50 protein-coding genes, 1 tRNA gene, 1 pseudogene and 1 other annotated feature (2 of these 53 running past the window's edge) are annotated in these 57671 nt (G+C 46.4%); of the genes and pseudogenes, 47 read left to right on the top strand and 5 right to left on the bottom strand.

Annotated elements, in window-relative coordinates; all coding sequences use genetic code 11:
- The 34 genes from NLX82_RS04070 to NLX82_RS03905 form a co-directional block, all read left to right on the top strand.
- A protein-coding gene (locus NLX82_RS04070) for a peptide ABC transporter substrate-binding protein (RefSeq protein WP_254347503.1) crosses the window boundary here: on the top strand, positions 1-1224 show its 3' portion. The gene continues 477 nt to the left of window position 1, outside the view; 1224 of the gene's 1701 nt are visible here — the last part of the coding sequence; the start codon falls outside the window, past its left edge; the stop codon is at positions 1222-1224.
- A gap of 197 nt (positions 1225-1421) precedes the next feature.
- Complete coding sequence (locus tag NLX82_RS04065; RefSeq protein ID WP_023989458.1) at positions 1422-2354, top strand: ABC transporter permease; 933 nt, start codon at positions 1422-1424, stop codon at positions 2352-2354.
- A gap of 4 nt (positions 2355-2358) precedes the next feature.
- Complete coding sequence (locus tag NLX82_RS04060) at positions 2359-3309, top strand: ABC transporter permease (RefSeq protein ID WP_013311103.1); 951 nt, start codon at positions 2359-2361, stop codon at positions 3307-3309.
- Between the two features lie 11 nt (positions 3310-3320).
- Positions 3321-4259 carry an ABC transporter ATP-binding protein gene (locus NLX82_RS04055; protein WP_013311102.1) on the top strand — a complete coding sequence of 313 codons (939 nt, stop codon included), beginning with the start codon at positions 3321-3323 and terminating at the stop codon, positions 4257-4259.
- A gap of 122 nt (positions 4260-4381) precedes the next feature.
- A complete protein-coding gene (gene bshC / locus NLX82_RS04050; protein WP_254347502.1) occupies positions 4382-6013 on the top strand; it encodes a bacillithiol biosynthesis cysteine-adding enzyme BshC in 1632 nt (543 codons plus the stop codon).
- Positions 6014-6077: 64 nt separating this feature from the next.
- Positions 6078-7343, top strand: a complete 1266-nt coding sequence (locus tag NLX82_RS04045; RefSeq protein WP_013311100.1) for an adenosylhomocysteinase — start codon at positions 6078-6080, stop codon at positions 7341-7343.
- 332 nt (positions 7344-7675) lie between these two features.
- Complete coding sequence (mraZ, locus tag NLX82_RS04040) at positions 7676-8113, top strand: division/cell wall cluster transcriptional repressor MraZ (RefSeq protein WP_013311099.1); 438 nt, start codon at positions 7676-7678, stop codon at positions 8111-8113.
- 17 nt (positions 8114-8130) lie between these two features.
- Entirely contained in the window at positions 8131-9081 is a 951-nt protein-coding gene (rsmH, locus tag NLX82_RS04035) for a 16S rRNA (cytosine(1402)-N(4))-methyltransferase RsmH (RefSeq protein ID WP_023989455.1), read from the top strand.
- A 24-nt stretch (positions 9082-9105) separates the two neighbouring features.
- Positions 9106-9486 carry a hypothetical protein gene (locus NLX82_RS04030; RefSeq protein ID WP_025721604.1) on the top strand — a complete coding sequence of 127 codons (381 nt, stop codon included), beginning with the start codon at positions 9106-9108 and terminating at the stop codon, positions 9484-9486.
- Between the two features lie 61 nt (positions 9487-9547).
- Entirely contained in the window at positions 9548-11902 is a 2355-nt protein-coding gene (locus NLX82_RS04025; RefSeq protein WP_069080391.1) for a penicillin-binding transpeptidase domain-containing protein, read from the top strand.
- 81 nt (positions 11903-11983) lie between these two features.
- The gene (locus NLX82_RS04020) at positions 11984-13900 is read left to right on the top strand and encodes a stage V sporulation protein D (RefSeq protein WP_254347501.1); all 1917 of its coding nucleotides are present in this window, start codon (positions 11984-11986) and stop codon (positions 13898-13900) included.
- Between the two features lie 55 nt (positions 13901-13955).
- Positions 13956-15443, top strand: a complete 1488-nt coding sequence (locus NLX82_RS04015; protein WP_028540478.1) for a UDP-N-acetylmuramoyl-L-alanyl-D-glutamate--2,6-diaminopimelate ligase — start codon at positions 13956-13958, stop codon at positions 15441-15443.
- Positions 15443-16846, top strand: a complete 1404-nt coding sequence (locus NLX82_RS04010) for a UDP-N-acetylmuramoyl-tripeptide--D-alanyl-D-alanine ligase (RefSeq protein WP_071558482.1) — start codon at positions 15443-15445, stop codon at positions 16844-16846. The genes NLX82_RS04015 and NLX82_RS04010 overlap by 1 nt, the downstream gene beginning before the upstream one ends.
- A gap of 22 nt (positions 16847-16868) precedes the next feature.
- Complete coding sequence (gene mraY, locus NLX82_RS04005; protein ID WP_013311092.1) at positions 16869-17837, top strand: phospho-N-acetylmuramoyl-pentapeptide-transferase; 969 nt, start codon at positions 16869-16871, stop codon at positions 17835-17837.
- Between the two features lie 4 nt (positions 17838-17841).
- Positions 17842-19263 (top strand): UDP-N-acetylmuramoyl-L-alanine--D-glutamate ligase, encoded by a 1422-nt coding sequence (gene murD, locus NLX82_RS04000; protein ID WP_254347500.1) that lies wholly within the window; start codon positions 17842-17844, stop codon positions 19261-19263.
- 49 nt (positions 19264-19312) lie between these two features.
- The gene (spoVE, locus tag NLX82_RS03995; RefSeq protein WP_023989448.1) at positions 19313-20410 is read left to right on the top strand and encodes a stage V sporulation protein E; all 1098 of its coding nucleotides are present in this window, start codon (positions 19313-19315) and stop codon (positions 20408-20410) included.
- Between the two features lie 6 nt (positions 20411-20416).
- Entirely contained in the window at positions 20417-21526 is a 1110-nt protein-coding gene (gene murG, locus NLX82_RS03990; RefSeq protein WP_069080394.1) for an undecaprenyldiphospho-muramoylpentapeptide beta-N-acetylglucosaminyltransferase, read from the top strand.
- A gap of 146 nt (positions 21527-21672) precedes the next feature.
- A complete protein-coding gene (murB, locus tag NLX82_RS03985) occupies positions 21673-22578 on the top strand; it encodes a UDP-N-acetylmuramate dehydrogenase (protein ID WP_023989446.1) in 906 nt (301 codons plus the stop codon).
- Positions 22568-23878: a UDP-N-acetylglucosamine 1-carboxyvinyltransferase gene (murA, locus tag NLX82_RS03980; protein ID WP_179085382.1), complete on the top strand. Its 1311-nt coding sequence runs from the start codon at positions 22568-22570 to the stop codon at positions 23876-23878. The genes murB and murA overlap by 11 nt, the downstream gene beginning before the upstream one ends.
- Positions 23879-23934: 56 nt before the next feature.
- A complete protein-coding gene (locus tag NLX82_RS03975) occupies positions 23935-24699 on the top strand; it encodes a cell division protein FtsQ/DivIB (protein ID WP_023989444.1) in 765 nt (254 codons plus the stop codon).
- Positions 24700-24898: 199 nt separating this feature from the next.
- Positions 24899-26170 (top strand): cell division protein FtsA, encoded by a 1272-nt coding sequence (gene ftsA, locus NLX82_RS03970; protein WP_013311085.1) that lies wholly within the window; start codon positions 24899-24901, stop codon positions 26168-26170.
- Between the two features lie 67 nt (positions 26171-26237).
- Positions 26238-27362, top strand: coding sequence for a cell division protein FtsZ (gene ftsZ / locus NLX82_RS03965; RefSeq protein ID WP_013311084.1), 1125 nt, complete (start codon positions 26238-26240; stop codon positions 27360-27362).
- A gap of 188 nt (positions 27363-27550) precedes the next feature.
- Entirely contained in the window at positions 27551-28537 is a 987-nt protein-coding gene (gene spoIIGA / locus NLX82_RS03960) for a sigma-E processing peptidase SpoIIGA (RefSeq protein WP_254347499.1), read from the top strand.
- Between the two features lie 105 nt (positions 28538-28642).
- On the top strand, positions 28643-29383 hold the full coding sequence (gene sigE, locus NLX82_RS03955; protein ID WP_175405300.1) for an RNA polymerase sporulation sigma factor SigE: 741 nt from the start codon (positions 28643-28645) through the stop codon (positions 29381-29383).
- Positions 29384-29479: 96 nt separating this feature from the next.
- Positions 29480-30262, top strand: coding sequence for an RNA polymerase sporulation sigma factor SigG (gene sigG / locus NLX82_RS03950; protein ID WP_007431182.1), 783 nt, complete (start codon positions 29480-29482; stop codon positions 30260-30262).
- Positions 30263-30380: 118 nt separating this feature from the next.
- The gene (locus NLX82_RS03945) at positions 30381-30719 is read left to right on the top strand and encodes a YlmC/YmxH family sporulation protein (protein WP_028540485.1); all 339 of its coding nucleotides are present in this window, start codon (positions 30381-30383) and stop codon (positions 30717-30719) included.
- Positions 30720-30801: 82 nt separating this feature from the next.
- Positions 30802-31686, top strand: coding sequence for a peptidoglycan editing factor PgeF (gene pgeF, locus NLX82_RS03940; RefSeq protein ID WP_075154452.1), 885 nt, complete (start codon positions 30802-30804; stop codon positions 31684-31686).
- Between the two features lie 8 nt (positions 31687-31694).
- Complete coding sequence (locus tag NLX82_RS03935) at positions 31695-32396, top strand: YggS family pyridoxal phosphate-dependent enzyme (protein WP_025718637.1); 702 nt, start codon at positions 31695-31697, stop codon at positions 32394-32396.
- Positions 32387-32839 carry a cell division protein SepF gene (locus NLX82_RS03930; protein WP_023989437.1) on the top strand — a complete coding sequence of 151 codons (453 nt, stop codon included), beginning with the start codon at positions 32387-32389 and terminating at the stop codon, positions 32837-32839. Before NLX82_RS03935 ends, NLX82_RS03930 begins: the two co-directional genes overlap by 10 nt.
- A 7-nt stretch (positions 32840-32846) precedes the next feature.
- A complete protein-coding gene (locus tag NLX82_RS03925; RefSeq protein ID WP_023989436.1) occupies positions 32847-33104 on the top strand; it encodes a YggT family protein in 258 nt (85 codons plus the stop codon).
- A gap of 8 nt (positions 33105-33112) precedes the next feature.
- The gene (locus NLX82_RS03920) at positions 33113-33895 is read left to right on the top strand and encodes a YlmH family RNA-binding protein (RefSeq protein ID WP_254347498.1); all 783 of its coding nucleotides are present in this window, start codon (positions 33113-33115) and stop codon (positions 33893-33895) included.
- A gap of 172 nt (positions 33896-34067) precedes the next feature.
- On the top strand, positions 34068-34577 hold the full coding sequence (locus NLX82_RS03915; protein ID WP_023989434.1) for a DivIVA domain-containing protein: 510 nt from the start codon (positions 34068-34070) through the stop codon (positions 34575-34577).
- 168 nt (positions 34578-34745) lie between these two features.
- Positions 34746-35029, top strand: a binding site (T-box leader).
- 78 nt (positions 35030-35107) lie between these two features.
- Complete coding sequence (ileS, locus tag NLX82_RS03910; protein WP_069080397.1) at positions 35108-38197, top strand: isoleucine--tRNA ligase; 3090 nt, start codon at positions 35108-35110, stop codon at positions 38195-38197.
- Positions 38198-38337: 140 nt separating this feature from the next.
- Positions 38338-38730, top strand: a complete 393-nt coding sequence (locus NLX82_RS03905; RefSeq protein WP_226887732.1) for a DUF5665 domain-containing protein — start codon at positions 38338-38340, stop codon at positions 38728-38730.
- 22 nt (positions 38731-38752) lie between these two features.
- On the opposite strand, the gene NLX82_RS03900 is transcribed toward NLX82_RS03905, so the two are convergent.
- Entirely contained in the window at positions 38753-39487 is a 735-nt protein-coding gene (locus NLX82_RS03900; RefSeq protein ID WP_254347497.1) for a TraR/DksA C4-type zinc finger protein, read from the bottom strand.
- A 235-nt stretch (positions 39488-39722) separates the two neighbouring features.
- On the opposite strand from NLX82_RS03900, the gene lspA reads away from it, so the two are divergent.
- The 11 genes from lspA (at position 39723) to NLX82_RS03845 (ending at position 50976) form a co-directional block, all read left to right on the top strand.
- Positions 39723-40214 (top strand): signal peptidase II, encoded by a 492-nt coding sequence (gene lspA / locus NLX82_RS03895; RefSeq protein ID WP_023989430.1) that lies wholly within the window; start codon positions 39723-39725, stop codon positions 40212-40214.
- A 1-nt stretch (position 40215) separates the two neighbouring features.
- Complete coding sequence (locus NLX82_RS03890) at positions 40216-41187, top strand: RluA family pseudouridine synthase (protein ID WP_069080398.1); 972 nt, start codon at positions 40216-40218, stop codon at positions 41185-41187.
- A gap of 504 nt (positions 41188-41691) precedes the next feature.
- A complete protein-coding gene (gene pyrR, locus NLX82_RS03885) occupies positions 41692-42258 on the top strand; it encodes a bifunctional pyr operon transcriptional regulator/uracil phosphoribosyltransferase PyrR (RefSeq protein ID WP_043882258.1) in 567 nt (188 codons plus the stop codon).
- Entirely contained in the window at positions 42255-43169 is a 915-nt protein-coding gene (locus NLX82_RS03880) for an aspartate carbamoyltransferase catalytic subunit (protein WP_023989427.1), read from the top strand. The genes pyrR and NLX82_RS03880 overlap by 4 nt, the downstream gene beginning before the upstream one ends.
- A 59-nt stretch (positions 43170-43228) precedes the next feature.
- Positions 43229-44551 (top strand): dihydroorotase, encoded by a 1323-nt coding sequence (locus tag NLX82_RS03875; protein WP_023989426.1) that lies wholly within the window; start codon positions 43229-43231, stop codon positions 44549-44551.
- Positions 44552-44612: 61 nt separating this feature from the next.
- A complete protein-coding gene (gene carA / locus NLX82_RS03870; protein ID WP_023989425.1) occupies positions 44613-45749 on the top strand; it encodes a glutamine-hydrolyzing carbamoyl-phosphate synthase small subunit in 1137 nt (378 codons plus the stop codon).
- A gap of 1 nt (position 45750) precedes the next feature.
- Positions 45751-48966, top strand: a complete 3216-nt coding sequence (gene carB / locus NLX82_RS03865; RefSeq protein WP_068942327.1) for a carbamoyl-phosphate synthase large subunit — start codon at positions 45751-45753, stop codon at positions 48964-48966.
- Positions 48967-49033: 67 nt separating this feature from the next.
- Positions 49034-49828 carry an orotidine-5'-phosphate decarboxylase gene (gene pyrF / locus NLX82_RS03860; RefSeq protein WP_302055715.1) on the top strand — a complete coding sequence of 265 codons (795 nt, stop codon included), beginning with the start codon at positions 49034-49036 and terminating at the stop codon, positions 49826-49828.
- Complete coding sequence (gene pyrE / locus NLX82_RS03855) at positions 49825-50466, top strand: orotate phosphoribosyltransferase (protein WP_013311063.1); 642 nt, start codon at positions 49825-49827, stop codon at positions 50464-50466. Before pyrF ends, pyrE begins: the two co-directional genes overlap by 4 nt.
- 147 nt (positions 50467-50613) lie before the next feature.
- Complete coding sequence (locus tag NLX82_RS03850; RefSeq protein ID WP_014282411.1) at positions 50614-50778, top strand: hypothetical protein; 165 nt, start codon at positions 50614-50616, stop codon at positions 50776-50778.
- A gap of 124 nt (positions 50779-50902) precedes the next feature.
- Positions 50903-50976, top strand: a tRNA-Ile gene (locus NLX82_RS03845).
- 101 nt (positions 50977-51077) lie between these two features.
- Here NLX82_RS03845 and NLX82_RS03840 read toward each other — a convergent pair.
- Positions 51078-51278 (bottom strand): annotated as a pseudogene (locus NLX82_RS03840) (uridine kinase); the annotation flags it as partial.
- A gap of 751 nt (positions 51279-52029) precedes the next feature.
- On the opposite strand from NLX82_RS03840, the gene NLX82_RS03835 reads away from it, so the two are divergent.
- Complete coding sequence (locus tag NLX82_RS03835; RefSeq protein WP_254347496.1) at positions 52030-52569, top strand: GNAT family N-acetyltransferase; 540 nt, start codon at positions 52030-52032, stop codon at positions 52567-52569.
- Between the two features lie 209 nt (positions 52570-52778).
- Here NLX82_RS03835 and NLX82_RS03830 read toward each other — a convergent pair whose 3' ends face one another.
- Positions 52779-53111 carry a hypothetical protein gene (locus NLX82_RS03830; protein ID WP_068942323.1) on the bottom strand — a complete coding sequence of 111 codons (333 nt, stop codon included), beginning with the start codon at positions 53109-53111 and terminating at the stop codon, positions 52779-52781.
- Positions 53112-53394: 283 nt separating this feature from the next.
- Positions 53395-54891 (bottom strand): GDSL-type esterase/lipase family protein, encoded by a 1497-nt coding sequence (locus NLX82_RS03825; protein WP_068942321.1) that lies wholly within the window; start codon positions 54889-54891, stop codon positions 53395-53397.
- A 168-nt stretch (positions 54892-55059) separates the two neighbouring features.
- Here NLX82_RS03825 and NLX82_RS03820 point away from each other — a divergent pair, with 168 nt between their 5' ends.
- A complete protein-coding gene (locus NLX82_RS03820) occupies positions 55060-57321 on the top strand; it encodes a helix-turn-helix domain-containing protein (RefSeq protein ID WP_053325758.1) in 2262 nt (753 codons plus the stop codon).
- Here NLX82_RS03820 and NLX82_RS03815 read toward each other — a convergent pair.
- On the bottom strand, positions 57318-57671 hold the 3' portion of the coding sequence (locus NLX82_RS03815) for a carbohydrate ABC transporter permease (protein WP_028540498.1). The gene runs 546 nt beyond the window's last position; only the last 354 of its 900 coding nucleotides appear in the window; the start codon falls outside the window, past its right edge; it ends in the stop codon at positions 57318-57320. The two genes, NLX82_RS03820 and NLX82_RS03815, sit on opposite strands and share 4 nt — an antisense overlap.

The raw sequence follows: 57671 nt of genomic DNA, 5'->3' as shown, positions 1-57671 counted from the left end.
TACAACCTGAGCACTTCGAAATCTTTTAAAGGCACTAAAGTTACAGACTTTAAAGAAGTAGGTGTTAAAGCTGTTGACGACCATACATTGCAAGTAGAGCTGGAGCACCCAACTCCTTACTTCTTGGGATTGACTTCTTTCTACACTTTTTACCCTGTAAATCCTTCCGTTAAAGGTAATGATAAGTGGGCTGTTAAGAAAGATAGCATGATCACTAACGGACCTTACACATTAACGACTTGGGACAGCGGTCAAAAGATCGAAGTAACCAAAAGTGAAAACTATTGGGGTAAAGATGATATCAAGCTGAATAAAATTACGATGTCCCTTGTAAATAGCGGTGCAACAGAGCTGGCTTCATATAGAAGTGGACAACTCGATTACGCAGGTATGCCAAACGGTGAAATTCCTACCGACCAAATTCCGGCTGTGAAAAAAGAACTGCCTAACGAATTTAAGGCAAAAGGGATTGCAAGTACGTACTACTATCTGTTTAATGTAACTGAAAAACCATTTAATAATGTTAAAATCCGTAAAGCGTTTGCGATGGCTATTGAACGCCAACCAATCGTTGAAAGAGTAACATTGGGCGGTCAAATTCCTGCATACGGCTTTGTACCTCCAGGTATCAAAGGAGTATCTCAAGAATTCCGTACTGAGAATAAAGATGATTACTTCAAAGAAGACTTCACTGAAGCGAAAAAATTGCTTCAGGAAGGTATGAAGGAAGAAGGCGTAACTACACTTCCTCCGGTAACATTGCTGTATAACTCCAGCGAGAGTCACCAAAAGATTGCTTTGGCAGTTGCTGATATGTGGAAGAAAAACCTTGGTGTTGACATCAAAACTCAAAACCAAGAGTGGGGCGTATTTATCCAAACACGTAACAAGCTGAATTTCCAAATCGCTCGTGGTGGATGGTCTGCTGACTATAATGATCCAATGACATTCCTGGATATGTGGACAACAGGCAATGGCAACAACAATGCAGGTTATGCTAACCCAGCATATGATGCTTTGATTGAAGCAGCTAAGAAAGAAACTGATCCAGCAAAACGCATGGAAGATTTTGCGAAAGCGGAGAAAATTCTGGTTCAAGACGATATGGTAATGCTTCCGATCTACTACTACTCAAATGTTTCTTTAACGAAACCGAATGTAAAAGACATTGGGCTTGACTTTAGTGGAGCAGTTGATTTCACAAGAGCGTATATTACACAGTAACTGAAGCTCGATTCTGAAGTTTGATAGTTACTTCGGGATATATATGTGGATAGAACCATATATATCCCGTTTTTTTTGTGTGTCATGGTCTTTTCCATCATCATGTAACCATGCAAATAAGTAGATTGGACAGTCCAATTCTATTTCGATAAAATCGAATGGTGTCGAAAAAAATTTATGGGGGGTGTAAACGGGCAATGACGCGTTATTTGATCAGTAAATTTTTCTATATGCTGCTATCTTTGTTCATTCTGATCTCTGCGACGTTTTTTCTCATGAAAGCAATTCCGGGTAACCCCTTCATGAGTGAAAAAGCGACTTCTCCTGAGATTCAAGCCCGGTTAATGGAACAATATGGGCTGGATAAGCCTGTATATGTCCAATATTTTAAATACTTAGGTGATATTGCTTCAGGTGATTTTGGTATTTCTATGAAAAAGCTGAATCAAAGTGTAACTGACATTATCGGACAAACTTTTACGGTTTCCCTCAAACTAGGTTTTGTTGCCATAATCGTGTCGATAATTGTCGGTCTCTTGCTAGGTATGCTGGCAGCTTTGTATCATCGTAGGCTAATAGATAACGTTGCAATGGTATTAGCTATCATGGGGATTGCGGTTCCCAGCTTCGTTCTAGCATCGTTGATTCAATTTTTCTTCGCTCAACAGTTAGGTTGGTTTAATGTTATGGGCTTTGACGGTCCGATGGACTACGTTCTGCCTGTTGCAGCTTTATCTGCTTCCCCAATTGCGTTTATCGCTCGACTAACGCGTTCCAGCATGCTGGAAGTGCTTCATGCGGATTACATTAAGACTGCCAAAGCTAAAGGCTTGAAATCCATTACAATTATGTTCAAACACGTTGTACGTAATGCTATTTTGCCGGTTGTTACCTATGTGGGACCCATGACGGCCAATATTATTACGGGTTCAGTTGTTATTGAACGTATCTTCGGGATTGGCGGTATTGGTAAGGTATTCGTAGATAGTATTACAACCCGCGATTATACCATGATTATGGGAGTTACTATTTTTTACGGTATTTTGCTGATGGTGGCGCGTTTTATTACAGATATTGCATATGGATTTATTGATCCGCGGATTAAGCTTACTGGCGGGAAGGAGGGATAACTTTATGTCTGTTAAAGATAATGCTGTGAACTTGGATAAGCTTCAGGTAAAACCGGAAGATTTCCAGAAGGTCGGGGCGGATGAAAAGCAGTCTGAAGTTATTCAGCGCGAAAGCTTGTCCGCTTGGCGAGATGCTTGGGAACGACTTCGTAAAAATAAACTGGCAATGACGAGCTTGAGTGTGTTGGTTCTCATTGTGCTTGCTTCAATTGTTGGGCCGATGCTGTCCCCATACGATGACCGCACCAATGATTTGTTGAGCACCAATCTTCCTCCTTCGGCGGAACATTGGTTCGGAACAGATGATCTGGGACGTGATATGTTTGTACGTACTTGGATGGGCGCTCGGATTTCCTTGATTATTGGTTTGGCTGCTGCAATGATTGATTTGATGATTGGAGTTATTTATGGTGGAATTATGGGTTACTTTGGTGGCCGCGTTGATGAAATCATGAATAAATTTTCTGAAATCTTGTACTCCATTCCTTACTTGCTTGTTACGATCCTGTTGCTGGTTGTACTGGAGCCAAGTATCACTACAATTATTATTGCGCTCTGTGTAACGGGGTGGATTAACATGTCGTGGATTGTACGTGGTGAGATGTTACAACTTAAAAACCGAGAATTCGTACTTGCTTCCCGTTCAATGGGTGCTGGTGCAGGTCGTTTGCTGTTCCGTCACTTGTTGCCTAATGCGGTAGGACCAATCATTGTCACACTGACTTTGACAGTTCCAAGTGCTATTTTCTCTGAGGCATTCCTGAGCTTCCTTGGATTAGGGGTACAGGCTCCTCAGGCGTCGCTGGGTTCAATGATTGAATCGGCTCTGACCGGGTGGATGTATTACCCGTGGCGGATGCTTTTCCCAGCAGGTTTGATCAGTTTGATTATGCTTGCGTTCAACCTTTTTGGCGACGGCTTGCGTGATGCGCTTGATCCGAAGTTGAAGAAATAGGAGGTGAGATCATGGTGAGTAGCAACAATTTAATTGAGGTTGAAGGTCTTAAAAAGTATTTTAATGTTGGCAAAAACCGTGTGCTCAAAGCGGTGGACAACCTGAATTTCTATATTCGCGAGGGTGAAACGCTGGGTATGGTTGGCGAATCCGGCTGTGGTAAGTCTACAGCGGGTCGTACGATTTTGCGCTTGTATGAACCTACAGCAGGTAGCGTGCGTTTTAACGGTACGGATATTTACAAATTATCACCAAGTAAAATGAAAGCAATGCGCCGTGATATGCAGATGATCTTTCAAGATCCGTATGCATCATTGAACCCGCGTTTTACCGTTTCTGATATTATTGGTGAGGCACTGGATATTCACAATATGGCGGGTAGCCGTGCAGAACGTAAGAAACGGATTGAAGAGTTACTTGATCTGGTTGGTTTGAACCCTGACCATGCAACACGCTATCCGCATGAGTTTTCTGGTGGTCAACGTCAACGGATCGGCATTGCACGCGCACTAGCGGTTAATCCTAAATTCATCATTTGTGATGAGCCGATTTCAGCTCTTGACGTATCTATTCAGGCTCAGGTTGTCAACCTGTTAAAAGAGCTTCAAGAACGTTTGGGTCTGACATACCTGTTCATTGCGCATGATCTGTCGATGGTCAAGCACATCAGTGATCGGGTAGCTGTAATGTATATGGGTAGAATGGTCGAGCTTGCAGAAAGTGCTGAATTGTATGCAAATCCGATCCATCCTTATACGAAAATGCTTTTGTCGGCGATCCCACTTCCTGATCCAGAAGTAGAAGCCAACAAAAAACGGATTATTATGCCAGGCGACCAAGCAGGCCCGATTCATGATGCATCTGGCAGCAAGACAGGGGCTTATAACCTGGAAAATGCCACGCTCATCGAAGTGTCTAAAGGACATTTTGTAGCTGAGCCTTACGCCTGATCTTGTTTTATGCACCAACCGCCGAGTTATTCGGCGGTTTTTTTTGTAGGAAGCTTTGACGTGGACATGGGCTTTCGGTACAATCAAGCAGTAAGGTTTTGGTGGAGACAGGAGGCAGACCCATGAAGATAATTCCGGAAACGCTTCGCGTAGGGTCGGCTTTGGCAGAAGATTATATACAGGGTACAGGACGCGCAAGCGACTTGTATGAATATAATGTGCTGCACGCCGATGCTTATGCCCAACGGGCGAAGTGGCTGGATAAGACGGGGCATCTGCGATTAAACCGTAAGGATATCGTAGCATGTCTTCGTATATACAATGAGAAATACAATTCGTATGAGGCGGTTCGTGCTTCATTGGACCGTCTGGAAAGTCCAGATGCCTTAGTAGTAGCTGGCGGGCAGCAAAGCGGATTGTTCACAGGTCCGATGCTGGTCATTTACAAAGCTGCTACCCTAATTAAGGCGGCGAGAGAAGCTGAGGAACGGCTTGGACGTCCGGTTATTCCCGTCTTCTGGATTGCTGGCGAAGATCATGACTGGGACGAGGTCAATCATACATACGTAATGGCAAATGACCCACAAGCCGTCAAAATCAAGCTGAATAAGCAACCTGAACGCCGTTCTTCGGTTAGTGCCATTAAAGTTGAGGCTGTTGAGTGGAAGCAAGCGATAGCGGATATAGAGCAAAGCTTGCCAGATTCAGAACATAAGGCTGAAATAATGCGCATGATTGAGAACGGGCTAACGGATTCATATGGACTGAGTGAAGCCTTTGCCAAGTTGCTGGGCCTTTTGTTCGGCACCTATGGATTAGTACTCTTGGATTCAGCAGATCCTTCGCTACGCAAGCTGGAAGCATCCGTTTTTAAGCAACTGGTTCAGCACAATGATGAGTTGGAGCAGGCTTACCGGACGACTGCTGCGCGGATCGTAGATTATGGATATCATTTACAAGCCGATGTGCATGAAGGTGGCGCGAATCTCTTTTATATCCATGAAGATGAACGCTTGCTGCTTTTCAAAAAAGCTGGACTATTCACGGATCGACACGGTCTGGTGGTGTTTACTGTGGATGAACTGCTTGAAGAGATAGATAGACATCCCGAACGTTTTAGTAACAATGTGCTAACTCGTCCTCTAATGCAGGATTCACTGTTTCCGGTGTTGGCATCTGTGCTGGGTCTAGGAGAGATTGCTTACTGGGCGATTACACGGGATGCTTTCGGGGTGTTGGAGATGCAGATGCCGATACTGCTGCCACGAATGTCTTTTACGTTGGTAGAGCCAGGCGTGGAGAAGCATATGCTTAAGTATGAATTGAGTTTTGGTCAAGTTAGAGACGGACTTGAGGAACGGAAAAAGCAATGGATCGCCACTCAAGATCAGCTTGGAATGCAGGATCAGTTTTCCGGGGCTAAGGAAGCTTTTGTCCGCATGTACGAACCGCTTGTGCAGCAGACAGGTTTGATTGAAAAAGGTTTGCTACCGCTCGGAGAAACCAACCGCGATAAGATTCTGGCACAGATCGCCTATCTGGAGGCAAAAGTTCAGGAAGCGTTGCTTCGGCAAAATGAAACAGCACTTCGCCAGTGGGATCGTATTGAGTGGTCGCTTTTTCCATTTGGACAGCCGCAGGAGCGGGCGTATACGATCTATCATTTTCTGAACCGTCATGGTCTCAGCCTGATTGATATGATTATGAGTGTACCATTGGATCTGTTGGGTACGCATCGCGCTATTTATGTATGATTTATTATTTTATATAGGATTTATCATGGAGCAAATTTAACCAATATGAAGGAGGAAACAAAGTATGACTTCCCATTCTCTGCAAAATAGCATAGTTCACGATCTTAAATTGGCCCCAGAAGGTCATTTGAAAATTGATTGGGTAGAAGCCCATATGCCAGTATTGAACCGTATACGTCAACAATTCGAGCAAGAGCAGCCTTTTGCTGGTCTGAAGGTAACCATCTGTCTACATCTGGAGGCCAAAACGGCTTATCTGGCTAAAGTGGTACAAGCAGGTGGAGCGCAGGTAACTATTACGGGTAGTAATCCATTGTCCACACAAGATGATGTTTGCGCCGCATTAGTTGAAGATGGCGTTACAGTATTAGCTAAATACAATCCGGACCCGGAAGAATTCAAAAATTTGCAAATCAAGGCACTGGAAACAAAGCCGGATCTCATTATAGATGATGGTGGTGACTTGGTTACTCTGTTGCAATCCGAACGGCCTGATCTGATTTCTACGATCCGTGGGGGAGCAGAGGAGACAACTACTGGCATTATTCGTTTGAAGGCTTTGGAAAAAGAAGGGCAACTTCACTTTCCGATGGTGGCTGTTAATGATGCTTACTGCAAATATTTGTTTGATAACCGCTATGGTACAGGACAGTCAGCTTTCGACGGCATTATTCGTACGACTAATCTGGTTGTAGCCGGAAGTACAGTGGTTGTGGTAGGTTATGGCTGGTGTGGCAAAGGGGTTGCAATGCGTGCGAAAGGGCTGGGAGCCAACGTTGTTGTAACCGAAGTTGATCCAATCAAGGCAGTAGAAGCCCATATGGATGGGTTCCATGTGTTGCCGATGGTAGAGGCTGCCAAACTGGGCGACTTCTTTATTACAGTAACTGGAAACAAGGCTGTAATTACAGGAGAACACTTTGATGTGATGAAGGATGGAGCTGTGCTGTGTAACGCAGGGCATTTTGATGTGGAGGTTAGTAAGCCTGAGCTTGCTAAACGTTCCGAATCCATTCGTACGGTGCGTCGCAATATCGAGGAATATCGCTTTAAAGATGGACGTAAAATGTATTTGCTGGCAGAAGGACGCCTCGTGAATCTGGCTGCTGCTGATGGTCATCCTGCGGAAATTATGGATACGACATTTGCGCTTCAGGCGCTTGGCTTGAAATATGTGAATGATCGTTACAATGAGCTAGGCAAAGCTGTTATTAATGTACCTTATGAAATTGATGAACAGGTAGCTCGATTCAAGCTTGATAGTCTGGGAATCCAAATTGACACGTTAACTGAAGACCAAAAGATCTATTTGGACAGCTGGAACGCGTAATCGGATTATTTCATCACGATTTTCGCTGCAAAAGTGTTGCGTTTTTAATGCAAGTGTTTGTTTAGGTTGGCATAATGGACAGAGAGTAAGCCCTTTATTCCGTGTTGTTTCGAAACCTGATGCATATTGTCGGGGGCCGGCTTCATGGGGTAAGGGGCTTTTTTGCATCTTGTGACGCAGGGCTACAATAACAGACATAAGGGTATGGATCCGGCTTCTATCACTTTTTGGTAATGAAAAAGAGGTCTTTGATTTTTTAAAGCGAATCTATTATGCTTAGGTGGTGGAAAGTGGGCCAAAGTGGGAGAATGGGGTAAGGGGTGACGAAACCAATGTTTATGGGGGAGTTCCAACATAGCATTGATGAGAAGGGTCGGCTTACTGTACCGGCCAAGTTTCGTGAACTTCTCGGTGCCTCGTTCGTGGTTACCCGCGGGCTGGACCAATGCCTCTTCGTGTATCCCATGGATGAGTGGGCTGTCATGGAGAAAAAACTTAAAGCACTGCCTCTGATGAAGGCCGATGCGCGGGCGTTTACCCGTTTTTTTTTCTCGGGGGCGACTGAATGCGAATTGGACAAACAGGGCAGGGTAAATTTACCGGGGAATTTGTGCGAATACGCCAAGCTTACTAAAGAGTGCGTCGTATTGGGAGTGTCCACCCGTGTAGAGATTTGGAGCAAGCATACTTGGGAGCAATATTTCAACCAATCAGAAGAAGCATTTAACGACATTGCTGAGAAATTGGTTGATTTCAACTTTGAATTGTAATTTAGGAGGTCAGCCGTTTGTTTCACCACATTACCGTACTCAAAGAAGAAGCAACACAGGCACTAAACATCAGGCAGGACGGGATTTATGTGGACTGCACGTTGGGAGGGGCAGGACACAGTTCCGTCATTGCATCACAGCTTGGCCCTGAGGGAAGGCTCATTGCCTTTGATCAGGACGACTGGGCATTGAACAATGCGCGAGAGAAGCTGTCAGCCTATGAAGGTAAGATTTCATTAGTGAAATCCAACTTCCGCCACTTGCAGGACAAGCTGACCGAGCTGGGATTGCCCGAAAAAGACGGCGTCCCGCAGGTCCAGGGTATTTTGTTCGATCTGGGTGTATCCTCGCCCCAGTTCGATGAGGGGGAACGGGGATTTAGCTACAATCATGATGCACCGCTTGATATGCGGATGGATCAGAGTAGCTCGCTTACGGCTTACGAAATTGTCAATGAATGGTCGGAAGCAGAGATTGCGCGTATTTTGTTTCATTACGGAGAAGAGAAGTTTTCACGGCGGATCGCAAAGATCATGATTGAACGTCGATTGAACAAGCCTATTCACACAACAGGGGAACTTGTCGATATTATCAAAGAAGGAATTCCGGCTGCGGCACGCAGAACCGGGGGACATCCGGCTAAACGCAGTTTCCAGGCTTTGCGGATTGCTGTGAATGATGAGTTGGGTGCACTGGAAGATACTTTGCATCAGGCAATAAGATGTCTGGCTCCAGGAGGCAGAATTTCGGTCATTACATTCCATTCTCTGGAGGATCGGATATGCAAGCATATTTTCAAGGAGTATTTGGCGAAAAGCATCTATCCATCTGATTTGCCTATTTTGGAGGACAAAATGATAGGCGATCTGAAGCTGGTGAACCGTAAGCCGATTGTGGCGTCAGAGCAGGAATTGGAGCTTAATCCACGGTCCCGGTCAGCGAAGCTGAGAGTTGCCGAAAAATTGTAAATTTAATGGAGAAGGAGAGGCGACATGGCTTATACACGCGGTAATTTGGCTGTAAAAGAAAGAGCCCGTCAGGAACAGGTTCAGCAACAACGGTATCGTGAGACCACCAAAGTCGTTACACGCCGCAGAGAGCTGCCGATTCGAGAAAAGCTGCTGTATCTATTGACACTTGTAGCGTGCATTGTCATTGCTGGTATGTTGATTAGCAGGTACGCTCACATTTATCAAATCAATTATTCGATTAATACGGCAAGCAAGGACATTTCCAAATTACAGACCAATATCGCCCAACTGAAGATTCAAAAGGAGCGTCTGGAAAATCAGATCGTGCCGACTGCAAAGCAACAGGGATATATCGAACCAACAAGAGAGCCCATTCGTGTGGAAAAGCAGGCTGCCAAATAGTTAAGGGCATAGCATCAAGCTATGCTCTGACGTACATTTTTTTTGCAGAGAGGTTTGAGCTATGGTCAAAAGAATAAAGCTTCGCACACTGCTAATAGGGGGATGTATTACCCTCTTTTTTCTTGTTCTGCTACTTAAGGTATTTTGGATTCAAGTTGTGAGTGGGGAGTACTGGCATAACCTGGTAGTTAATCAAGTAGAAAGAGATCAGGTGATTCAGCCCAAGCGTGGAACCATTACGGACCGTAAAGGAAACGTATTAGCTACGGATGCACCGGCTTATACGGTAGTTGTCAATCCTAGCATCATTCAGGAGTATGATTTGGAGAATGAGGTTGTAGCTAAGCTGCACCAGTTACTCAAAACGCCTGAGGATGAGCTGAGAGGACATCTTTCTGCAAAGGATAAAAAGGGGAACTACTTAAAAAATCGCGAGATTCGTAATGGGGGCTGGAAGGTAGATCCTGAGGTCAAGGCACAAGTGGATACGTTCAAAGAGTATTTGAAGGATAAGTATGAAGTAATTGGAGCTGTGGACACCGTTCAAGAATCCAAACGCTATTATCCGGAAAATAAGCTGGCTTCCCATGTTCTTGGCTATCAAAGAAAAGATGGCACAGCAGGTATGGGGTTGGAAGCTTATTATAATAAAGAGCTCTCGGGGACGGCTGGAAAGCTTCTGTATCAGCGGGATCGGAAGGGAGTTCCTCTTCAAGGATCGGAAAGTGTCTATGAGCCGGCACAAAATGGTAAAAATTTAAAGCTGACGATTGACGATACGATTCAGTATTATATAGAGGATGCCATGCAGGAAGCTATTGCAAAATACAACCCGAAAACGATGACTGTAGTAGCTGCTGATCCCCAAACGATGGATGTTCTCGGTATGGCGACTTACCCGAATTTTAATCCCAATACATATGGGAGTACACCCTTGGAATATTTCCGTAATAATGCTACTCAATCTATCTACGAGCCTGGCTCCACGTTTAAGATTGTCACCTTGGCAGCTGCGGTTCAAGAAAAGGTGTTCAATCCAAATGAATCCTACCAATCTGGTATGATTCGGGTCGGAGGCTGGGATATTCGTGACGTAAGCCGTAACTGGGGAACGTTAACCTATCTTCAGGGGGTCAAGCGTTCAAGTAACGTCGGTTTCGTCCATCTGGGATTGGATAAGTTGGGTGGCGAAAGGCTGAAGAAATATATTAATAACTTTGGATTCGGCGTGAAAACAGGCATTGATCTTCCGAGTGAGTCTACCGGAGCTATTACTTTCCATACCCAGTACAAATCCGAGGTGGCAACGGCTTCGTATGGACACGGACGTGTTCAGGTAACTCCAATCCAGCAGGTAGCTGCAATTTCGGCAATTGCTAACGGGGGGAAGCTGATGCAACCTCATCTGGTGAAAGAAATCATGAACCCAGATACAGGCGAAGTTCAGACGATTCAACCGAAGGAAGTCCGCCAAGTGATTACTCGGGAATCGGCAGTCCAGACAAGCAGCTATCTGGAGCAGGTCGTATCTGACCAAGAAATTGGTACGGGACGCCTTGCTTATATTGACGGATATCGTGTAGCTGGTAAAACAGGTACAGCGACGAAGGTCGTCGGAAAAGTATATGACCATTCGAAGGATGTCGTGTCCTTTATAGGTTTTGCACCAGTAAATGATCCGAAAATAGCTGTTTTGGTTGTTATGGATGAACCTAACAAATCAGTAGGCGGCGGTACAGCAGCAGCGCCTGTATTTAAAAAAATCGTATCCCAATCGTTGCAATATATGGGGGTTCCAAAAACGGGAACTAAAACGAATAAATCAGGTGGCGCTGTTGTAAAAACAGTGAATTTGCCAACGGTACCAACATTAACTGGTCAGGTGAAGAAAGATGCGCAAAATGCATTGCTCAAACAGGGAATTGCCTATGAAACGGTAGGCAAAGGCTCCAAAATTGTTCGCCAATATCCTGAAGCAGGCGTCAAAATGAAACCCGGACAACGCATTTACTTGCTGACTGAGGATAGTGCCAACATGACTATTCCTGATTTTACAGGTGTTTCGTTGCGTGACACACTTCAAGTTCTGACCCTTATGAAGGTTGGTGTGCAGGTAAGCGGCGAAGGTTATGTTGTCTCTCAAAAGGCGCAAATGGTAAATGGAAAGCGGATCGTCAGCGTGACGCTTCAGCCGGCCAAAGAAACGGTGACCGGAGTGAAACCGGAGGAAACACAGGACTCGACCAATGGAGTTGCAGCTAACCAGACCGGCAGCGCAACAAAAACGGAGGCCGATACTAAAACCGAATCCAGTACTACTGCTGATGCTGGAACAGACGCGGGAGCTCCTAAGGGAGGAATATCTGCTGTTGCAGATGAGAAAAGTGCTGCTGCGATTAAAGGCGAGGATAACTGATAGCTTGTTCTAATGTCCGTTCTTTTGAATATTCATGAGGTAAGACATGTCATGAGTATTTGAGGAACGGAGGGAGCGCGTTTGAAAAAATCTAACGTGACCATGCGGCGGAGGCTGGTATGGGGGCTAATGGGATTATTTGTACTGTTTGCGGCCTTGTCGATCCGGCTCGCCTATGTTCAATTGGGTAAAGGAGACGAGCTCTCGGCCAAGGCTGAGGATTCGTGGCGCCGCAATATTCCATTTGCCGCCAAGCGCGGCGAAATTTTGGATCGGCAGGGTACGGCGCTGACCTACAATGTCAGTTCGCCGACAGTCATGGCGATACCAGTGCAAATTAAGAAGCCGGAAGAAACGGCACGCAGGCTGGCGCCCTTGCTGGATATGAGTGAGGATAAAGTGCTCAAGCTGATTACCAAACGAACAGCAAGCCAAAAACTTCAGCCCGGCGGACGGAAAATTACGATGGAGAAAGCGCAGCAAATTCGTGATTTGAAGCTGCCGGGTATCGTTGTTGCTGAAGACAACAAACGTTATTATCCTTATGGTGATCTAGCGGCTCATATTCTTGGGTTTACAGGAATTGATAATCAAGGGCTGACAGGCGTAGAGAAGCAGCAAAACAGTAAGCTTCGGGGAATCGACGGAAGCATTGCGTATTTATCAGATGCAGGTGGTCGTCTGATGCCTGGTTCTTCTGAAAAATACATTGAACCGAAGGATGGACTGAATTTACAATTAACCATTGATAAGTCTGTGCAGTCCATTATGGAACGGGAGCTTGACCAAGCCATGGTCAAATTTCAGGCGAAGTCCGCGTTGTCTATTGCTATGAACCCCAAGACGGGTGAAATATTAGGCATGGCTGGACGACCAAGCTATGAGCCAGCACTATACAAGCAATATGCGCCTGAAATCTATAATCGAAATCTGCCTATCTGGATGACATATGAACCTGGGTCTACTTTCAAAATTATTACACTGGCGGCTGCCTTGGAAGAAAAGAAGGTCAATCTCAAAAATGACCGTTTTTTTGATCCGGGATATATTGAAGTCGGTGGAGCACGCCTGCGTTGCTGGAAGAAAGGCGGACATGGAAGCCAAACGTTCCTTCAAGTGGTGGAGAATTCTTGCAACCCCGGTTTTGTAACATTGGGGCAGCGGTTAGGTAAAGAAGCACTTTTCAAGTACATTCGGAATTTCGGCTTCGGCAGCAAAACGGGAATCGACATGATTGGTGAGGGCAACGGCATTTTGTTCAAGCTACCTCAGGTCGGTCCTGTAGAACTGGCGACAACCGCTTTTGGTCAAGGGGTGTCTGTCACTCCGATCCAGCAGGTTACCGCTGTATCGGCGGCAATCAATGGCGGTAATCTTTATAAGCCTCACATTACAAAAGGTTGGGTTCAGCCGGGAACCGGAAAAGTGCTGGAAAAAGTAGAACCAGAACTAGTACGTAGGGTCATTTCAGAGGAGACCTCCCGACAGGTAAGAGAAGCGCTGGAGAGCGTCGTTGCTAAAGGTACAGGTCGTCCTGCTTTCATTGAAGGCTACCGGGTGGGAGGTAAAACGGGGACAGCACAAAAGGTCATTAACGGACGTTATTCTTCCTCGGAGCATATTGTATCCTTTATTGGTTTTGCGCCGGCGGATGATCCGCAAATCGTCGTCTATACCGCTGTCGATAACCCGAAGGGAATTCAATTCGGCGGGGTGGTTGCTGCGCCAATCGTGCAAAATATTTTAAAGGACGCGCTGATTGCCTTGAAAATACCGCCTCGCACCAATCAAATTGCCAAAGAGTACAAGTATGGAGAAAATCCGATCGAAACGGTACCTGATCTGGTAGGTGCTACTGCAGCTGATTTGTACGAAGATATGAATATGAACTTTATGCTCGTGAAATCTGGGTCAGGCAAGACGGTCGTGAGTCAGGCGCCGAAGCCGGGCTCCAGATTGGAGCGAGGATCAACGATCCGTATTTACATGGGGGATTGATAGGTTCATTTTATACCATACTATGAATAACGAGAGAGCAATGGAGGAATGAAAGATGCAGCTTCAACAATTGGCTTCACTGCTGGCCGTCTCCCGTGTGGTGGGTGACGGTACAGTGGATTGCCGAGGAATCGGGGCGGATTCACGTCGAGTGCAACCGGGGGATTTATTTCTGTGTTTGCCAGGTTTTACAGTGGACGGACATGACTATGCTGAGCAGGCAATTGCGTCCGGGGCGGCAGCTTTGGTCGTTGAACGTGAACTGGATGTACCTGTTCCGCAGCTTGTAGTTAAGGATGCACGACATGCCATGGCGGTTTTGGCAGATTATATGTTTGATTCACCGAGCCGACGCATGCGCATGATCGGCATAACCGGAACCAACGGTAAAACAACGATAACTTATCTGATTGAAAAGATTATGAAGGATGCGGGGGTGAACACCGGACTGATTGGTACGATTCAAATGCGTTACGGTGGTCAGTCTTACCCAATGTCTGGCACTACGCCCGAAGCGGTGGAACTGCAACGTTATCTCGGAAATATGGCAGAGCAGGGGGTTCAATGCTGTGTCATGGAAGTATCCTCACATGCGTTGGAGCAGGGCCGCGTCAAAGGAACTGATTTTCGCACCGCTATATTTACAAACCTGACGCAGGACCACCTGGACTACCACAACACAATGGAGGAGTACCGTGCTGCAAAAGGACTTTTATTCTCTAGGTTGGGAAATGCTTTCTCGCGGGATGCATCCGATAGCAAATATGCTGTTCTGAATGCAGACGATCCGGCTTCTTCCTATTTGCAGGCTCAAACTGCGGCCCAAGTGATTACATACGGCGTGGAAAAGGAGTCTGATGTGCAGGCATCTCGTATCACTATAGGTTCCAAGGGAACCTCCTTTCATGTGTCTACTTTTAAAGGAGATACCGATATTGAGCTTCGAATGGTAGGCAAGTTCAATGTGTACAACGCACTGGCGGCCATTACCGCTGCTTTGCTGGAAGGAATCTCGTTGGTGGATATCAAGCGCAGTCTAGAGTCTATTGCAGGCGTAGATGGGCGGGTAGAGCCTGTAGATGCGGGTCAGCCCTTTGCTGTTATTGTAGATTATGCCCATACACCGGACGGATTGGAAAATGTCCTTCGCACCGTAAAGGAATTTGCGGTCGGTAAAGTATGGTGTGTATTTGGATGCGGCGGCGACCGAGATCGTACGAAACGCCCATTGATGGGGAAAATTGCTGCGCGTTACAGCGATCACTCGTTTATTACTTCCGACAATCCGCGAACAGAGGACCCGAAAGTGATTTTGAAAGACATCGAACAAGGGTTGATCGACGAAGGTGTACCCGCAGAACGATACGAATTGATCGTGGATCGCAGAACTGCAATTCATAAAGCTGTTGAAATGGCAAGCCCTGACGATGTAGTATTGATTGCGGGAAAAGGTCATGAGACTTACCAGTTGATCGGAAAAACGGTGCATGAATTCGATGACCGCATCGTAGCCAAAGAAGCGATAAGGGGTTTATCCAAGTGATGAAAAGAACAATCGGTCAGATTGCATCTATGTGTGGAGGAATACTTCACGGAGAAGCGGACACCGAACAGATGGTCGAAGGCGTTTTTACAGATTCTCGCAGGCCGCAGAGCCAAGGGTTGTTTGTTCCACTCGTGGGCGAACGGTTTGATGGGCATAATTATGTGCAGCAGATCGTAAGCGAGGCAGGTGCAGCTGCATTTTTATGGCAAAAGGATCATGGAGCACCTCCGGCTGAGAACGCTATTGAGGTAGAGGATACGTTAGAAGCCCTTCAGCATCTAGCAGCTGCATACTTACGCGAAACCGGCGTTTCTGTCGTTGGGATCACGGGAAGCAACGGCAAGACGACAACGAAAGACATCGTAAACGCTCTGCTGGGCACGACTTTTAAAGTACACAAAACCGAAGGGAATTATAACAATCATATCGGTTTGCCTTTAACGGTACTGTCCATGCCGCAGGATACAGATATTCTCATTCTGGAGATGGGCATGAGTGGACGTGGAGAGATTCGTCTGCTGGCTAATATTGCCCAACCAGATGTAGCTATCATAACGAACATAGGCGAATCGCACTTGCTGCAGCTTGGTTCTCGTGCGGAAATCGCTCGTGCAAAGTTGGAGATCACAAGTGGCCTTAAGGCTGGTGGTTTGCTGATCTACAACGGAGATGAACCACTGCTTTCACAAGTGTTGGCGGAGTCTGAAACGGTCAAGCCTGAAGGTTTAAAATTGTTTACGTTCGGGCTAGTTGCAGGTAACGATGACTATCCAACTGAAATCACTTCCGATGGAGAAGGCAGCTTATTTATAACAGCCCAATATGGCAAAGAGGCTTTCCGGCTTCCCTTGCTTGGACAGCACAATGTTGTAAATGGTTTGGCAGCACTGGCGGTAGCGCGTCATTTCAATGTCGATGCAGACCATATACGTAAAGGGTTGTCGTCTTTAAAGCTGACGGGCATGCGCATTGAGGTCGTGAACTGTCCTAATGGACTTACCGTGCTAAACGACGCTTATAATGCCAGTCCGGCTTCAATGAAGGCTGCAATTCAGACGTTGTCTGCGTATAAAACGGACGGACGTAAAATCGCCGTGCTTGGTGACATGCTGGAGCTGGGACCTGAGGAAAAGCAATTCCATGAGGAAATTGGAATTTTCGCGGCAAAGCATGACGTAGAAGTACTGTTTACCTACGGTGCGTTAGGCACTTCGATTGCGCAGGGTGCGCAAGGGTTGATGCCAACTGCTAACGTGCACGCTTATACAGATAAGCAAGAGCTGATCCAGTATTTGCTGGTTCATCTACACGCCAATGATATTGTGCTGGTTAAGGCATCCAGAGGGATGCGACTAGAAGAAATTGTGGATGCGCTGAAAAACGGTCCGCTACAGAACTGATGTTGACGAGAGGGAGACTCCCATGGATATTCAATTATTACTGCTGACGATCGTCGTATCGTTTATATTGGCGGTCATTGCCGCTCCACTGCTCATTCCGCTGCTGCGGCGAATGAAATTCGGCCAGCAGGTCCGGGATGACGGGCCACAAAGCCATCTTAAAAAAATAGGTACGCCTACAATGGGCGGTATCGTGATTCTGGTGGCTTTTACGCTGACCTTTCTTAAGTTTTCAGCTATCAAAAATACGGACTTTTACGTTCTGCTGGTTGCTACGCTGGGTTTTGGGCTGATCGGCTTTTTGGACGACTATATCAAGATTGTATTCAAACGCTCGTTAGGTCTGACGGCGCGTCAAAAGCTGTTTGGGCAATTATTGTTTGGCGCGATCATGTGCTGGCTTCTGCTTAGTAATGATCATAGTACTGCGATCGGCATCCCTGGAACGTCATGGTCATTTGATTGGGGCGGCTGGTTTTATTATCCGTTCATCATTATCATGATGCTGGCGATTAGCAATGCTGTCAATTTCACGGATGGGCTGGACGGGCTGCTGTCCGGTACAAGTGCCATTGCCTTTGCTGCTTATGCCATTGTCGCGATTCAGGCGACCTCGCTTCCGGCAGCAGTATGCTCAGCGGCTATGATTGGCGCTGTACTCGGATTTCTCGTGTATAATGCTCATCCTGCCAAGGTGTTTATGGGTGACACAGGCTCGCTGGGAATCGGCGGCGCCATAGGTGCCATTGCCATCGTTACGAAAAGCGAAATTTTGTTCCTCATTATCGGTGGTGTATTCGTAATTGAAATGCTGTCCGTGGTCTTGCAAGTAGCTTCTTTTAAAACACGTGGCAAGCGTATTTTCAAAATGAGCCCGATTCATCATCATTTCGAGCTGTCCGGCTGGTCCGAATGGCGCGTAGTTATTACATTCTGGGCTGTAGGACTGTTGTTGGCAGGACTCGGACTTTATCTCAACAAGGGGTTGTAGACAAATGAACCATCCAGACGCATACAGAGATCAGGAAGTCGTCATTATCGGGCTGGCCAAAAGCGGCGTGCAAGTTGCCAAGGTGCTGCACCAGGCCGGAGCCAAGCTGACAGTCAATGATAAAAAAGATAGGGAACAATGTCCCGAAGCTTCTGAATTAGAGGCTTTGGGAATTTCCATTTTATGCGGAGGTCACCCAGAGGGGCTAATTCATCCTGGAGTGAAGCTGGTTGTCAAAAATCCAGGGATTCCTTATACGGCTCCTCCCGTACAGAAAGCTGTCGAGCTCGGCATTGAGGTCGTGACCGAGGTTGAGGTCGCCTACCATCTATGTAAAGCTCCGATCATCGGAATTACTGGCTCCAACGGAAAGACGACCACGACCACTTGGGTAGGCAAGCTGTTAGAGGCATCCGGCATGAATCCAATCGTGGCTGGTAATATCGGTACGCCCTTATGTGAGGCGGCTGTGGACGCCAAGTCGGACGAGTGGATGGTTGTGGAGCTGAGCAGCTTTCAGTTAAAAGGAACAAAGGATTTCAAGCCCGCTGTGGCCTGCCTGCTCAATGTAGCTGAGACCCATTTGGACTACCACGGAGGCATGGAGGACTACGTTGCATCCAAGGCGCGTCTATTTGCCAATCAAACGGCGGCGGATACTGCGGTGGTGAACTGGGATGACCCCGTCTGCCGGGAGCTCGTACCCTATATAAAAGCGAAGCTGCTTCCGTTCTCTATGACAGAACGTTTGCAGGAAGGGTTGTTTGCTGACCCGCCATACATACCGGATGTGACGGACGATATTGAACGTAGCATCGTATACCGCGATGGAAATGGTGTGCTGCATCCCATTATAGGCGTAGCTGAGATTGGACTTCCGGGTCGTTTTAACGTAGAAAATGCTCTTGCTGCTTGCGCAATCGCCATTGCTGCAGGCGCAGAACCAGCGAATTTGGCGGAACCATTAAGTACTTTTCGCGGCGTCGAACATCGGCTTGAATATGTTTTAGAACACGCTGGTGTAGCTTATTACAATAATTCCAAAGCAACCAATTCGAAAGCAACAATGATGGCCTTATCTTCCTTTAAGCAACCCATTGTACTCATTGCCGGAGGATTGGATCGCGGTTCTGATTATACAGAGCTCGTACCTTCCTTGCAGGAAGGTGTGAAAGCCGTTGTGCTCTTGGGTGAGACACGACATAAGCTTGCTGAGCGGGCCCAGCAAGCCGGAATAGAGCATGTCAAGGTCGTCGATAATGGGGAGGATGCCGCCGCTACGCTCGTGGAGGCTGTGAACAAGGCTGCTGAATTTGCTGAGACGGGAGATGTAGTATTACTCTCACCCGCCTGTGCAAGCTGGGATATGTTCCGATCCTATGAAGAGCGTGGACGTATTTTTAAAGAGGCGGCGCATAAATTGTAAGTAGGGGGGTTGGATAAGCCCCTACTTTTATGCAAGGGGTGGCCTCCTGATGAAGCAATCTCGTCCAGCGCCGGATCTATGGCTTTTCGTTTGTATTGTAAGCTTATTAGCCATCGGCATGGTTATGGTATACAGTGCGGGCGCCGTCCTCGCTTTTCACGAGTACGGGGACTCCTACTATTTTGTAAAGCGGCAATTGCTATTTGCAGGGCTCGGTCTTGTAGCGATGTACTTTACTGCCAGAACGGACTACCGGATCTGGCAGAAATATGCCAAGGTTGTGTTGTTGATCTGTCTTGCGTTGCTGGTTGCCGTATTAATTCCCGGCATTGGTGTAGTAAGAGGCGGGGCACGAAGCTGGCTCGGTATTAGCTCTTTCGGCATTCAGCCTTCCGAGTTTATGAAGTTGGGTATGATTCTTTTTCTCGCTCGTTGGCTCAGTCGTCCTGACTATGATATTAGCTCTTTTACGCGCGGCCTGTTGCCCCCGCTTGGACTCATGGGACTGGCTTTTGGGCTTATTATGCTCCAGCCCGATTTGGGCACTGGCACGGTAATGATGGGAGCGTCCATGCTCATCGTATTTACGGCAGGCGCGCGTATGAAGCATCTCGGTCTGCTGGCTTTGTCGGGAGCAGCAGGGTTTGCTGCACTGATTGCAGCTGCACCTTATCGGCTCCAGCGCATCACCGCTTTTCTGGACCCTTGGTCCGATCCGCTTGGCGCAGGTTATCAAATTATTCAATCGCTATATGCGATTGGTCCTGGCGGCCTAGCGGGCTTGGGGCTTGGCATGAGTCGACAAAAATATAGCTACGTTCCTGAGCCGCAGACTGATTTTATTTTTTCTATTTTGGCGGAGGAACTTGGCTTTATCGGTGGAATGGCGGTGCTGGGGCTCTTTTTGGTTCTCGTGTGGAGAGGAATGCGTGTTGCTATAACCATTCCGGATACCTATGGTAGTTTGCTTGCGGTGGGTATTGTCGCAATGGTTGCCGTACAGGTCGTCATTAATATTGGTGTCGTTATCGGTTTAATGCCGGTGACAGGAATAACACTGCCCTTAATCAGCTATGGAGGTTCTTCTCTGACCTTAATGCTAACTGCTCTGGGCATTTTACTAAATTTATCACGTTATGCGAGGTGAACGTTTATGCGCGTCGTGTTGAGCGGCGGCGGCACCGGAGGGCATATTTATCCGGCGCTGGCCGTAGCCAGACAGTGCGAAGAGATTGATCCGGACGCTGAATTTTTATACATTGGCGGTCAACGAGGACTCGAAAGCAAGTTGGTTCCTCAGGAAAAAATTCCATTTGAGGCTATTGATATCACAGGATTTCGTCGCAGCTTGTCTGTGGAAAATATAAAAACGATCATGCGCTTTTTCAAAGGGGTTCGCAGATCCAAAGCATTATTAAAGAAATTTAAGCCAGATGTCGTTATTGGCACGGGGGGATATGTATGCGGTCCCGTCGTTTATGCAGCTTCCAAGTTGGGAATTCCCAGCATTATTCATGAGCAAAATGCAATTCCAGGGCTGACTAATACATTTCTGAGTCGCTATGTGGATACAGTGGCTGTTAGTTTTGAAGGCTCAGAAGGAGCTTTCCCCAAAGCTAAAAATGTACTGTACACCGGGAACCCGCGTGCTACAACAGTTCGTTTGGCTAACCGGGATCGGGGATTTGCTACTATTGGGGTTCCGATGAACAGCTCGGTCGTCCTTGTGGTCGGTGGCAGCAGGGGAGCGAAGGCCATTAATGACGCCATGATTGCAATGGCTCCGCAACTTTCGCAACTGAAAGACGTCCATTTTGTATATGTAACCGGTGAATCTTATTATGAGCAAACGCTGGATAGCATACGGAATCAGATCGGCTCATTGCCCAATCATCTACACGTGCTTCCCTATATTCACAATATGCCAGAGGTGCTGGCTTGTACCTCATTAATTGTTAATCGCGCAGGTGCGTCCTTCTTGGCAGAGATCACATCGTTGGGCATTCCGTCCATTCTGATCCCATCACCTAATGTGACGAATAACCATCAGGAGGCTAATGCTCGTACACTTGAAAAGGCAGGCGCATCCGTCATGATTGTAGAAAAGGAACTGAGTGGCCCGGCCCTGTTTCAATCTATAGCGGGAATTATGAAGGATGAGGCATGGCGGAGTCGTATGGCAGAGTCGGCGTCTGCGCTTGGCAAGCCTGACTCAGCAGATATTTTAGTAAAAGAAATGGAACGTCTTGCCCATAAAAGGTAGTCTGCAGCGCAGAATTGGGCGGTTGTCACACACCGGATGGTATTTACATAGGATACCCTATAGATTGTGACCATCACTCAGGCTGCCGGTTGTCAGGTGAGAGCCTTATAACCATGCGGGGCAAGCAACAAGGAGGTTTCAGTACAATGCAGCAATGGATGCCATTATTAGCGGAGCATGATATCGGAAAAGTGCTGGAGCATGAGCCGCTGTCCAAATATACGACATGGAGGATTGGAGGCCCTGCGGATGCACTTGTCATCCCGGATACCAAAGAGCAGCTGGCAAGAGTATTGAAGCTGGCTAGCGAGCACGGAATTCCCTGGATGCAGTTGGGTCGGGGCTCCAACATGCTCGTCTCTGACAAAGGGATACGGGGACTTGTGATCAAGCTGGGGCCAGGATTTGATTATGTTCATTTTGAAGATGAACAGATCGTTGCTGGAGGAGGCGTTTCACTGGTCAAACTGTGCGTTATGGCCAGCAAGCAGGGCCTGTCCGGCCTTGAATTTGCTGGTGGTATCCCAGGATCAGTCGGTGGGGCTGTCTACATGAACGCCGGTGCCCATGGGTCTGATGTGTCACAAATATTCCAGTCCGCTGAGATTGTGCTGGATACAGGGGAATTGGTTGTGTACGATGCCGAGAATATGCATTTCAGCTATCGTCACTCCGTGTTGCATGAGCAACGCGGAATGGTGACAGAGGCAGTGTTTCGGATGAAGCGGGGCGACCGCGAGGAAATTTCAGCAGCACTTGCGGCTTTTAAAGACCGCCGCCGGCTGACCCAGCCGTTACAGTTAGCTTGTGCAGGAAGCGTATTCCGTAATCCTCCAGGAGACTATGCTGCTCGTCTTATTGAGAGCGCAGGTCTCAAGGGCTTGAAGGCGGGAGGCGCAGAGGTATCTGTACAGCATGCCAATTTCATTGTAAATACCGGTCAAGCGACAGCAGAGGACGTGCTTACCCTAATGAAGCATATTCAAAGTACAATATCATCTCAAACCGGCATCAAGCTAGTTCCGGAGGTTTTCGTAGTGGGTGAGCGGTAAACTCGGAGGTGATACATTGGACAAATTGGTGATTGAGGGAGGCCGTCCCCTGTCAGGCACCATACGTATCCATGGGGCAAAAAATGCGGCACTACCTATTCTTGCAGCGAGCTTACTAGCACAAGGTAAGGTAGAAATTCGGAATGTGCCCCATCTTTTAGACATTAAGGTCATGCTGCACATCCTTGAAAGACTCGGCTGTACATGCCGACATGAAGAGGAAACGGTATACGTGGATACGTCGTCCGTCCGAACGTTCCAAATTCCAGAAGATTTGATGAAGCAAATGCGCTCATCTATCTTTCTGATGGGACCGCTGCTCGCCAGATATGGAGAAGTTTCCATTTACCAGCCCGGAGGCTGCGCCATAGGCGAGCGCAAAATTGATCTTCACCTAGAGGGCTTAAAAGCTCTTGGCGCAGAGATAGAGGAAAAAGACGAGCAAATTACATTTCGAGCCCACAAGCTAATCGGCTCGGACATCCACATGGATTTCCCGAGTGTAGGTGCAACGGAAAATATTATGATGGCTGCTGCGTTGGCTGAAGGACGAACAACGATCACCAATGCAGCGAGGGAACCGGAAATTCAGGATCTACAAAACTTCTTGAATGCCATGGGAGCCCACATTATCGGTGCTGGAACCGACACGATTACAATTACGGGGGTCAGTCGCCTCAATCCGTGTACGTATGAGGTCATTCCTGACCGCATAGTAGCTGGAACGGTTATGATTGCAGCTGCAGCTACACGAGGAAGTGTGTCGCTGACCCACTGCAATCCATCCCATTTGTCTGCTCTGATTCACGTCCTCAGGCGGGCTGGTGTTCAAATCGGCATCTTGAATGATATAATGACCGTAAGTTGTATGAGTCGTCCCAAAGCAGTGGAGAGGATCGTTACCTCCCCTTACCCGTCTTTTCCGACGGATTTGCAATCTCAGGTCATGGTTCTGCTTTCCTTGGCGGACGGATTCAGTGTCATGAAAGAGACCGTCTTCGAAAGCCGATTCAAACATGTAGATGAACTAAATGTAATGGGTGCTGATATTACGGTTGATGCAAATGCTGCTTTTATAAGAGGAGTTTCTCGTCTGTACGGGGCTACGGTAGAGGCTACCGATCTGCGGGCAGGGGCTGCGCTGGTCATAGCGGGTCTAGCGGCTCAAGGACGTACCATTGTCGAGCAGGTTCATCATATTGACAGAGGGTATGACCGAATCGAACGTCTTTTCCAGGGACTGGGTGCCCGAATGAGCCGTCAGTCTCCGGTGCCGGAGCAGCTGGATTTCGTAAATTAATGCCTGTAATGTCCCTCCGTTAACGGGGGGACAAAAGGCTTTTGTGGAGAGAAGCTATGCCAAATGCTCAAATACCTGTTCTTAAAAAGAACAGAACGAAAAAAAGTACAAGCCGGAAGATTGCTATTCTTCTCATTTTGTTGTTTATCGTACTGCTCGCTGTTCTCTTTTTCCGTTCTTCGTTGAGTCGGGTTTCTGAAATTCGTTTTGATGGTAATGTATTTTCGACCCGAGATCAGCTTCTTAATCGAAGCGGTCTGGCTGTTGGAGATCAGTATTTCGGAGTCAGTTCATCCGACATCTCTGAGAAACTGCGGGAAATTCAATCGATACAGCAAGTCACAGTGGACAAGCAGTTTCCGGGGATTATTGCTATTCACATTAAAGAGTTTGCTACGGTCGCTTACGAGTTGCAGAGTGACGGGAGCCTTCGTGCTATTCTAGCGAACGGGACAAGCGTGGGCGTGGGGAGTAGCGGAATAGCCGTTGAAAAGCCTATTTTGACCAAATGGAAATCTGATGATCCGTACAAAGCGAAGCTGTGTGATGCTTTATCACGCATTCCGGGGGAATGGACAGCCGATATTTCGGAAATTATTCCCGCGCCGATTCCTTCTTTTCCGGACCGCATCAAAATGTACACACGTTCCCAGTTTGAGGTTATTACAACCGTTTCTCTACTGAATTCTAAAATCAGCTATTTGAACCAGGTGCTAGAAACAGAAGATCCAGGTTTGATCACCATGTTGGAGGCGGATTCCTACGTTCCGTTCAAACCGGATACGAGTGAAGAGGGCCAAGAAAAAGATACTACTCAGTGATGTGAAAAAATGCTAGAATTGATTTTATGGGTAATAGACTTGCCTCCTTCTTTTTTCTTCAAATTTTTATGTGACTGCAACCATAAATTGGCTTCTAAAAAATTTGTAGAAAAAAGAGGGAAAGCATGGAGTTTGTTGAATATGTACAGAGTGTGTTTAAAGAACGAAATTCATTTTGGAGTCAGGAGGTGCCACAGACTTGAGCAACAATGACATCATTGTTAGTTTGGACATCGGTACATCCAAAGTTCGGGCTATTATTGGGGAAATGAATAATGGAACCTTTAATATTATTGGAGTTGGATCTGCCGACTCGGAAGGGATTCGCAAAGGTGCAATTGTAGACATTGATCAAACCGTGCAATCAATCCGTAACGCCGTGGATCACGCAGAACGCATGGTTGGTATTCAAATAACAGAAGTGTATGTGGGGATTTCAGGCAATCATATTGGCCTGCAAAATAGTCATGGCGTAGTAGCCGTGTCCAACGAGGACCGTGAAATCGGTGAGGAGGACATTGAGCGTGTACTGAAGGCAGCTGAGGTTATTGCTGTACCACCGGAGAGAGAAATTATTGACGTGGTAGCCAAGCAGTATGTCGTGGATGGCCTTGAAGGCATTCAGGACCCTCGCGGTATGATTGGAGTTCGTCTCGAAGTAGAGGCTACGATTGTTACTGGAGGCAAGACCCCGATACATAATCTGTTGCGCTGCGTTGAGAAAGCCGGCTTGAGGATTAAAGATCTGGTCTTGCTGCCTCTTGGAGCCGGACAATTGTCTCTTTCGAAGGATGAAAAGGTGATGGGTTCGGTCCTGGTGGATATTGGTGCAGGTTCTACGAATGTTGCTATTTTCCAGGAAGGAACGATTGTTGCCACATCTACACTTCCGATTGGTGGAGAATTTGTAACCAATGATATTGCCTACGGACTGAGAACCCTTACCGATCAAGCCGAAAAAGTAAAGCTTAAGTACGGCTGCGCATGGTATGATGATGCGGCAGCCGATGTCGTCTTTAAAGTGACGCGTATCGGCAGTAACGTGGATAAGGAGTTCAACCAGCAGGATTTGGCTGCTATTATTGAGCCGAGAGTGCAGGAAATTTTTCAACTCATTCAGGCGGAAGTTAAGCGCTTGGGTTACACAGAGCTTCCGGGAGGTTATATACTTACCGGAGGCACCGTCTCCATGCCTGGTGTACTTCAGGTGGCACAAAGCGAACTGGCCGCTTCCGTAAGGATCGCCGTACCTGATTTTATCGGTGTAAGGGATCCGGGTTACACGAGCGGAGTTGGAATCTTGCATAATGCTATTCGTTACTATCGCGGAAGATCGACTAGCGTTAGCAACAGTGGCGGAAGTACCAAGAAGCCGACTAACCGAACCAAAAGCAGTAGTCCCGCTGCGGAAGGCGAGCAAAAGCAGGGGTTGATTGAACGCTTAAAAAATATGTTCAGTGAATTTATATAACGTTCATTGCTAATTATGCCAATCATGGACGGGCCATCCATGCACATTGAGGGGGAGATGGAATAGTATGTTGGAATTTGATTTTGAAATGGAGAGCTTGGCTCAAATTAAAGTGATCGGCGTCGGAGGCGGCGGCAGCAATGCGGTTAACCGAATGATCGAAAATGGTGTTCAGGGTGTGGAGTTCATCACAGTCAATACAGATGCCCAGGCACTTCATTTAGCGAAGTCTGAGCATAAGCTTCAAATTGGGGATAAGCTGACCCGCGGTCTGGGTGCCGGTGCTAACCCCGATGTGGGTAAAAAAGCGGCTGAAGAATCGCGTGAGCTCATTATGAATACGCTCAAAGGTGCGGATATGGTATTCGTAACGGCGGGAATGGGTGGCGGTACTGGAACCGGAGCGGCTCCTGTCATTGCTGAAATTGCCAAGGAATGCGGCGCGCTGACTGTGGGCGTGGTAACCCGACCATTCACGTTTGAAGGGCGTAAGCGTTCCAATCAAGCTGAACTTGGTATTGAGGGATTAAAAGAAAAAGTAGACACTTTGATAGTAATCCCGAATGACCGTTTGCTTGAAATTGTGGACAAGAAAACCCCAATGTTGGAAGCATTCCGTGAAGCAGACAATGTTCTGCGTCAGGCGGTACAAGGTATTTCAGATTTGATCGCTGTACCGGGTCTAATCAACCTCGACTTTGCTGACGTTAAGACGATCATGACGGAGCGTGGCTCCGCTTTGATGGGGATTGGTGAAGCAACTGGTGAAAATCGTGCGGCTGAAGCAGCACGCAAGGCTATCATGAGCCCGTTGTTGGAGACATCCATTGAAGGTGCTCGTGGTGTGATTATGAACATCACTGGTGGCAACAACCTGTCTCTGTATGAGGTTAATGAGGCAGCTGAAATTGTAACATCGGCTTCCGATCCGGAAGTAAACATGATTTTCGGTGCTATCATTGACGAAGAGTTGAAAGAAGAGATCAAGGTTACCGTCATTGCCACTGGCTTTGAAGGCAAGCCAAGTCAACCGGCACCGGGACGTAAACCGGCAGCCAACCCGGCTACTTCCGAATCGGCGGAAAAAGGCTCTCCTAACTTGCGTCCATTTGGTAACACTCAAAGCAGTGACCAATTAGACATTCCTACATTCTTACGTAACCGTTCGCGCAATAATAATAACGATAACTAGTTTTAATTCAGACTGCCCGCATTCTCCTTGGAGATGCGGGCTTCTTTCTGTTTTCCGCATCCTGCAGTTCAGGCGCTTCTCCTCTTTCCGACAAAATTAGTCGGTCACCGTCCCCACCGTTAGACAGACTTTGAACAGCATGACTACTATACTTAAGCCTATCCTGCAAACGCTGGGCGGGTGAAGCCTTGGTTGTTTATATCGACTTGATTTTTTTGGTCAATTTGTTCATTGATGCTGTGCTGCTGATGGTCACCGCCTGGATGAGAAAAATTCGTCCAGTGTGGTGGAGGTTGATGGCATCAGCTGGAATCGGCGCAATGTACGTGGTCATGATGTTTGTGCCGGAACTGTCCTTTTTATTTACGTTCCTGATCAAACTGGCATTATCGGTCATAATGCTGCTGGTGGCTTTTGGATTTGGCAGCATGCAAAAGTATCTTCGTACAATGGGTGCTTTTTACATGATCAATTTTGTAGCTGCAGGTGGTATTTTGGGGATGCATTATTTTCTCCAAAATACGGGGGAATTGTTTAATGGTATCTGGTACACCGCTTCGGGAGGAATGTCTTTTGAACTGAAAATCGCATTCTGGTTTATTTTATGCGCATTTGGCGGAGTGATGCTTTTCTTTCGTATTGTGCAGTCCTCAAAGCAGCGCACAGAAAGGATGAGTGGGTTTCTGGGACAAGTGCAGGTGTGGATTGGGCAGGATCATATTGAGTGTACAGGCTTGTTGGATACAGGTAACCAGCTCTATGATCCTTTGACCCGAACCCCCGTGATGGTCATGGAGGCGGCCTTGTGGGAATCGTATTTGCCCGCCTCCTGGCTCCGAAAATGTTCTGAGGGGAATGCTGACCAACTGGTGATGGAACTGGGGGACGAATCGTTTAGCTGGCAGGATCGTGTTCGTCTCGTCCCTTATCGTGGAATTAACCGCAATCATTCCTTTATGCTGGCCATTAAACCAGACCGGGTAGAGGTGGTGATGAATGGGGTTCATTTTGTACATCATCGAGTGTTGATTGGCTTGGATGGGGGAACATTGTCAGCAGAGGGTAAGTATCGCGCCATCATCCACCCGGATGTGACGGCACAAGAAGAGGGGAGTGCTGATACCAACCAGAAACGAGATGCACATTTTAGTGAGCATTTTACGGAATCAGGATGACGAGCATAAACACAAAATGATGTTTGAAGGCGACGAGAAATATCCAATGGTGAAATGGGCGGAGCACAGCTGGAATTGCACTATTTTCAAAAGGGGGAGAATGATATGTGGGAACAGATGAAATTGAAGATGAAAATTAGGCTAGCGTTGCAATTGCAATATTATCGTATTTTATTTTTATTTGGGCTGAAAAGTGAAGAAATTTATTATATTGGCGGCAGCGAGGCGCTCCCCCCACCGCTGACGAGAGACGAAGAAGAATATTTGCTGGGGAAACTTTCTTCTGGAGATGCAGCAGTACGGTCGATGCTAATCGAAAGAAATTTGCGGTTAGTCGTATATATTGCCCGTAAATTTGAGAATACGGGAATCAACATTGAGGATCTCGTATCCATTGGTGCTATTGGACTAATCAAAGCGGTTAACACTTTTGATCCAGAGAAGAAAATCAAACTTGCGACATATGCGTCTCGATGCATTGAGAATGAGATTTTGATGTATTTGCGTCGCAATAGTAAAACGAGAACGGAAGTTTCTTTTGATGAGCCTCTGAATATTGATTGGGACGGTAATGAATTATTGCTTTCCGATGTGATGGGGACGGAAAATGATACCATTTACCGTAATATTGAGGAGCAGGTGGACCGTAAATTATTGCATAAGGCACTGGATAAGTTGACGGATCGAGAGCGTTTGATTATGGAGCTGCGCTTCGGCTTACAAGACGGAGAAGAGAAGACACAGAAGGATGTTGCTGACCTGTTGGGTATCTCGCAATCGTATATTTCGCGTCTGGAAAAGCGAATTATAAAGCGCTTACGAAAAGAATTTAATAAAATGGTATAATGCATGGGTATATCCGGAAGCGATGGAAACGGCGAATAAAAAAATGCCCTCAGGAGATAATGTACATTAATGTTGCTCCTTGGGAGGTAAGACACGATGACCCGAAATAAAGTGGAAATTTGCGGTGTGGATACCGCCAAACTGCCGGTATTAACCAATGCAGAAATGCGCGAGTTGTTCACATCACTTCAGCAAAATAATGAACGATCAGCCAGAGAAAAATTGGTCAACGGCAATCTCCGACTCGTCCTGAGTGTGATTCAACGATTTAACAATCGGGGAGAGTTTGTGGACGATTTGTTCCAGGTAGGATGTATCGGCCTAATGAAGGCGATTGATAATTTTGACCTTTCGCAAAACGTAAAGTTCTCCACTTATGCGGTGCCGATGATTATCGGAGAGATCCGCCGTTATTTGCGGGATAACAATCCGATCCGTGTATCTCGTTCGTTACGGGATATTGCATATAAGGCGCTTCAGGTGCGGGACAGTCTGACGAATCTGAACTCGCGAGAACCAACGATTTTTGAAATTTCAGAGGCATTGAATGTGCCCAAAGAAGACGTTGTGTTCGCGTTGGATGCGATTCAGGATCCGGTTTCGCTGTTCGAGCCGATATATCACGACGGGGGCGACCCAATCTATGTGATGGATCAGATCAGTGATGACAGAAATAAAGACGTCTCATGGATTGAGGAAATCGCTCTGCGGGAAGCGATGCATCGCCTGGGCCAGCGTGAAAAGATGATATTGTCTATGCGTTTTTATGAAGGAAAGACGCAAATGGAGGTTGCCGACGAAATCGGTATCTCTCAAGCCCAGGTTTCAAGATTAGAGAAGTCGGCTATACAGCAAATGCAAAAACATGTAAAGTCCTAATGAAATGAATGCTTGAATGATTCAGCGATAAAAACGATCCTACCCGGATCGTTTTTGCGTTTACAGGACATTTTTTGGGCTCTTCCGCTCATATAGTGAAATAAAGGATGTGATGCGTGTGAGTGCACCGGAAACGTCAGTAAGAGCAATGAAAATTTCCGAGTTTCAAACCAAGGATGTCATTAACATTGTAGATGGACGACGTCTGGGACAAATCAGTGATTTGGAGATTGACGTGCGGCAGGGGAAAATTGAAGCCATTGTGGTTCCAGGCAGCAGTCGTTTTATGGGCTGGTTTGGAGGCGGAAGCGAGTTGGTCATTCCGTGGCGCAACATTGTGAAAATTGGTTCGGATGTTGTGCTTGTACGATTGGAAGGATTGCATGAGCCGTCGGGTGAAGGTGAGGAAAAGTTGTATATCGAACGTCAAGAGCGGAGTGACCGACGGGGCTTCTGAACTTGCAGATCTACGTATTTTAGTGTGTTGTGAAGACACGGTGGCGGCTTTTTGGTACACTGGGCAGTAGAGGTGAGAATGAATGGAACCATTTGTAGTGAACACCGAGGCTACGGGAACTGCGCTTATGCAAGATGGCGGACGTCCCGTACCGGAGTTGTTATATATTCAATCTTGGGAGCGGCAGGTTCAGGGATTAACAGCGGGTTTTACAGGTCGTCATGGCGGTGTCAGTGAGGTGCCCTACGCTAGTCTGAACTGTGCGTTCCATGTAGGGGATGACCCCGAGCAAGTTATTCGTAACCGTCGGCTCATTGCTGAGCAGCTTGGCTTTGCTGCTGAAGCGTGGACGTGCGGTGAACAGGTTCATGGTCATCATGTTGCCGTGGTCAAGGCTGCTGATCGCGGGCGGGGCTTTATGGATCGTGCATCCGCTTTTCAGGACACAGATGGACTTTTGACGAATGTACCTGGCATTTTGCTGACGTCCTTTTATGCAGACTGTGTACCATTATATTTTTGTGATCCAGTCCGCCGTGTGATTGGGTTGGCGCATGCAGGCTGGAAGGGAACCGTTGCGGAAATCGCATTGAAAATGGTACAGACCATGCAAAACGAATATGGATCTCAGCCGTCTGATATACTAGCAGCTATTGGTCCTTCCATTGGTTCTGAATCCTATGAGGTGGATGAGCATGTGATGAGCCAAATTCGGGTTTTGGAGCATGATTGCCCGGGTAATGATAAATGGGAAGGTTCTGTTTACTTCCCCTTAACCAACGGAAAAACACTACTTGACTTGAAACAATGCAATCGACACATTATGATGAAAGCAGGAATATTGCCGAGCCATATCGAATGTACTACCTTATGCACGAGTAGCCGTAGCGATTTGTTTTTTTCATATCGCAAAGAAGGCGGCGTCACAGGAAGAATGGCGAGTTGGATTGGTCTGGAAGAGAGGTGAGTCCTCCCGTGTCTTTGGAGGAACGAATTAAAGAAGTGAATGCCCGTGTAGAAGCGGCATGTGCCCGAAGCGGACGTTCGCGTGATGAAGTTAATGTGATCGCTGTCACGAAATATGTTTCGGCGGCGACAATGACATCGGTATTGGATAGCGACTTAGAGCATGTGGGCGAAAATCGCTGGCAGGATGCTGCGGATAAATGGAGCAAGTTGGGTGACCGGGGAACGTGGCATTTTATTGGTCATCTCCAAACGAATAAGGTTAAAGATGTGATTGGAAAATTTAAATTTATACATTCGCTTGACCGCTTATCGCTCGCTCAGGAATTGGACAAGAAGGCAGCCGCTCTGGGACTGCGAGTTAAAGCTTTTGTGCAAGTCAATATTTCTGGGGAAATATCCAAATATGGCTTGTCCTCTGAGGCGGTTGTCCCCTTTTTGGAACAAATTCGCGAGTTGGAGCATGTGGACGTGATTGGCTTGATGACGATGGCTCCTCATGAGGAAGACCCGGAAAAAACTCGGCCTGTGTTTCGGGGATTACGTGAATTACGGGATAGGTTAAATGGACAAGCCTTGACCAGAGAACCCATCGTTCACTTGTCTATGGGGATGTCCAATGATTTTGAAGTGGCGGTTGAAGAGGGAGCGACCTGGCTGCGGCTTGGTTCCGTACTGGTCGGACGAGAGGAGGATTTCCATTGGGCGTAATGAATAAGTTCATGAACTTTCTGGGGCTTCAGGAAGAAGAGGAAGTTATAGAGCGAGAGGTTATGAATACGCCGGAAGATCAAGAAATTGAAACCCCAAGCTTTGATAAACGTAAGAACCAGAAGAGCACTAATGTTGTCAGCATCCATTCACAGAAAAATGTGAAAGTTGTCCTGTATGAGCCGCGTTCTTATGATGAAGCACAGGAAATTGCCGACCATATCCGTTCCCATCGCACCGTCGTAGTTAATTTGCAACGAATTCGCAAGGATCAGGCGTTGCGAATTATTGATTTTTTGAGTGGTACTGTGTATGCACTGGGTGGTGGTATCTCCAAGGTCGGGAACAATATTTTTCTGTGTACACCAGATACGGTTGAGATTCAAGGCTCTATTACGGAAATACTGGCTGACACTGAACAAGAACTTAACAGAATGAGGTGAACTTTTCTTGATCGAGGTAATTTACTGGCTATTTCAGATTTATTCGTACATGATCATTGCATATGTTCTGCTGTCATGGCTTCCTAATGCCAGAGAGAGTGTAATTGGCGATTTACTTGCCAAGTTTGTGGAACCGTATTTGTCTCCTTTTCGCAGGTTTATACCGCCAATCTTCGGGATGATTGATATTTCACCCATCGTTGCGCTGATTGCTCTGCGTTTTGCGTCATACGGTTTGATTTCTTTAATTGGTAATTTCGTCTAGGAGGAGTTATGCGAACTGAGATTTATGAGCATTTTCACCCGGATGAACGGGATTATGTGGATCGCGCTTCCGAATGGATCAGTCATGCGGGAGCTTATCATGAGCAGAAGCTGACTGATTTTTTGGACCCGCGCCAACAGTACATATTGGAGACACTTGCTTCGAAGGAAGACAAGGTCACGATTAGGGTAGATGGCGGATATATGGCTTCAGAACGAAAGCGGGCGCTTATTGCGCCCGATTATTCGTATTTGGACGGTGAGGAGATGGAGATTCAGGTCCTTTCCATCACATCTGACGATCATAAAGTAGCTACTCTTGAACACGGTGATTATCTAGGTGCCCTACTGGGACTTGGAATCAAACGTGGGAAAATCGGGGACATTCATGTACTAGATGATGGGTGCCATGTATTGGTAGCTTCAGAGATTGTCGATTTTATGACGATGCATTTGCAGCAGGTACATCGTGTCCATGTATGGACAGAACTGTTGCCTGTAGCGAGTCTGCGAACGAAGGAAGTTGCATTAGAGGCGCTAGATCTGACTGTCGCTTCTTTACGACTGGACGGTATTGCCAGCGATGTGTACAAGCTAAGCCGCAGTAAAATATTAACACCGATTCGGGCGGGACGGTGCCGGGTAAATTGGAAGGTGGAGGAGAATCCATCCACTCCACTTAAAGCTGGGGACGTTATTTCCATGCAGGGTTTTGGGCGTTTCAAAGTGCTTGAAACAGACGGGATGACAAAAAAGGGAAGATTCCGTGTCAAAATTGGTAAGTTTGTATAGCTGTAGGCAGGAATCACGAGCTTTCTGTCGAAAGAATTAAGCTATAGCGAAGAACTGGAACGATTTTGCTCTGTACAGTATTCACAAAACGGAGTATGATGACCGATAGATGATAGTGAGCGTCGTGACGCGGAAAATGTATTTTTTGTCAATCTTATAGGAGGTGGACGGCATGCCATTAACGCCATTGGATATACATAACAAGGAATTTGCCCGCCGGCTTCGCGGTTATGATGAGGATCAGGTTAATGAATTTTTGGATCAGGTGATCAAAGATTACGAGGGCGTTATTCGTGAAAATAAAGAACTGAGCACCGAGTTGTTGAACGTACAGGAGAAGCTCGATCATTTCGCGACGATTGAGGATACGCTGAGTAAGACGATTATCGTGGCGCAGGAAGCGGCTGATGAAGTTCGTAACAACGCCAAGAAAGAATCCCAACTGATCGTGAAGGAAGCGGAAAAAAATGCGGACCGTATTGTGAACGAAGCATTATCTAAATCCCGCAAGATCGCGTTGGAGGTTGAAGAACTGAAGAAGCAGGCATCGATTTACCGAGCACGGTTTCGTACACTGGTGGAAGCACAGCTTGATTTGTTAAGCCAAGACGGCTGGGAAGCCCTTGAAAACCGGGAACGCGAAGTACTGGAGCGCGAGCGTGAGATGAAAGAAATTTACTAATTTCATTTCTGACAAGCTTTTATTAGGCTTTGTTAGGGTTGACTTTTATCTTTAAACAGGCTATAACTGTAAATACTATACTGAATTCAATGATTATCCGTCCGTCGGCTGATGGTTGTTATTCAAGGCAACGATGTTGCTGATTTAATATTCGATGAATTTAACATGTTTAATTCGTTGATGGGAACGAGTACGTCATGATTTGTCCCTCAGAGAGTTGGCCTTCCGGTGCAAGCCAACGTTCAGAACATGACCGAAGATCCTCCCGGAGAAGTGAGCTGAAGCGCTTAAGATTTTTTATGGCGTGTGTAAGCAATCACCGTTTGCCATGCGTTATAATGGCGCCCTGCTGTAGTTGAGTGGGGCTCAGAGAGCCGTGATGAGACTGTATTTTAGAATGGTCTGTTTTTACGGAATCAGGGTGGTAACGCGAGCACAGTCTCGTCCCTTTACAGGGATGGGGCTTTTTTTGTTGCTTTTTTTAGGAAATGCTAGAGAAATCATGATGAGCAGAGAGGGAGTATGACGGTATGAACAGAGTGGATGTTAAAGAAAAAGCACGGTCTCGTGACCTACGCATCCTGAGCAAATGGAAACAAGAGGACACATTCCGTAAATCCATCACAAATCGTGAAGGAAAGCCCAATTTTGTGTTTTATGAGGGCCCGCCAACAGCTAACGGTAAACCGCATATCGGTCACGTGCTGGGCCGTGTAATTAAGGATTTTGTAGGCCGCTATCAGACAATGAAGGGATACCGCGTCGTACGTAAGGCAGGCTGGGACACGCATGGCTTGCCGGTAGAATTGGGTGTACAAAAGCAACTGGGAATCTCCCACAAACCTGAAATTGAAGAATATGGCGTTGAAAAGTTTATTAAAAAATGTAAGGCAAGCGTGTTTGAGTACGAGCAACAATGGCGTGATCTAACCGAAGCGATCGGATACTGGACTGACCTCGATAACCCGTACATTACATTGGATAATAACTATATCGAGAGCGTATGGAACATTTTGGCGACAATTCATGAAAAAGATCTGTTGTATCGTGGTCATCGTGTGAGTCCGTATTGCCCGGATTGTCAGACGACGCTAAGTTCTCATGAAGTAGCGCAGGGCTACAAAGATGTGAAGGATCTGAGTGCCACTGCCAAATTCAAGTTGCATAGCAGTGGTGAATATGTACTGGCTTGGACGACAACACCTTGGACCTTGCCGAGTCACGTGGCGCTCGCCGTCAACCCTGAACTGGAATATGCACGTGTGAAGCAGGAAGACGGTGTATACATCGTTGCTAAAAATCTGGTTGAGGACGTAATTAAAGGCGATCATGAAGTGATTGGCACACTATCGGGTTCAGAACTGGTTGGCCAAACGTATACCCCGCCATTTACGTATTTTCAGGTTGAGAAGGGTAATCAGATTCTGGGTGCGAAGTTCGTAACAGACTCCAGCGGTACAGGTATCGTTCATATGGCTCCAGCGCATGGTGAGGATGATTACCGGGTATGTCGTGAAAATGGTGTTGAGTTCATCAACGTGGTGGATCTTCAAGGTAACTATGTAGAGGAAATCACTGATTTTGCAGGCCGTTTTGTGAAAGACTGTGATGTAGATATTGTTAAAATGCTGTCCGAAAAAGGGTTGCTGTACAGCAAGGAAAAATACGAGCATAGCTATCCGTTCTGCTGGCGCTGCGATACTCCATTATTGTACTATGCTATGGACAGCTGGTTTATCAAAACAACTGCGATCAAGGATCAATTGATTGCCAACAACAGCGAAGTCGAATGGTACCCGGGGCATATACGTGAAGGACGTTTTGGCAAGTTTTTGGAGGAGCTGGTGGATTGGAACATCAGTCGCGATCGCTATTGGGGTACACCACTAAACATCTGGGTTTGTGAGGAAACTGGAGAACAGTTCGCTCCGCATAGTATTGCTGAATTGAGGGAACGTGCGATTGGCGATGTACCAGCGGACATCGAGCTGCACAAACCATATGTAGATGATATTAAGGTTCGTAGCCAATGCGGTAAATACGAAATGACTCGTACACCGGAAGTAATCGACGTATGGTTCGATAGTGGCTCCATGCCGTTTGCACAGCATCATTATCCTTTTGAAAATAATGAAACGTTCGAGCAGCAATTTCCGGCAGATATGATCTGTGAAGGGATTGACCAGACTCGTGGCTGGTTCTATAGCTTGCTTGCGGTTTCGACTATGCTGACTGGCAAAGCTCCTTATAAAGCTGTCATGGCGACAGGCCATGTACTGGATGAGCAGGGGCAGAAAATGTCTAAATCCAAGGGTAATGTTATTGATCCGTGGGAAGTGATTGACGAGTACGGTACAGATGCTTTCCGCTGGGCATTGCTGTCTGATAGTGCACCATGGAATAGCAAACGTTTTTCCAAAGGAATTGTAGGTGAGGCTAAATCGAAGCTGGTGGATACGCTTGTAAATACACACGCTTTTCTGACTTTGTATGCGGATATCGACGGATTTGATCCGGCACAGCATCCGTTCAAACCATCGGCTCATAAGTTGGATCGTTGGATTTTGTCCCGTCTGAACAGCCTCATTTTGGTAGTGGACAAAGCGCTGGCTGTAAATGACTTCCTGAACTCATCTAAAGCAATTGAATCGTTTGTTGATGAGCTGAGCAACTGGTATATCCGTCGTTCACGCGACCGATTCTGGGGCAATGGTCTTACAGAAGATAAGCTGGATGCATACCGTACACTGACCGAAGTGTTGTTAACGACTGCCAAACTGCTTGCGCCGTTTACACCACTGCTTGCAGAGGATATTTACCTCAACCTAAGCAACGGGGAAAGTGTTCATCTGGATGATTATCCGACTGCCAATGAGTCCTTGATCGATTTGGAACTGGAACGAGATATGGAAACGGCACGCCGTGTCGTTGAATTGGCGCGTAACGTCCGCAACGAAACGGGTTTGAAAACGCGTCAACCGTTGTCCGAGTTGATTCTGTCCATGGATCAGGACTTTGAACTGAGTGGCTATGAGGAAATCATCAAAGATGAGATTAACGTGAAGCATATTCATGTTGAGACGGACGATAGCGGCTTTGTAGATTTTACACTGAAACTGAATTTGAAAGTAGCAGGCAAGAAATACGGCAAAAATGTCGGTTTCCTACAAAACTTTTTCAAAGGAATGTCTGCTGAGGATACCCGTTCTGTTGTAGAAAAAGGAGTGTTAAACGTCGCTTCTCCAGAAGGTGAAGAGCTGCAAGTTACGGCCGAAGAACTGCTGGTGGAGAAAAAAGCGAAAGAAGGCTTCGCTTCTGCTTCCGGTTATGGCTTAACGGTAGCGTTGAACACAGACATTACGCCAGAGCTGGAGCAAGAGGGTTGGGTACGTGAAGTGGTTCGTGCGGTACAGGATTATCGTAAAAAACTGGATCTGCCGATTGAAAAGTATGTGGCGTTGACGTTGGATGTAGATAACGAGCTGCGTCAGGCCATCGAAAGCTTCGATTCTGTGTTGCGTGAGAACGTATTGGTTACTACTGTGACATTTGGTCAAGCCGAACCGGCAGAACATGTGGATGTGAACGGTAAAACCATCGGCGTTCATATTGGAGAATAATTACAAGCCCCCTGTCCCATAATACAATAACAGGCAGCATATAAAAACGAGCCTAAGCATCGGAAACGGTTTTTCTCCGTTACGTGCTTCGGCTCGTTTGCTGCGTTCAGGGCAGCCATGGGAAAAGGGGGATTGTGCATATGACGGCACGATCAAGGCGTAGACAGGGGAGAAGTCTCCGAGAGATGAACGGAGAAGGAGCAGCCGTAGCCGCAGATAAAAGCAAAACAGGTAATCAGGCAGAGCAATTAAGTCGTGTTGAAAAGCTGATACGTGCTGTGTCAGAGCAGATGGAACGGACACGTATTGCAGATTATGCTTTGCTGCTGAACAAGCCTTGGCGATTACTTTGGCTAAATCTAATATCAGGCGTTTCCAGGGGAATCGGCATCGCGCTAGGTTTTACTTTTTTTGCCGCTACCATTATTTATGTGCTGCAAGTGCTCGGAGCGTTGAATTTGCCGATTATCGGTGATTATATCGCTGATATTGTACGAATTGTACAACGACAATTGGAGCTTACTACCTATTAGGCAGCGATCTCCACTTTGAAGTTCACGATTCGTCTTCGTGCGTATCCGGCTCCAGTAGACCTTCGCCCTCGCCATCTTCGATATAACGCTGATAAATGGAACTACGAATAACGGAAACATTTTGTCCATAAATGTCAGTAGCAACAAAGCTTTCGTATGGTTCTACGAAGCCCATATTATCGTCGCCTGCTTCAATTTCCATATCATCATAACTGTGGATGTCTCCACTTTCGGCCATGGCTGGTGTGTTAGAGGTACCCCAATTTTCGACGATCTGCCAGGCATCTTCACCGTCGAAGCCGTTTTGATCATCACGCTCATCCAGACTTGTTCTGCCGAACGAGGGAGCGAGAAATTCTTCCTCCACTGGGCGGCGGTTAGACACTTCTGTTTCGGGACTGTACTCTTTACAGTAAATGGTATAGGGAACAGCCAGTAGGCGCTCATAGGGAATGGGTTTACCGCTGGCGGCACAAATGCCATACGTCCCCTTTTCCATGGCCATCAGAGCTGATTCGATGCGTTCTAATTGGAATTCGTCGTGCTCCAGTAAGGAAATATCCTTGGCTCGCTCGTAGGTTTCAGTAGCCAGATCTCCTGGGTGGTTATCAATAGGAGAAAGCTCGCCGGTTTGATCGCGTTGGGAATCGCCGAGTCCGTAATGGCCGTTATCCTGCAAACGATGCTCAATTTCTTTTTTGCGTTCCAGCAGTTCGTTACGCAAGCCCTGCAATTGTTGCTCCGTCAATGGGGACATGGAATCCTCTCCTTGTTCTAGGTTTACATGCGCATGCGTTGTGTCGAGTATGCTCCTTGTAGTTTGCACCGGGAAGGCCTCTTTTACATAGGAAATTCTAATCAAATGCAGTGGAGTTCATTTTATAGATGATCTGTACTTGATGCTTGCGGGTTTCGTGGACGATCTGAGAACGCTTATGCTACAATAAATGGGTTCAACAACGGATATAAGCGGATCGGAGTGACGAAGGACTGTGATTTATTTTGGTATTGCGCTAATTATTTTTTTGATTGATCAGGGAGTCAAATATTTGGTGGCTACGCGGATGGAATTGTACGAGCAAATACCAGTCATCGGCAATTTCTTTTTAATCACCTCCCATCGTAATCGTGGAGCCGCTTTTGGGATTTTGGAAGGTCAACGTTGGCTTTTTATCGTGATTACAATTGTAGTGGTGATCGGTATCGTCTGGTACCTGCGAAAAACAGTCAAGGCTGGACAAAAGCTACTTCCTGTTGCGCTAAGTTTGGTGCTGGGGGGAGCAGTCGGTAACTTTTTGGATCGGGCTATTTCAGGTGAAGTGGTTGATTTTGCGCAATTCAATTTTGGAAGCTATACGTTCCCGATTTTTAATGTGGCAGATTCGGCGATTGTCATCGGTGTAGCACTGATTATTTTGGATACATTGCTGGAATCGCGTCGGGAAAAAGGAAATGGCAATGATAGCATTGAAGGGAAGTCATAGCATGAGCGAAGTGAATGAAAACGGCGAAGCCGCAGGTCTGTCTTATGAAGACGAACTGGAGAGTGAATCTCTGAAATGGACAGCGGATGCCGTGGATGCCAAAACACGTATAGACAAATATATCGCCGAAGAAATGAAGGAAGTGTCTCGTTCTCAGATACAGCTGTGGATCGGAAATGGTCGGGTGTTGGTGAACGGTACGGCGATCAAGGCGAACTACAAGCTGGCTGAAGGAGATCGTATTGTATTATCGGTACCGGAGCCAGAAAGTGTAGATATTGTACCGGAAAATATTCCGTTGGATGTCGTTTACGAGGATTCGGACGTTATTGTTATTAACAAGCAACGTGGTCTGGTCGTGCATCCTGCACCGGGACACTCTTCGGGAACATTGGTTAACGCACTGATGTACCACTGCCACGATCTTTCCGGCATCAATGGGGAATTACGTCCTGGTATTGTTCACCGTATTGATAAGGATACATCAGGACTGCTGATGGCGGCTAAAAATGATCAGGCTCACGCATCACTTGCAGCACAGCTTAAGGACCATAGTGTGACTCGGAAATATATAGCCTTAGTTCACGGTCATTTGAGCCACGATCAGGGAACGGTAGATGCTCCGATTGGCCGCGATTCGGGTGATCGCAAATTGTTCACAGTGACGGAACGTAACAGCAAGCATGCAGTCACCCATTTTCTCGTCATTGAACGGTTGGGGGATTATACCCTGCTTGAACTTCAATTGGAAACAGGACGCACACACCAAATTCGTGTTCACATGAAATTTATTGGACACCCATTGGTTGGCGACCCTATGTATGGACGCAGCAAAGGGGTTCGTATGGATGGTCAGGCGCTGCATGCGGCGGTACTGGGTTTTAAGCATCCATCCACTGGAGAGTACATGGAATTCAACAGACCGATCCCTCCTGATATGGAGGATGTGTTAGCATCCTTGCGTAGTCGCTAAAACAATGACAATTTGCATTCCTATTCACAAACCTGAATAAATTATTAAGTTAAACCGCCTAAATGGCGGTTTTTTTATTGTGGGATAAGGTATGGGTAAAAACAACTATGGATAATTATACAATGAAGTTGTATAATTATTAGAGTGCTTCCGGTGGTTCCGGTTGAACGGGTGTTGACACACGATTTTCAATCTGTCATACTTCTCGTAGTTGCGATGAACTTTGTCCAAGAGATGGCTAACCATCTCACACTATGAGAAGCAGGACAAAGGAAATCCTGAATAGCACCTTTAAATCAGTCCCGTGAGGCTGGCAAGGTAACGTGAATGGATCACTGATCAGTGCATCCGCTGCGGCGGTATGTCTTCAGTGTGTCCGAGAGATCGGAGAACAGTAGAAGACTGTTCACACGAGACTCCTTGCCAAACTTGGGCAAGGAGTCTTTTTTGTATCCGAACACGGGACCAGGTCTGAAGGGAACATCACCTGAGGAGGCTGGAAGCATGAGTAATGAAACACATGTACTGATGGATGAAATTGCGATTCGTCGGGCATTGACACGGATTGCACATGAAATTTTGGAGAAAAACAAAGGTATTGACGATTGTGTGCTAGTAGGTATTCGAACACGTGGAGTTCATCTGGCGCAACGTCTGGCTGAAAAAATTGCTGAGATTGAAGGCGCACCAATTCCATGGGGAGAGCTGGATGTTACAGCCTACCGGGATGACCGGAGCAGCGTAGCCGAAGCTAAAGGAAATGGAAAAGAGCTTTTGATGAATCCTGCTGACGTATCGGTTCATGATAAGAAAGTCATTCTCTTTGACGATGTGCTGTATACAGGCCGCACCATCCGCGCGGCGATGGATGCATTGATGCACTGCGGACGACCGCAAATGATCCAGCTGGCAGTGCTAGCGGATCGCGGACACCGTGAGCTTCCGATTCGTCCGGATTACATCGGCAAGAACATCCCGACCTCCAAATCTGAGGAAATCGTAGTAGCCCTTCAAGAGACGGACGGTAAGGACGAAGTGACAATCATTCAGAACCGGGGGGAACAGCTATGATCACAACAGCCAGTCAACTTAAAGAACGTAGCCTGCTCGGGTTAAAGGAACTTAGCCGAAATGAAATCGAGTCCATTCTGGATCGCGCTCATTATTGGGAGTCTCAACCAGAAAAACTGGTTCCAGTACTGCAATCACGCTTTGCGGCCAACATGTTTTTTGAAAACAGCACTCGCACCCGCTTTTCTTTTGAAATGGCAGAGAAGCGGCTGGGCGCTCAGGTTTTGAACTTTTCCGCTGCGGCTTCCAGTGTGGAAAAAGGGGAGTCCATTTACGATACAGTACGTACGCTCGAATCCATGGGCATTGACGCAGGAGTCATCCGGTTAAAGCCAGCCGGGGTGCTGCAAGAGCTCGCTGAAAAGGTCAGTGTCCCACTGGTTAATGCGGGGGACGGCAACAATGAGCATCCAACGCAGGCTCTGCTGGACCTGTACACCATGCGCAAAACTTTCGGTGAGCTTAAAGGCTTGAGAGTATCCATCATAGGAGACATTCTGCACAGCCGTGTCGCTCGCTCGAATCTGTGGGCCTTGCAAAAATTCGGAGCCAAGGTTAGCTTCTGCGCTCCTGATAATATGCAAGCACCTGATCTTGCGGCGTACGCGCCTTATGTTCCGATGCAAGAGGCACTACAGGCGGACGTGGTCATGATGCTTCGGGTACAGCTGGAACGACATGCTGAAGGGATGTTGCGCTCAGCGGATGAGTATCGAGAGCAGTACGGTTTGACAGAAAAAAGAGCAGCGAACCTGAAGCCCGGAACGATTATCATGCATCCAGCTCCAGTGAATCGGAATGTGGAAATTGATAGTGCAGTTGTGGAAAGCGAACAATCGCGAATTTTTCCGCAAATGGCAAACGGAGTTCCGATCCGCATGGCGGTTATGGAACGGGCAATGAAGCTGTAGAAGCTGTCAATTGGATCGTAGGAAAAAGTTGCAGAAAACTGAGCGGAGGAATATTTCAGATGAAACAATTAATAATGAATGCAAGCGTATTGAACGAGCAGGGCGAGGCTGAATTGAAATCCATCCTAATCGCCGACGGAAAAATTTTGGCTATCGCAAATGCAGATGCTGGAGTCAGCCTACTTATAGAAGAAGGGGCATCTGAGCAGGAGCGCGAAGTTGAAAAAATCGACGCCCAGGGAAAACTGGTCATCCCCGGTTTAATCGACATGCATGTACATCTGAGAGAACCTGGCTTTGAATATAAAGAAACGATTGAAACGGGCAGCCGTGCGGCGGTGAAAGGCGGATTTACGACGATTGCCTGCATGCCAAACACACGTCCAGTGACTGACAATGTGGACACAGTCCAGCTGGTATTGAAAAAGGGACAGGAAGCCGGGCTTGCCAAGGTTCTTCCTTACGCAGCCATTACGAAAAACGAACTGGGGCGTGAGCTGACAGATTTTGAAGCGCTCAAAGCAGCGGGTGCAATCGGCTTTACTGACGATGGTGTCGGGGTGCAAAGCGCGCAAATGATGAAGGATGCCATGGCGCGGGCCAAAGCACTGGATATGCCGATTATTGCACACTGTGAGGATAACACGCTTGTTGAAGGAGCGGCGGTGACGGACGGCGAATTTGCTAAGCGCCACGGACTTAAAGGCATTCCGAACGAATCCGAAGCCATTCACGTCGGACGAGACATTTTACTATCCGAGGCAACCGGGGCACACTATCATGTATGCCATGTCAGCACGGAGCAGTCAGTGCGGTTAATCCGCCACGCGAAATCTTTTGGCATCAAGGTAACGGCTGAGGTATGCCCACACCACTTGGTATTGTCAGATGAGGACATCCCTGGGCTGGATGCGAACTGGAAAATGAATCCTCCGCTCCGCTCCCCACGTGATGTGCAGGCATGCATCGAGGGACTGGAAGACGGTACGATTGACATCGTCGTAACCGACCATGCAGCGCACAGTGAGGAAGAGAAGGCAAGAGGTATGGAGCTGGCGCCATTCGGAATCGTTGGATTTGAGACAGCCTTCCCGCTGTTGTACACAAAATTCGTAGCCACCGGACAGTGGACGCTGGACTTTCTAGTGCGTCGTATGACTGCTGATCCAGCGCGTGTCTTCCGCCTTGATACGGGACGCCTGGAAGAAGGGGCTCCAGCTGACCTGACCATGATTGATCTGGAGCAGGAGCAGGCAGTTGATCCGCAATCGTTTGCCAGCAAAGGACGCAACACTCCTTTTACAGGCTGGAAGCTCAAAGGCTGGCCCGTGAAAACTTGGGTAGACGGCAAACTGGTATGGTCTGCTGACGAAGCAAAATAAATAGAAATCACTAATTAAATAGAACCTAATAGCAGGAAACAATATAGAGGAGTGAGACGGGATGCAGGCAAGATTGTTACTTCAGGACGGCACGCTGTTTACAGGCACATCATTTGGTGCGGAAGGTGAAAAAACAGGCGAGGTCGTTTTCAACACAGGGATTACAGGCTATCAAGAGGTGCTGACTGATCCCTCTTATTGCGGACAAATCGTAACGATGACTTACCCGCTGATTGGCAATTACGGAATTACTCGGGATGACTTTGAATCGGTACGGCCTTATGTCCATGGCTTTGCTGTTCGACATTACGAGCCGGCGCCAAGTAACTGGCGTGCTCAATACAGCGTGGGCGATTTGCTGAAGGAATATGGCATCATTGGCATTAGCGACATCGACACCCGCATGCTTACCCGGATTATTCGCCATCACGGCACGATGAAGGGCATTTTGACGACTGGTTCCCAGCCGCTGGAAGAACTGAAAGAAATGATGTCTGACCTCACCATTGAAGAATTGCGTAATCAGGTTCCTATGACTTCCACACCTCATCCGTACAGCAGTCCTGGCAACGGAGAGCGGATCGTATTGATTGACTACGGTGCAAAAAGCGGCATTTTGCGCGAACTGAACAAACGGGACTGCGATGTAGTTGTCGTTCCACATGATACGACGGCTGAGGAAATTCGTCGCTTGGACCCGGACGGTATCCAGCTGTCTAACGGCCCTGGAGATCCAAAAGACGTACCCCATGCCGTTCGTACGGTAGCTGAACTGTTAGGGGAATACCCGATTTTCGGAATTTGCTTGGGACACCAGTTGTTCGCTTTAGCTTCGGGGGCGGATACGGAGAAGCTGAAATTCGGACATCGCGGTGGTAACCATCCGGTGAAAGAACTGGAGAGCGGACGCTGCTTTATCACATCGCAAAATCACGGCTACACGGTAAATGAGGATTCGATCCAAGGAACTGAGCTTGAAGTGACGCATATTAATAACAACGATAAAACGATTGAAGGTCTTAAACATACCAAGCATCCCGCGTTTTCGGTGCAATATCATCCAGAGGCTGCACCAGGACCTTACGACAATGGCTACCTGTTTGACCGTTTTCTGGACATGATCCGTGAGCACAAAAGAAATCATCCAAAGCAACCGCGTCAGGCTGCTATCGCCGCCGCAGTGAGAGGAGAGCGCTAATATGCCGAAAAATACAGAACTTAAAAAAATACTTGTGATCGGTTCCGGTCCTATCGTCATTGGTCAGGCAGCAGAATTTGATTACGCTGGTACACAAGCTTGTCAAGCGCTCAAAGAAGAAGGCGTCGAGGTAGTACTGATCAACAGTAATCCGGCAACCATCATGACAGACACCAACATGGCAGACAAAGTATACATCGAGCCGATTACACTTGATTTTGTAACACAGATTATCCGTCAAGAGCGTCCTGATGGTCTGCTTCCTACGCTGGGAGGACAGACAGGTCTGAATATGGCAGTGGAACTGGCTCGCGCCGGAGTGCTGGAGCGTGAAAACGTCAAGCTGCTGGGGACTCAACTGAATTCGATAGAACAAGCCGAAGATCGTGATCTGTTCCGTGATTTGATGCGCGAGTTGGAACAGCCTGTACCGGAGAGTGTAATTGTAACAACCTTAGAGGAATCGTTAGAATTTGCTAACGAAATCGGTTATCCAATTATCGTTCGCCCGGCTTATACACTAGGGGGAACAGGCGGTGGTATCTGCTCTACAGAAGAAGAACTGCGTGAAACCGTCAGCTCTGGCTTGAGATACAGTCCAATCGGACAATGTTTGGTGGAAAAAAGTATCGCAGGTATGAAGGAAGTCGAGTATGAGGTCATGCGTGACGGCAATGATAACTGCATCGTTGTTTGTAATATGGAGAACTTTGATCCAGTCGGCGTGCATACTGGTGACAGTATCGTCGTAGCTCCGAGTCAGACGCTGTCAGATCGCGAATACCAGATGCTGCGCTCCGCTTCTCTGAAAATTATCCGCGCCCTCAATATCGAAGGCGGCTGCAATGTACAGTTTGCGCTTGATCCGCACAGCTATCAATACTATGTAATTGAAGTAAATCCGCGCGTAAGCCGCTCCTCGGCACTGGCTTCCAAGGCAACTGGATATCCGATTGCTAAAATGGCTGCCAAAATTGCACTGGGCTACACGTTGGATGAAATTGTGAATCCGGTAACGGGACAAACGTATGCTTGCTTTGAGCCAACACTGGATTACATCGTGAGCAAAATACCACGCTGGCCATTTGACAAATTCATTTCTGCCAACCGCAAGCTGGGCACGCAAATGAAAGCAACGGGTGAAGTCATGGCCATCGGACGCACATTCGAAGAGTCCATCCATAAAGCGGTACGGTCGTTGGAAATCGGTGTAAACCGTCTGCATCTTAAGGGAGCCGAACAGCTGTCTGATGACGTGCTCAAGGATCGCCTGTTTAAAGCAGATGATGAGCGTTTGTTCTTGGTAGCCGAGGCGTTCCGTCGCGGCTGGCAGCAGCAGGAGATTCAAGATTTGACGAAAATTGACTGGTGGTTCCTCGATAAGGTAGAGGGAATCGTCAAGTTCGAAGCCATCATCGCTGGAGAGTCTGAGCTGACCTACGAAACACTCTATCAGGCCAAACGTAAAGGTTTTACCGACCGCTCTATCGCCGAGATTCGCAGTATGGGCCAAAACGACAGTATGACAACCGAGCGTGAGGTACGTGAATTCCGTCTAGCTCAAAACCTGCGTCCGGTCTACAAAATGGTAGATACGTGCGCAGCCGAGTTTGAAGCCACAACTCCGTACTACTACTCCTCTTACGAGGTGGAAAATGAAGTTATTCCATCTAACAAAGAGAAAGTTATCGTACTCGGCTCCGGACCGATTCGGATCGGGCAAGGGATTGAATTTGATTACTCCACCGTACATGCGGTATGGGCTATTCAAAAAGCAGGCTACGAAGCAGTGATTATCAATAACAACCCGGAGACGGTATCTACGGACTTTAACACATCCGATCGCCTCTACTTTGAACCGCTCTTCTTCGAAGATGTAATGAATGTCATCGAGCAGGAAAAACCGATTGGGGTTATCGTCCAGTTCGGTGGTCAAACGGCCATTAATCTCGCAGCTCCGCTGAGTGCGGCAGGCGTGAATATTTTGGGTACGAGTCTGGAAAGTATCGATGAAGCGGAAGACCGGAAAAAGTTCGAGCAACTTTTGTCTCGTCTGGCTATCGCACAGCCTAAAGGCAACACGGTCACATCGGTAGATGAAGCAGTAGGAACCGCACAGGCGCTAGGCTATCCGGTCCTGGTACGTCCATCCTACGTTCTGGGCGGGCGCGCTATGGAAATCGTGTACTCAGATACGGAATTGCTGCGGTACATGGAAGAAGCGGTTAAAATCAATCCAGAGCATCCGGTGCTCATCGACCGTTATATGCTGGGTAAAGAAGTTGAGGTCGACGCCATCTGCGACGGCGAGACAGTATTGGTACCAGGCATTATGGAGCATGTAGAACGGGCCGGGGTTCACTCAGGTGACTCGATCGCGGTGTATCCACCACAGCACTTGTCTGCCGAGCTGAAACAAAAAATTGTGGAAATTACAATCAGTATCGCCAAAGAATTAAAAACGATCGGTCTGGTAAATATCCAGTTTGTCATTCATCAAGACCAGGTGTACGTGATCGAGGTTAATCCTCGCTCCTCGCGGACGGTTCCTTTCTTGAGTAAAGTAACGAATATCCCGATGGCGAATCTGGCTACACAGGCTATTTTGGGCGGTAAGCTTAAAGATGCAGGTTATTCAGAAGGCCTTTGGCCTGAAAGTAATTATGTCTCGGTTAAGGTTCCGGTATTCTCCTTTGCCAAACTGCGCCGTGTAGAGCCGACGCTGGGCCCAGAAATGAAATCGACAGGTGAAGTCATGGGACGCGATATTCAGTATGCCAAAGCACTGTACAAAGGACTTGTGGGGGCTGGCATGAAAATTCCATCCACTGGAGCAATCATCATTACAGTGGCAGATAAGGACAAAGAAGAAGCTGTCGAGTTGATGCAGGGCTTTTACAGACTGGGCTATAAAATTATTGCAACAGGTGGAACGGCGGCTGCTATGAAGCAGGCCAATATTCCGGTGAACACGATCAACAAGCTGAGCGAAGGTAACCCGAACATCCTGGATATGATCCGTACGGGTGAAGCCAACTTTGTCTTCAATACGCTGACCAAAGGCAAAACGCCAGAGCGTGATGGATTCCGTATCCGCCGTGAAGCGGTTGAGAATGGCATCGTCTGCATGACCTCACTGGATACAGTACGCGCTTTGCTAAGAATGCTGGAAACGATCAATTTCACATCCGAATCCATGCCGGTCCTAAGCAACTAATGCGTTACGAATAGATGTGAGGAAATAAGTAGCACAGGGAAGGACATTCATCAGCTTCGGCTGACGGATGTCCTTTATCACGGGCAAATGTACCCGAATTGACGTGAAAAGGGGATGTAGAACGGTGAATGGAGCATTTCAGCAGATGGCAGGACGGCTGATGGTTGCATTAGATTATCCCAATGCACAACAGGCTGAGCAGTTAATTCGGCAGCTAGAGGGAATTCCCTGTTATATAAAAGTAGGTATGCAACTGTTTTATAATGCAGGGCCAGCTTTTGTAGAACAGCTAAAGTCCAGAGGATACTCCGTATTTCTGGATTTGAAAATGCATGATATCCCTAACACGGTGCGGGGAGGGGCAGAGAGCATTACCCGCCTAGGTGTGGATATGTTCAACGTACATGCTGCTGGAGGCGTTAATATGATGTCAGCCGCTAAAGCTGGTGCAGAAGCAGCTATTTCCACAGACAGTTCGCTTTCCATGCCGCTCATTATTGCAGTCACACAGCTGACCAGCACGGATCAGACGACCATGAATAAGGAGTTAGGTATTCCTGGTACGGTACAGGATGCAGTAGTTCGTTACGCACAACTGACCCGTGAGGCGGGACTGGATGGTGTGGTAGCTTCACCTTTGGAAGTGCCTGCCATTCGTGCTGTATGTGGATCAGACTTTAAGACGATAACTCCTGGCATACGCCCGGCAGGTAGTGCTGCAGGCGATCAGTCGCGTGTGCTTACACCTAGGCAAGCCATTGCCCAAGGCAGCAGCTACATTGTTGTTGGACGTCCTATCACCGCAGCAGCAGACCCACGTGCCGCAGCGGAACACATTATTGAGGAGATGATACAAGTATGACCACATTCAATAGTATCCCCGAGCAAATCGCATCCCATCTGTTACGTATTCAGGCGGTGGCATTGCGCCCGCAACAGCCTTTTACATGGACATCCGGCATTAAATCGCCAATCTACTGTGACAATCGTCTGACCATGTCCTACCCGGAGGTACGCGAGCTGATCGCAGACTCATTTGCTGCCCTCATTCGTGAGCAATATCCCGAAACCGAAGTCATTGCAGGGACAGCTACAGCAGGGATTCCTCATGCGGCCTGGGTAGCGCAAAAGCTAAATCTGCCAATGGCCTATGTGAGGGACAAAGCCAAAGGACATGGGAAAGAGAACCAAATTGAAGGCCGCATCAGCGCAGGACAAAAGGTTATGGTCATCGAGGATCTCATTTCTACAGGAGGCAGCTCCATTAAAGCAGCACAGGCCGTAGCACAAGCAGGCGCTCAGCCGTTAGCAGTACTAGCTATTTTCAGCTACCAGCTAGACAAAGCGACTCAAGCCTTTGAAGAAGCAGGTGTGGAGCTGCAAAGCCTGTCCAATTATACAGCCCTGATGAACGTTGCCTTGCGTGAAGGAACCATTCAGGAAGAAGAGATGGAACTGCTGCGTTCCTGGCGTCAGGATCCGGCTTCCTTTGGCAAATAAGATGAGCTATAGGGGCCAACAGGGCTAATGATTAGAGCGATTCGTACTCGTTGCTAACCATTGTAGATTGTTATGGCTCAGGCCGTGTAAATCGAATTCGATCCGGTTACACTAACTCCTACCATCATGTGAAAAGAGGGAGCTCGGATGTATTGGATTTACTATGGCAGACTGTACACGACTAAATTTCAGGCAGGATGTCTGGCAAAAAGGTTGGAGCACGACGGCTGGATGTATGGTTACAATGATCCCCGCGCAGTGGAGGTGTACCGCTCGCGCAAAGGTCGTTATGGTGTCCGATTTATTCCGTAAGTCCACGAGAATAATTTTTAAAAAGAAAATTTTCGAAAGACTATTGACGAAACACAAGAAAATGTTGTATATTAATTAACGTTGCTGTTATGAATATGTGACGTGAATATACATATTTTTTTGAGGGCCCTTAGCTCAGTTGGTTAGAGCGGTCGGCTCATAACCGATTGGTCGGGGGTTCGAGTCCCTCAGGGCCCATTTCCTCAAAAACCCTTGCGTAGCAAGGGTTTTTTGTTGTTTATAGAGGGTGAGAAAATGGAGGAAAGTAGCCCCTTTATGAGGGAGCGATTATAATCCTTCCCACGAGTACAGTCTCCGTCTCTTTCAAGACCTCTTGAAAGCCTAATTTTTCGTGGACAATCAACCCAAACTTTGAAGTCATATTTGTCTTCTAGTTCCTTTCGGATGGAATATACTCCTTCGATTATGACAATGCCGCCAGCAGGAACAGTATGCCATTCCGATAACTTATCGGTTTCCCAGTCATACCTTTGATAACGGACAGCTTTCAGAAATCATTTTGCGATCGTTATATCGTCTTTTCGATGCCTGATTTGACTATATTGTGTGGACGGAAGGGTCTACATTTCGGGTAGAATGACGGGGTAGGGACCAGAAGGTTATTATGCCTACAGGAGATGGGAAGCGCTACTTTAGAAAATATTAGGGACTAGTGAGTTTACTTTTAGATCTAAAAGAGGACTCCACTGACTGAAAGCTGGTGTGAGTCCCAGTGTATTTCCTTAGATGACTTTAAACGTGAGCTTTTCAATAGAGATGATTAACTAAGGCAGCTGTCCTGCTCCGAGGTACTTATTCTTTGAAGCACTCCATGAATACGTCGCTATAGCTAAATCCCATCCTCCCTCAGGTCTGTACTTTTTCCAATATTGTTTAACGGTTCCCTTTATATCAACTTGTACTCCCTGATCGCCCATAATGGAAAGTTTATTAAATAATGTACCGTTTTTATATTGATAAGCATAAAACAGTGTATTTGATGGTCCATATTCAAACGTTATTGCTATGTGCTTTTCTTTTTTGGATACTTGATAAATCTGAATAGTAGGCTGTTCAAAAAATTGATCACTAATTATATTTGTGTTAATTAATACAACAGCCCCTTTAGAATTAACAAGAAAAAAATCACCCGCTTCAGTAAGTAGGAAGTATTCCTTCGCAATTCACGTACAGTTGTCACACTTAAATGTAGAAGAGTGCTAAAGTAGGTACTAGGATGGGAGTGGTATTTTGAAAATAGATCAAGTTTTTGAACATGACATAAGCGAAAAGTTAGCAGCCAGTATACAAGCATTATTAATGGACAGTTTTTCAGAAATCTACCCTACGGATAGAATTTATTTCAAGCAACTTCCACATTTTAGACTTCTAGCTTTTAACCATGAATATCAACTTATAGGGCATGTTGGATTAGATTATAGGATAATGAATCTAAACGGAGAAACCATAAGAGTACTGGGTTTAATTGATTTGTGTGTTTCAAAAAATGTTCGATCACAGGGAATAGCTTCAGCACTGCTTTTAGAAATTGAAAAGTTATCCGTTACACGAAATATTGATTTTATACTTTTATTTGCTGATAATATGAACTTGTATTTAAGAAATGGATATAAGCCTGTAAAGAACAAAATTAAATGGTTAAAAATTGATAATGAAAAAATTATTACAAATGGAATAGACTTTGAGAAAATTGATGGAATAATGATTAAAGAAGTAGGAAAGATGGATTGGAGTGAGGGAGACTTAGATTTTTTGGGGTATCTTTATTGATCTCACGAAAGTTTAGAAAAGAGGAAGTTCGAGCATTTAGCACTCAATTTGAGGAGCATTTAAATAAAACTTCACAAGAGTCGGTTAATAGAGTTCAATGAAAACTAATAAAGGGTTCCGCTGATAAAAAAGCTAATATGAGTTCTTTTCGTCTCATAAAAAAAGCACTGCCCGAATAAACGGACAGTGCTATTTATACTGCTTTTATCTTAGGACACCTTAACAGTGTACACCATTCTCAATTTACCGTTACCGCCGTAAATCTCAACTCTTGCAGTCGTTGCAGTAGTAGTTGTTACCACCCCGGAAGCGGAGACGGTGACATTTCCGCTCGCCACTTTATAAGTATCCCCTGGGTAATTTGACAACGCATAGGAATAATTACGTGGCAACGTAGCCGTTCTGTAGTATACTCCGTTAACTTCTACGACAGGCGTAATTACCGGAGAAGGGCCTACAGATGCGGACGCGCTAGGGACGATAATACTCCCAATAAGTCCCAGAGACATAGCTGTTGATAATAATATTTTCTTAGTTTTCATAAAAAAATCCTCCTTATGTATGATCTGAGCTCCTAAAATATACCATGTAAAGTTATGGATTTCACTTAATTCGACAAATGTTGTCAAAATAATACAACAAAACGATTCTAAAGTCCTATAAAATACAAAAGAATTAAAATATAACAATTTAAGTTTTTTATTTACCATACTTTTGAACTATTCTTCATAGCTGTATAGTCTTTGATCACACGAAATAAAAAACGGACGTCAGAGTGATTAGCTCCAAGTCCGTTTTGTGTTTGTATCTATTTAGTTCTTGATTTCAGTTGACAAGTTGGTGTGCAAGCCTCTCATCGCTGTCTAGATTCCTTTCTACCATACGTTGTTTTAATGCAGACAGTTCCGCACACTGTCGAATTGCTTCCGCTACAAGCTGGGCGACCTGCTTTGCTCCTTCGTCAGAAAAATGGGTATTATCCGTTACACCAGCGGGGTAATTAGGATGCGCTTTTTCAGGCAAATGCATAAATAGCTGCTGTGACTCTTTTTCACCCATTGAACGATATAGCTGCTGAGAAGCTTTAAAAATATCGAGCAGGGGTGTTTTGGTTTCCGCGGCTACTTGTCTCATGGCAGCAGGATAGGCTCCTACAGCCAGCGGATCAGGTTCACCGTCTGCTTTGAAGCGGCGGCGGCTTACAGAGGTCAATAGCACTGGAATTCCACCACGCTCCCGAGCGGACTGAATGTATTGAATTAAGTTTTGACGATACTCTCCATCAGGATCGGTATAGCGAGTGGGGTCTTCTTTTTTCTCATCGTTGTGTCCAAATTGAATAAACAGATAATCTCCAGCTTGAATATCTTTTTCAATATCAGCTAACCGGCCTTCTGCTATAAAAGATTTGGTGCTTCGTCCATTGACGGCACGATTGTCCACATGAACAGACGGTGCCAAGTAGCTTTGCAAGTGTTCGCCCCAGCCTGTCATCGGTTTTTCGGTAGCCCCTTTTTGAGCTGCAGTGGAGTCCCCAGCGATAAACAGTCGAGTTGTCATCTGTTGCCTTGCCTGAGCATATCCATGTTTTTGAAGCCAAGTTTCCGCCAGATTAAGCCATTGATGGCATTCATGGTTGTCCTCTGACAGCCCCAAGCCGTGTCGCCCTTCCTCAAATACATGCAGTTCAAACGGAATACGTTCTCTGGATAATGAAAAAGCGAACAACAGACTATTTTCTACCGGTACAGCGCCATCATTGGCTGTAGTCCACATCAAAGTTGGAGGTGTATGTGAAGTTACTTGCCGATCGGATGAAAAGGCTTGGAGCTGCTCCAGCGTCGGCTGTTCCCCTAAAAAATGTGTACGGCTTCCGATATGTGTATAAGGCTCATGAAATGAAATTACAGGGTATCCCAACAACAGAAGATCTGGTTTTACCATCCCTATAGTGGAGACAATGGAGGCCAAGTGACCGCCTGCTGAAAAACCGATGAGCCCCACTTGATCAGGGATGACTAGCCAATCATGCGGTGTTTGGCGAATCCATTGCAGAGCATGTTCTACATCCTTCAACAAGGAAATAATCTCGAAATCGCCGACTTGATACTCCAGCACACCCGCATGAATACCTAGATCATTCAACCACCGAGCTATAGGCTCTCCTTCATGTGAGGCCAAATGCTCGTATCCACCGCCAGGTAATACCAATATAAAAGGACGAGCTTCATGAGCTGCTACGGGATAGAGGGAGAGAAAGGAAGTGTTTGACGGAAATTCTTCTTTTATAATCGGTTCTTTAGGACTAATAACATGTAACATAAATAACTCCTCCAAATTTCTTTTTAACTGCCGCAAACCAAACAAAATCGACTTAAATTGGAATGATACGGATGTAAAAAATAATGCACACGTGAAAAAAATGATTTAAACCTTGTTATGAAAGCGCTATAATTTTGTTGTGATGCAAAGAGCCAGAGGGGGAGCGCAATGAAAAAAGGAAGAATGTTCTATACTATTTTTATTACGATTCTGGTTTTGGGAATAGGATTGGTGGCCAGTTTTGGCAGCTACATCTATTTTACAACAATTAGCTCCGTTGTGGAGAGAGTTTCCAATACCAAGCAAAGCTACATGGCACAGATCAGAAATAGTCTGGAGCAGAAAATTCAAACGATTGAATATGCTTTTAATACGTATAGCACGACCAGTTCCTTTAATGATGTTGTGAAAAATCCCATTACAGAAAAAGATTTTATAGCGTATCGGAATGTGAATACTCAGCTCAATTATATTGCTACGATGGGATTAGAGGGAACGGAATATTCACTCATCAGTCTGGATCAGAATTGGAGAATCTCCAATGGAAGCCTGTCCTATTTGACGAAAACGGAACGAGAAAAGCTGATTAGTACCTATATCGACCACCAAGAGAAGGGACTATTCTGGGTTAAAACAGATAAAGGAATTCGTTTTGTTAATACCTTGCCTGTATTCTCTAAGAAGAAGCAAGCCATTGCTTTGTCGGATATTTCGCTGCAAACGTTAAATCATACGATTCAAACCGAGGATCATATGGCTGTTTTTATTTTGAATAAACAAGGCGATTTAATGTATGAAACCCAGCCTGCTGAACAATTATTGTCCACCCAACAGCTTCAGCATATTTCAGAAGCTGCAGTGAAGCCGAACAACACAGGTATGTTAACTTTGGAGAAAACGGATCAGCAGCCTGCACGACAAGTCATTTATGCCAAATCTGCTTACAACAATTGGACTTACTTAACGGTATTAGATAAGAAAGAAATTGCGGATGCCTTTCAAACGACCAAATTTGGGATCATCATGATGGGACTTGTATTAACGCTCTTAATGGTGGTAGTGGCGTACTTCATTGCCATTTACTTTACAAAGCCATTTCAGCAAATAAAACGAAGCTTGCCTAAAAATCCTAATTTCGCTTTCAAAAATGAACCTTCTAAAAATGAAATTGAATGGATTATTAATTCAATCGATAACATTGTAACCGAGAAAGAAAGCTTGGAAAGTCTCATTCAGTCCGAAATGCCACAGTTGGAAACCCAATTGATTCTCAACCTGTTCCGCAAACGTATTTCTGCAGAGGAATTGGCACGAAAAATGCCACGCTTGGGTTATCCGCCGATCGAGAATCAAATGTATATTACCTTGTTAGTCCAACTGGATAATCTGGGAGATCGAGAGCCCTCGGATAAAGATGTTTTGCTGCTGGCTATTAATAAAATCGTAGAAGAAACGATTCCAGAGCAGCAGCGAATGCTTCCCATCATTTTGAACGATAACACTCAGGCCACCATATTAATTCTGACAGGTAAGAGCGAACAGGAAATGAGAAAGCAAGTCCTAGATGATGCGACCCTTTTGGTTCGAAACGTAAAAGAGTATTTGAATGTATCCATCAGCATCGGCATTAGTACTGCGTATGATAACTTATTAGAAAGTAAAGAAGCCTGTGAGATGAGCAAGCAAGCTTTGCATCACCGTTTAAATTTAGGCAAAGAATCAATTATTTTTTATGAAGATATTTCCATGGTCATTTCAGGTCCGGTGCTGCTTCATTATCCTACGGAATTGGAATCAAAACTGTTTGATGCCATCCGAATAGGGGACGAAGAGCAGGTATACCATACCGTGCACTCTTTATTGGAGGAAATGATGATAAAAAACAATCATTCCATGAACTTTGAAGTGCTGTTGGTACGGTTTGTGAATAACCTCATCCAATTGGAGCAGCTATTAGGGATTGAAGTGCTGCTGACGCAAGACAATCATGCCTTGTATCATCGTTTGCTGGACATCCGTAACCCGGAAGAGATAGAACGTATGCTGATAGAGCAAGTTATTTTCCCCATGGTAAAAAGCATGAAGGAGAAGACCAACCAGCAATTCCGCTGTCTCTCGGAAAAAATTGCGGCTATTATCCGTGCTGAATATGACCAGGAATTATCATTAGAACTCATTGGAGACCGACTTCATTACAATCCGAATTATTTAAGCAGTATTTTCAAAAAAGAATACGGAACGACGTTTAGTGAATATCTAATGGGCTACCGGTTACAAATGGGCAAGAAATGGCTTGTTGAGACCGATATGACGATTAAAGAAATCGCTGAGCGACTGCAATATCATAATTCGCAAAACTTTATCCGCTCTTTTCGGAAAAAGGAACAGGTTACACCGGGAGCTTACCGAAAGATGAAGCAAGCCAATTAGCCTTTAACCGCTCCTAATAAAGCTCCTTTGACAAAGTGCTTTTGCACAAATGGATACACGATTAACATCGGAACGGTCGCAATGACAATGACTGCCATCTTAATCGTCTGCGCAGGCGGGATGACATCTACAGCAGTTCCTTCTGCCTGCATACCACTGGAAACGATTACAATTTGACGTAGCAAGACTTGAATCGGCCATTTTGCAGAATCATTAATATAGAGAATGGCGTGCATATACGTATTCCAGTAGGCAACAGCGTAGAATAGAGAGATGGTTGCAATAGAAGGCAGGGCTAACGGCAACATAATTTTAAAGAAGATACCAAAATCGTTGCACCCGTCCATCTT

It is taken from the genome of Paenibacillus sp. A3M_27_13 (assembly GCF_024213315.1).
Classification (GTDB): Bacteria; Bacillota; Bacilli; order Paenibacillales; family Paenibacillaceae; genus Paenibacillus; species Paenibacillus polymyxa_B.
Note: the sequence above shows the minus strand (reverse complement) of the source record. Positions and strands in the feature narration are given on the sequence as shown.

What these genes read in the sequence shown, in the direction of transcription:
- NLX82_RS04065 (WP_023989458.1), top strand. Translation starts at nt 1,422, where the DNA reads ATGACGCGTTATTTGATCAGTAAATTTTTCTATATGCTGCTATCTTTG.
- NLX82_RS04060 (WP_013311103.1), top strand. Translation starts at nt 2,359, where the DNA reads ATGTCTGTTAAAGATAATGCTGTGAACTTGGATAAGCTTCAGGTAAAA.
- NLX82_RS04055 (WP_013311102.1), top strand. Translation starts at nt 3,321, where the DNA reads ATGGTGAGTAGCAACAATTTAATTGAGGTTGAAGGTCTTAAAAAGTAT.
- bshC (WP_254347502.1), top strand. Translation starts at nt 4,382, where the DNA reads ATGAAGATAATTCCGGAAACGCTTCGCGTAGGGTCGGCTTTGGCAGAA.
- NLX82_RS04045 (WP_013311100.1), top strand. Translation starts at nt 6,078, where the DNA reads ATGACTTCCCATTCTCTGCAAAATAGCATAGTTCACGATCTTAAATTG.
- mraZ (WP_013311099.1), top strand. Translation starts at nt 7,676, where the DNA reads ATGTTTATGGGGGAGTTCCAACATAGCATTGATGAGAAGGGTCGGCTT.
- NLX82_RS04030 (WP_025721604.1), top strand. Translation starts at nt 9,106, where the DNA reads ATGGCTTATACACGCGGTAATTTGGCTGTAAAAGAAAGAGCCCGTCAG.
- NLX82_RS04025 (WP_069080391.1), top strand. Translation starts at nt 9,548, where the DNA reads ATGGTCAAAAGAATAAAGCTTCGCACACTGCTAATAGGGGGATGTATT.
- NLX82_RS04015 (WP_028540478.1), top strand. Translation starts at nt 13,956, where the DNA reads ATGCAGCTTCAACAATTGGCTTCACTGCTGGCCGTCTCCCGTGTGGTG.
- NLX82_RS04010 (WP_071558482.1), top strand. Translation starts at nt 15,443, where the DNA reads ATGAAAAGAACAATCGGTCAGATTGCATCTATGTGTGGAGGAATACTT.
- mraY (WP_013311092.1), top strand. Translation starts at nt 16,869, where the DNA reads ATGGATATTCAATTATTACTGCTGACGATCGTCGTATCGTTTATATTG.
- murD (WP_254347500.1), top strand. Translation starts at nt 17,842, where the DNA reads ATGAACCATCCAGACGCATACAGAGATCAGGAAGTCGTCATTATCGGG.
- spoVE (WP_023989448.1), top strand. Translation starts at nt 19,313, where the DNA reads ATGAAGCAATCTCGTCCAGCGCCGGATCTATGGCTTTTCGTTTGTATT.
- murG (WP_069080394.1), top strand. Translation starts at nt 20,417, where the DNA reads ATGCGCGTCGTGTTGAGCGGCGGCGGCACCGGAGGGCATATTTATCCG.
- murB (WP_023989446.1), top strand. Translation starts at nt 21,673, where the DNA reads ATGCAGCAATGGATGCCATTATTAGCGGAGCATGATATCGGAAAAGTG.
- NLX82_RS03975 (WP_023989444.1), top strand. Translation starts at nt 23,935, where the DNA reads ATGCCAAATGCTCAAATACCTGTTCTTAAAAAGAACAGAACGAAAAAA.
- ftsZ (WP_013311084.1), top strand. Translation starts at nt 26,238, where the DNA reads ATGTTGGAATTTGATTTTGAAATGGAGAGCTTGGCTCAAATTAAAGTG.
- sigE (WP_175405300.1), top strand. Translation starts at nt 28,643, where the DNA reads ATGTGGGAACAGATGAAATTGAAGATGAAAATTAGGCTAGCGTTGCAA.
- sigG (WP_007431182.1), top strand. Translation starts at nt 29,480, where the DNA reads ATGACCCGAAATAAAGTGGAAATTTGCGGTGTGGATACCGCCAAACTG.
- pgeF (WP_075154452.1), top strand. Translation starts at nt 30,802, where the DNA reads ATGGAACCATTTGTAGTGAACACCGAGGCTACGGGAACTGCGCTTATG.
- NLX82_RS03920 (WP_254347498.1), top strand. Translation starts at nt 33,113, where the DNA reads ATGCGAACTGAGATTTATGAGCATTTTCACCCGGATGAACGGGATTAT.
- NLX82_RS03915 (WP_023989434.1), top strand. Translation starts at nt 34,068, where the DNA reads ATGCCATTAACGCCATTGGATATACATAACAAGGAATTTGCCCGCCGG.
- ileS (WP_069080397.1), top strand. Translation starts at nt 35,108, where the DNA reads ATGAACAGAGTGGATGTTAAAGAAAAAGCACGGTCTCGTGACCTACGC.
- NLX82_RS03905 (WP_226887732.1), top strand. Translation starts at nt 38,338, where the DNA reads ATGACGGCACGATCAAGGCGTAGACAGGGGAGAAGTCTCCGAGAGATG.
- NLX82_RS03900 (WP_254347497.1), bottom strand. Translation starts at nt 39,487, where the DNA reads ATGTCCCCATTGACGGAGCAACAATTGCAGGGCTTGCGTAACGAACTG.
- NLX82_RS03890 (WP_069080398.1), top strand. Translation starts at nt 40,216, where the DNA reads ATGAGCGAAGTGAATGAAAACGGCGAAGCCGCAGGTCTGTCTTATGAA.
- pyrR (WP_043882258.1), top strand. Translation starts at nt 41,692, where the DNA reads ATGAGTAATGAAACACATGTACTGATGGATGAAATTGCGATTCGTCGG.
- NLX82_RS03880 (WP_023989427.1), top strand. Translation starts at nt 42,255, where the DNA reads ATGATCACAACAGCCAGTCAACTTAAAGAACGTAGCCTGCTCGGGTTA.
- NLX82_RS03875 (WP_023989426.1), top strand. Translation starts at nt 43,229, where the DNA reads ATGAAACAATTAATAATGAATGCAAGCGTATTGAACGAGCAGGGCGAG.
- carA (WP_023989425.1), top strand. Translation starts at nt 44,613, where the DNA reads ATGCAGGCAAGATTGTTACTTCAGGACGGCACGCTGTTTACAGGCACA.
- carB (WP_068942327.1), top strand. Translation starts at nt 45,751, where the DNA reads ATGCCGAAAAATACAGAACTTAAAAAAATACTTGTGATCGGTTCCGGT.
- pyrF (WP_302055715.1), top strand. Translation starts at nt 49,034, where the DNA reads ATGTCCTTTATCACGGGCAAATGTACCCGAATTGACGTGAAAAGGGGA.
- pyrE (WP_013311063.1), top strand. Translation starts at nt 49,825, where the DNA reads ATGACCACATTCAATAGTATCCCCGAGCAAATCGCATCCCATCTGTTA.
- NLX82_RS03850 (WP_014282411.1), top strand. Translation starts at nt 50,614, where the DNA reads ATGTATTGGATTTACTATGGCAGACTGTACACGACTAAATTTCAGGCA.
- NLX82_RS03830 (WP_068942323.1), bottom strand. Translation starts at nt 53,111, where the DNA reads ATGAAAACTAAGAAAATATTATTATCAACAGCTATGTCTCTGGGACTT.
- NLX82_RS03825 (WP_068942321.1), bottom strand. Translation starts at nt 54,891, where the DNA reads ATGTTACATGTTATTAGTCCTAAAGAACCGATTATAAAAGAAGAATTT.
- NLX82_RS03820 (WP_053325758.1), top strand. Translation starts at nt 55,060, where the DNA reads ATGAAAAAAGGAAGAATGTTCTATACTATTTTTATTACGATTCTGGTT.